This window comes from Sporolactobacillus sp. KGMB 08714 (assembly GCF_036598985.1).
Classification (GTDB): Bacteria; Bacillota; Bacilli; order Bacillales; family Sporolactobacillaceae; genus Sporolactobacillus.
In genome coordinates this window covers 115,343-173,013 of sequence record NZ_JAUUBW010000001.1, presented here as the reverse complement: position 1 = coordinate 173,013, position 57,671 = coordinate 115,343, and the positions used below count along the sequence as shown (strand labels likewise).

Below are 57,671 nucleotides of genomic sequence, written 5' to 3'. Positions count from 1 at the left end.
TTGACCGGCTGGCGGAACTCGGCATTCGCGACATTTTCGGCGTGCCGGGCGATTATAATTTATCTTTTCTCGATGAAATCATCGAACATCCCGCCGTCAAATGGATCGGCAATTGCAATGAGCTGAATGCGGCTTACGCCGCAGACGGCTATGCACGGATACACGGAATCGCGGCACTCGTGACGACATTCGGCGTCGGCGAACTGAGCGCCGTAAACGGGATTGCCGGTTCTTATGCGGAACAGGTGCCCGTCGTTAAGATTACAGGCTCCCCTTCAAGCAAGGTCGCCCGCGAAGGACGAATCGTTCACCATACGCTCGGCGACGGCCAATTCAATCATTTTTCACGGATGTACCAGGAAGTCACCGTCGCACAGACGACGTTAACGGCGGAAGACGCACCGCAGGAAATCGACCGTGTTTTAAAAGCATGCTGGGCCGAAAAACGTCCGGTCTATATTAACGTTCCCGTCGATATTCATTCACAGCCGGCCGCGCCCCCCGCCGAACCGCTGCTGCAGGATGAGAGCAGGACCGATCCGCAGCACCTTCAGCAAATGCTGGAGTCGCTCGTCCCGGTCATCGAACAGGCCAAATCGCCTGTAATCCTGGCAGACTTTCAAGTATACCGCTATCATGTCGAGGAAGAGCTCAGGCATTTCGCTGAAAAGACAGGACTGCCGGTGGCCACTCTGAGCATGGGAAAGGGCGTCTTTAATGAAGAACATCCGCAGTTCATCGGCGTTTACAGCGGAAAAACGAGCACGCCTTATGTAAGAAAGTGCGTCGATGAATCGGATTGCCTCCTTAGCATCGGCGTTCGGCTGACCGATTCGATTACGGGCGGATTCTCGCAAGGTTTCAGCGATGACACCGTGATTCACGTGAATCCGGATGACGTGGCTTACCAGGATCAGCGCTTCCAGAATATTGAGATCAGAGAAACGCTGAACCGTTTGGCGGATTCTCTCGCCGCACGGAATAAAAACACATTGGCGATAACGCCTGCAGCCGAACAGGAGAAAACGGGCCGCTCGCCATTTTATGTCGCAGCCGATCAGCCGCTTGTTCAGAAACGGTTCTGGGAAATGGTGCAGCTTTTTATTCAGAAAAACGACGTCGTCATCGCCGACCAGGGAACGTCTTTTTTCGGTTCGGAAACGGTTCCGCTGAAAGAAAACGTCACCTTTATCGGCCAGCCGCTGTGGGGATCGATCGGCTATACGCTGCCTGCCTTACTGGGCACGCAGCTTGCCGACCGGACAAGACGCAACATTCTGCTGATCGGCGACGGCGCCTTTCAGCTGACATTCCAGGAGATTTCAACCATGATTCGTCAGCAGATTCATCCGATCATTTTTGTCATTAATAATGACGGATATACGGTCGAAAGATCCATTCACGGTCCGGACGCGGCCTATAACGACATCCAGATGTGGAAATACGCAGAGATTCCTGCCGTTATCGGAAGCAGCGAATTTGTGAAAAGCTATAAGGCAGCCACTGAAGGCGAACTCGAAGACGCGCTTAAAGATATAATTGTCCATCCTGAATCCCTAAGATTCGTCGAAGTCGTCATGGGCAAAATGGACATGCCCGAGCTTTTGTCCGAACTGGGCAAAGTGTTTGCTGCGCAGAACAACTAAGCCATACCCGATCTGATAAGATGGTCCCATTATCGATTGATAGTGGGACGCTTTTTTTACTTTGAAGAAAAAAGGCCGTCCCCTCTTTGCGGATCCTCACTTTATCAGCCGCTTTTTTTGACGTGGTCTCTTTTTGTTCGAAAGGCCAGCGCTTTTTCGGCTTAACATCCGCATGAACGCTCCATTTCTCTGCCGGCTGCCGGCAAATCCGCTGTTTTATACGTCTTTTACAGCAGCGGCTGTCGTCTTTCCCATGCGGTTCTTTGCCTCCATGTGCCGGCCGAAATAGGTGGCGGCAACAATCAGAAGCCCGCCCAACCACTCCTGCGGGGAAAGGCGCTCACCGCCCAGCCACACAGAAAAAAGAGCTGAGAACAGCGGCTCCGTCCCCGTCAAAAGACCGACTCGCGTGGAAGAAGTCCGCCGGATCATGATGAGCTGAATATAAAAGGCAAGCAGCGTACAAAAAAAGGCGAGATAAGCGGTTAACAGCCAGAACGGCAACGATAAGACGGCCGAATCGGGCAAGCGCCCCGAAGGCAGAGAGAAAATGCCCATTATCACGGCTACGACTCCCAATTGTATGGTTGTCAGCGCGCCGGAATCCATAACCCTGCCCTCCGTCAATTTTTGTGTCACCGACATTTGAATAGCGCGCAATAACGCGGCAATCAGAATCAGGGCATCGCCGGTATTGAATTGATATCCGCCCTTCATCGTTAGCAGGAACGTCCCGAAAACCGAGAGCAGCACTGTACCGAAGATACCGGCGCGGAGCCTTGTTCTGAACACGGCCGATTCGATCAGCGGGGTAAATACGACGAATAGACTAATTAAAAAACCGGCGTTGGCTGCCGAAGTAAAATGAATACCCCATGTTTCGGATATGAAGATGCCTGAAAGAAACAAGCCGAAAATAATGCCGGACAGCCATGTTTGCTTCGTCGCTTTCACTAATTTTCTCCAGGTCAGGGCGACCATCACGAGTGACGTAAGCAGAAATCGGAGAAACAGAAAAGTGAATACCGCAACATCCGCCAGTACAATTTTTGTTGCAAGATAACTGGAGCCCCATACAACGGCTACAAAAAGTAAAGAAAGATCTGCGAGTCGGTGATTCTCTCTGTTCATCATCTCTTTTCTCCGACAAGAAAGCTGTAAACTTCTTTCATCGGCCTCAGCCAGTTCTGTCTCATTAGCGACGCCGCTTTTTCAGCCTGATGCTCTTCGAATGCCTGAATTAAAGCTCGATGCTCTTTCAGAGACTCTTTCACAATCACGAAATCTCTCTTTAGAAAAACATATTTAAACCGCCGGATGTGCAACTGCAGTATCGAGGAGAAGTCGGTAATGTAGGGATTGCCAGCGAGCTCGACGATGTAATTATGAAACTGTTCATCGCTTTCCATCGCTTTAAACTGTTCCTGACGATCGATAAGCTGTCCATATTCGTCAGCCATTTCTTTCAATGTTTCAATTTGTTCCGCAGTCACGATTTTGGCCGCTTCTTCGGCAGCCAAAGCGTGCAGAGAAGCCAGAGGCGGATAGATTTTCAGGACATCTTCTTTTTTGATCTCCGTCACCCGCGTTTCTTTTCCCGGCTGCATCTCAATAAAACCCTGTACTTCTAAAAGCTGCAGAGCCTCTCGGATCGGTGTTCGGCTGATACCCAGCGCCTTCGAAATTTCCGAATCGTATATTTGTTCACCCGGTTCAAGCGTTCCATCAATGATCCATCTTTGCAATTGATTGAATGCTCTGTCTTTTGCCAGCATCCGGATCGGTGAAGAAAAATTCTGAGGAATAGGCATTTCTCTTACCTCCTTGTATGCAATATATTGCATACATATTATACAGCCGCACTAATAAAATGCAAATAAAGAGATCCAAAAGGAGAAAAAGGCCCCTATTCGATAAACGTACCGACAGTCATGACGCTCCGGCAGATTGTTTTATCAGCAGGCTGAATATAAGGACTTCATCTCTATTTAGCTCGATAACGGCAATGCTGCGGAACCTATCCGCGTCTCCATTATTCTTGCATCATTCGACTAGCCGTTTCCATCATAAAGGTGATGCAGACTTTCACCAGTTTCTCACTCAAATCTTTCTTAACGATTACTGTTCTTCATCGATATCCATCAAGATTCAAAAAATGATCCATAAAAACAGAGGACAGGGCTATTGAAATTGATGCATAAATGATAATCTGGTTAGGGGAGTATGAAATCTAATCAAAGTGGGAGGACGACTACATGATCGTTGTGACAACGGAAAACATTCACGGCTATAGAGTCAAAGAGGTAAAAGGAGAGGTATTTGGGCTGATTGTCAGGAGCCGCAGCCTGGTCGGCAACATCATGGCCGGTTTACGGAGCCTGATCGGCGGTGAAATTCATGAATATACGGCCATGCTCGAAGACGCCCGTCAGCAGGCGATCGACCGCCTTATTGCCAATGCCGAAGCCACGGGAGCAAACGCCGTTGTGATGATGCGGTTCGATTCGAGCGAAATCGGACAAAGCATGAGCGAAGTTCTGGCTTTTGGAACAGCCGTTATTGTTGAAAAAGAAGAAGAATAAACGTCCTCCCGATCTTTCGCTGCAGTATCCATGATATTTTCCGACATCCGAAGGCCAGACTCGCCAAAAAACACCCGCAAATCCGGCAGGTGTTTTTTATCCTTTCGATACCAACGGCGGATCTGTCTTCTGAATGGCCTGTCTGAAGAATAATCAGACCAGAAAGACCGTCCCTGATTAATGGATCAGCCGCGGCCGGAGTTGGACCCGCTGGTGTGTCCGTTTTATCGATCATGCCCGGGAGTTTATCGGCCATGGAGGGGGCCTATCGGTCGGTAAGCGCCGTTGATCGGTCATGGTGCCGGATCTATCGATCATGGCCGGGAGTTTATCGGTCGGTGTGTCCGTTTTATCGGTCGTTTGAAGCCGTTGATCGGTCGGCGCGCCGGATCTATCGATCATGGCCGGGAGTTTATCGGTCGGTGTAGAGTTTTATCGGTCATTAGAAGCCGTTGATCGGTCGGCGCGGGATCTATCGATCATGGCCGGGAGTTTATGAGCTAAGCAGAGCGCCCATCGGTCGGTAAGCGCCGTTGATCGGTCGTTACATCCGTTTTATCGGTCGTTTGAAGCCGTTGATCGGTCAGCGCGGGAGTTTATGGATCGTGGAAACGCTCTCCGTCTTTGGAGAGATTGACGGTTTCAGAAAAAGTCGATCATCATCTGACGGCACAGCGGGAAAATGAGCGAAAGGGATACTCATATTAAATAATTTCTCCGTTGATCCGGTCGGCGACCCATACGCCGTCACGCCTTATAAACCGCCAGCCTTCTGTCGCCGTATCGCGGCGAAACCGGCTGCCGGCAAGCAGCTTTTTGGTAGCCGTATTGATCCGGTAATCAATCATTTTCCCTGTAATCACTACCCGAAGATCATCTTTGCCCGCTGAAACATAGACGGCGCGGATAGCGACAACATCCACAAGAGCGACCACGTTGCGTTCATTTCTTTCAATCATCTCATCAATCAGCCGCCTGTGCTCTTTAAGCATCGCTTCCGACATGTAGCTTTTGGCTGCATCCGGATCCTGTCTGGACCAGGCCTTTTGAATCGCGGCATAACATGCCGTGATCCGATTGCGCAGGCTCTTATCCTTCCAGAATGTGATGTCTCTCCGTGTCGGATTTTTAATGCGGTAGAAGAACAATCCTTTAAACGCTCCTTTCCCGCCAAACAGAGAGACCCCAAAGAAAAGGAGAAAAATCAGAAAATCGATCGGGGGATGCGGGAACACTTCCGGCGTTCATAAAACGTCCGGGTCCGGAAGGCGGCGTTCCTCCACCCGTATTTTCACCTTGATCCGATACCCCTCCCCCGCCTGTTCCGCCGCCGACGCTTCCCGCTCCGCCGCCACCGGCCCGTGCATAAGCGACGTGAACGTCCGCCGCTGCGGTTCCCACACTTAAAAGGATCAGAAAAATTAAAGAAATGATTTTCAGCCGGTTCATGCTTTCACTCCGCCGTACCTTTAAGATTACTTAAACTATACTCCCCGCGATTCAATTTATAAAGAATGATTTAGCTTTCCTACATGACGTGTTTGCATTTTATAAAACCCCGTCATCCTTTGGATTGAAAACTCGCAAAAGGCAATAAAAAAATCGAAACGAAAATCGAGATTGACATTCGCTCCGATTTATTCAAGCCCCTTTTTACGTGCAGACAAAAAGTTAAAGATCTTTTTCAGCCTTCAGAAGAAACGCGGCATAGGGGACGGTGCAGCGGTGCCGGAACCGTACCAGTAAGGCGGACGTCCCGGTGGATACGGCGGGCGCGGCGGATAAGGCCGCGGCGGGTAGGGATGTGCCGGATAAGCAGTTTGATAAGGATGTGCCGGCGGGTAGGAATGTGCCGGGTAGGGCTGCACAGGGTAAGGCATGGGCGGATAGGGCTGCCCGGGATAGGATGCGGGCGGTGCAGTCATTTGCCGTTCCTGAGGGAAGTCCAAGTCGTCGGAATAATAGGTTGGATCGATCTCTCCATAGTCCCGGCCCGGCTCATAATAAGAAGGTATTTCATTCATGTATTTCCAGCCTCCTTGGGGATTTGCCCCGTTGTTTCACTTACACCATATGCCCATGCCCAATACCTGTGACAATTCTGGGCGCGGACCGCTGTAAAAAAACATCCGCACCCCTTTCCGATCCGGCAGGTGCAGACATCTTTTTAATTCTTTTCTTTTTTGTTTTTAGCAGAAAAAACTGTCGAATAAAGTTTATATCCGCCATCCAGATTTTTGACTTTATAACCCTTCTGGGAAAGGATACGGGCCGCAAGATAGCCGCGCAGCCCCACCCGGCAAGCAACAATGATCTCTTTGTGCCTGGGCAGTTCATCTATTCGCTCACGTAAACTGTCCAGCGGAATGTTCGCCGCTCCGGGAATCGTTCCCTGTTCATATTCGCTTTTCGTCCGTACATCGATAAGCAGACTGCCTTCACGGATTCTCTGATCGACTTTGTTCCACTGAATGGCATCGACTTTATGTTCCAGTATATTCTGTGAGACGTAGCCGAGCATATTGACAGGCGATTTGGCCGAATTGAACGGCGGCGCGTAGGCGAGCTCCAGTTCGGTGAGGTCATAGACCGTCATCTTCGCCTTAATTGCGGTTGAGAGCACATCGATCGTCTTATCGACCCCCTGTTCGCCAACGGCCTGGGCGCCGAGCAAGCGGCCGGCCGGGGATTCAAATAATAATTTTAATTGCATCGACTGGCTTCCGGGATAATAGGTTGCGTGATCATAAGGACTGGTATGAACCGTTTCATAAGCGATTCCGGAGCCTTGCAGCTGTTTTTCATTCAGACCGGTCACGGCGGCAGCCTGATCAAACACGCGGACAATCGACGTGCCGAGCGTTCCGGCGTAATGCCTTTCGATTCCGCTAAGTATATCGGCAACCATCCGTCCCTGCCGATTGGCCGGCGAGGCGAGCGGGATGACCGCCGCAGTTCCGCTGACGAAATGCCTGACCGAAATAGCGTCGCCAATCGCGTAGATATTCGGATCGCTGGTCTGCAGCCGATCATTGACCACGATTGCCTGCCGCGTGCCAAGCTCAAGGCCGGCATCGGCGGCAAGGACGGATTCGGGACGGACACCTACGGATAAAATCGTCAGATCCGTCTCCAGCCTGCGGCCGTCATCCATGACAACTGTCGCTCCGCGGTCCTCGAATCCGGTAACGGTCCTGCCTTTGAACAATCGGATATGGCGGGAAACGAGCTCCCGCTCAATAGCAGCAGCCATCTCAATGTCCAGCGGCGGAAGGATTTGGCCGGCCCGCTCGATTACAGTCACTTTTAAACCGCGGCGATAAAGATTTTCCGCCATCTCCAGGCCGATAAAACCGGCACCGACAATGACCGCACGCCCGGTTTTATTTGTCTCGATCATTTGGACAATCCACTCGGCATCCGGAACATCTCTCAATGTGTACAGGTTGTCCGCTTCTCCGGCCCCCTTCATAGGGGGTACCACCGGTTTCGCGCCCGTCGAAAGAATCAGCTTGTCATAACTCTCATCATAAAGGTAATCCTGATGATTAACTGTGACTTTTTGATGCTGACGATCAATCTTCAACACTTCGCTTTCGATACGGACGTCTAAACGGAACCGATCATAAAGTTTTTCCGCTGTCTGAACAAGCAGCGCTGAGCGATTCTGAATCACTCCCCCGATATAATAGGGGAGTCCGCAGTTTGCAAAAGAGACATAAGGCCCTTTTTCCAGGACGATGATTTCGGCATCTTCGTTCAACCGGCGCAAACGCGTGGCCGCGGACATGCCGCCGGCGACTCCGCCCACAATCACAAATTTCATCTGCATCCCCTCCTCATTCCATACTTCCTGTCCAGTTCATCATGCCGCCGCTCATATTTTTCACCTTGAATCCGTTAGCGGCCAGAATAGCCGATGCCACTCCGCTTCTGCTTCCGGACTGGCAAACAATAATGTGCTCTCTCGTTTTGTCAATTTCGTCCATGCGGAATTGAATGATATTGACTGAAATATTCTTTGCTCCGGGAATGTGCCCGCCGGCGTACTCGATCGGTTCCCGGACATCGATAATACTGACATCCTTTTTCCCGTTGATTAACCGTTCAACTTCTTCGGGAGTGATTGTTCCATACATCCTATCTTCCTCGCTTTGTTCTATTTTCAGCGCATACAGGCCATTAGCGTTATTATACCCTATAGGGTATATAAAAGTCTATGAAAAAGTCTGACGCCGACGATTTAGTCGAGATTCTTTCCGGCAGTCCGTCCAGGTACACGATCCACAGCTGTCATTTGACATCACACTATGCCTGCAATCCGCCTCCTGATTCGTCATTCGTAAAATTTCCTGAATTTGTCCGCCGATCCGTTTCAGACGATTCTTCATCGGCAGCAGATCGTCCATCTGCCGGCCTCTTTTATACCCACAAGGGTATATTAATCAAAAGAACATCTTTCGTCAACTTTATTGACCGACATTTTTCTCCAAGCCCGCTCCATATATTAACCTCGGCAGGGACAGGCGCTTCAAGGTACTCCCCCTGCACAGATTCGCTGCCCGGATTGTCCATTCTCTGTTCTCGTCATGTCCTTGTTCGGGTCGGCGGCACTCTGATCGGAAGGACTGCCGTTTACATTTGTGCTCCCATTTCTCAGGGAACATTTCATCTGCCCGGAACCGCTGAGACTTTGCGGAACCGTCTGGTTTTTTTCTTTTCTTTTTCATTTTTGATGTTCTTGTCTTTCTCAGCTGCATAGCCCTTTTTATTCCCGATGCTCTTCTCAGCTTCGCCAAGAAAGATGACAGCTGCCCCTGCAGCCTGTGCCCATCCGCCCTTAGTTTCGAGCGGATCGATGTAAGACAGCGGCGCAACACTTTTTAGCCGGCTGTTTCTGCCTAAAGCCATGATAAAATTACCCAGAATAATGATCATATTTCCAATAACAAGGGAGTTCTTTTTCCACACATTTTTATCCGACAGAATAATGATCCCTGCCAGTATCTGATTTATATTATTGACCTGAAATAGTTTTAATCTTTTATATGGATCCTGCAAAACGATGAAAGCGTAAATGACTAACACATAGCCAAATGCCTGAAGCTGCGTCCCCATTTTGTCGGGGGTTCCTCCGCGCAGGAACTCCGCATCCAGCGCATCTCCGTTAATTTGCACAAGGCTCCCATAAAAAAACAGCGACTGCTGAGCCTTAGGCGTTAAACCAAGCGAAGGAGTCAGGCCCGATGCCACCATAACCTTTCCAAGAACGACTGAAAACAGCGCGGTAAGTTTCAGCGTTTCATTTTTCGCTTCCATGCCTTCCCCCCTTCCCGGTATTAAAAGCATATTCCTCTTCTCAAACGAAAGACAGGGCGAAAGCCCCGGCGTTTATCATTCAATTAATGCGGGTCACTGTCCCGTAAAATAATGATTGGCAGATATTCCCGTTATATCTATCGGCAATCAGGATAAAGCAAGTTTTCAGGCCGGGACCGGATGAACAGTTTCAATATTGGATCGCTTATTTTCGTCCGTTTCCGCGGCAGGATTCTTTTTTCGGAGCAAGCGCCGAAAGGGGGCCGACACCCTGTTTCGGCAATATCTGCCGTTCCGGCCTTCATTTCGCCAAAATTGGATTTTTTAAAAAAAGAGCCCTGTTCTGACTGAGGGCTCCAATCGATGAATTTCGCAAATAAGAGTTTCTCGGGATCGGATAGACTGAGGTTCACTATTCATCGGCAGCGCGGCCCGGTCCGATAATCGCAGACCTCTCACCAGGATCCGCCTCAAAAGGCGGATGATCCGATATTTTCTCCGTTCAGGCCGTGCCGATGATCCTTCCGAAATTTCCGCCCGCCATGGGAAACCTTCTAATACAGATTTCAATCCGTTCAATCATGTTTAGCCTGTATGCCCGGCCGGCTCCTGAGGAAAATATCATTGATTGCTCTGTATCCTTTCAATCTGCTTTAATTCGCCGAGCATCCAGGACGTGTAGCTTTGCCCTGTAGGCAGCGTCTCCGTCACTTTAACGACCGGCACGTTGTTTTTATTTGCAAGCGCTACGATCCTGTTGACAGTCGGGTCGCTTGCCTGAATGTTGTCAACAAAGAATTTGATCCGATGATGGGTGATATCGTTCTGCAAAGCGGCAATATCCCTCGGCGCAGGATCATTTCCATTCTCAACCGCCAGTTCAAAGCCTCTATTGCCGACTTTATACTTTAGCGCCTGCAGCATATAGTCGAATACCGGTTCAGAGACATCTGCCGTCTGGTTGGCCGCCTGTTTAGAAAGCTTGTCAACCAGCTTTTTCACCGGCTTGATTTTCGCAATATAGGCAGCGGCATTCTTTTGGTAGTCTTTGGCATGAGACGGATCAAGCTTCGCCAGTTCGGCGGCAATTTGCCGGGCAAGTGCCGGCATCGTCTCCGGATTATACCACAAATGTTCATTGTCTCCGGCTTTCCTGTTCATCAGATCTTCTCCGACACGAAGCACCTTTTTATTCGTCTGACCGGCCGAAACGAGTTTATCCATCCAGCTGTCATAGCCGATGCCGTTATAGATGATCAGCTTAGCCTGGTCGACGGACTGAGCCGTTCCCGTCGTCGGTTCAAATTCGTGCGGATCAACGCTTGGTTTGTTAATGATCGAAGTGACATTGACGCGGCTGCCGCCGACAGCCCGGGCAACCTCCCCGTAGAAGTCTTCCGCAGCGACAACATTGATTTTTGACGAAGCGCTGTTATTGGATGACGCTTTTCCGCATCCTGACAGCACTCCTGCCGATATGATGAGGACTCCGAATAAAATAAAAAATTGATGGATAAAATGATGACGCTTCATGTTTCCGTTGCTCCTCCTGATCGCTTGATCCGTTTTTAATCGTCATGATTACGTTTTATAAAGCAAAGATTGAGCGCTTCTGTTTTTTTTTAAATACCCTTCACATTCACAACCCGGCGTTTAAGGCGCTTAAAAAGATCTCCCGATCACTTTAAATCTCTTAAATAAATGCCTATGATAGTCAATTAATATGTAAATATGATGTTCCGGCAGAGTCATGGAAATCCTGACGGGTTTCTTCCCCCCTTCTCTCTGTCGGGAACACCCGGCCCGTCCGCTCGACAATCTCTCCGCGCTTTTTACAGGCCGTCTCTCTTCATTTACCAGCTTGCTTTCTTGATCCCGGGTATCTGTCCTTTATGCGCGTATTCTCTGAAAGCAATCCGGGACATCCCGAATTTTCTCATATAGCCGTGCGGCCTTCCGGTCAGCCGGCAGCGATGATGAAGCCGCGTCGGCGATGAATCGCGGGGGAGTCCTGCCAGCGCGGCATAATTTCCCTCCGCTTTCAGTTCACGGCGCCGATCGGCATATTCGGCGACCAAAGCTTCACGTTTCAATTCCTTAACTATTTTTGACTTCTTAGCCACTGTATTTTCACTCCTCTATAAATCGTAATAATTACGATTTACGTTTTCTATTAAACCATACCGCCGCCTCTTTGGCAAGACATGTTAAAAATAATTTCCCCTTCCGGGCCGAATCTGATCCTTTTTCATTGTTTAAATACAAATTGCAGACCGCCGATGGGAATTAAGGGGAACAGGCCGATCGTCAGGATTCTCCGTTTACTCTTTGCCGCAGGGTGAATACAGGTGTTTGAAAGATAGCAGTTTCTTCCTTTTCTGACATTTTTTATCCGTGTCTCCTGCCGATCCGGAATGATCCGGGCTTTACTGGGGAAACGCACAATTCTTCCCGCATTTTCATACAGTACGAGTGAGAACACTTTAGGGGAGATTTTCATTGATGATTCATGTGGTCCAAAGCGGAGAGTTTCTATGGCAGCTTGCACAGCGCTATCATGTATCGGTAAATACGCTGGCGGATATCAATGATTTGTCTGATCCGAATCGTTTGGTGGTCGGCCAGGCACTGATTATTCCCGTTCCGGAAACAGGTCATGAGGGGCGCAAACCCGACGTTGAAGTCAATGCCTATACGTATCAGACGAGCGGTGAGGCCGTTCGATCGATTCAAGAGGTCGGCCGTCTGCTCACTTATTTGGCCCCATTTGCCTACCGTATCACCGAAAACGGAACACTCGATCCGATAGACGATCAGGCGATCATTTCCGCTGCATTCGCTGAAAAAGCCGTTCCTATGATGTCGATTACCAATTTTACCGCAACAGCAACGGGCACCAATTTGGCGCATGTTGTCCTGAGTACGCCGGCCTATCGCGAAAATCTGTTGTCGGACGTAATTCGGATCATGCGTGAAAAAGGATATCGCGGATTAAATATTGATTTTGAAAATGTCCTCCCTGCCGACCGTGAGCAGTACAATCAGTTTCTTCAGCAGGCTGTAAATCGCCTCCATCCATTAGGCTATTTTGTATCCACCGCTTTAGCGCCAAAAACAAGCGCTGCGCAGGCCGGATTGTTGTACGAAGCGCACGATTACGAGGCACACGGCAGGATCGCCGATTTTGTCGTACTGATGACCTATGAATGGGGCTACCGGCTTGGGCCGCCGCAGGCAATCTCACCCCTTTATCAGATGAGAAGAGTTGTGGAATACGCCTTATCGGTAATGCCGGCAAATAAAATTTTTTTAGGATTCCAGATTTACGCCCGGGACTGGGTTCTTCCGCATGTACAGGGCCAGGTGGCAAGAACCTTCAGTCCGAAGGAAGCCGTGGAACTGGCGGTAAGATACGGCGCTGCGATTCAGTACGATTCCGCCGCTCAGGCCCCGTTTTTCCGCTATGTCGACGGACAGAACCGCCTTCACGAAGTCTGGTTTGAAGATCCGCGGAGCACGCAGGCTAAGTTCGACCTGGTCAAACGCTATCACCTCCGCGGGATCAGTTATTGGGCTTTGGGTTACTCTTTCCGGCAAAACTGGGTCATGCTTGAGGACAATTTCAGCATCCGCAAATGGATCAGATAATGAGAAGGGCCCGATCACATCCTGCGGGTCCGAACGTCTCATTACTTTGACTGTCCGGCCCTTTAATACGTCCCGAAACAGAATCAACCTGCTGCCGTCAGTTGTCTAAGATCGCGAAGGTTCTGTGAACGGCACACAATGCCCGGGACAACGGACAATGGCATTTGCGTGCCCCGTCCATTATTGTCAAGATGCTGCATTTTAGAATAGGTATATCGCCACAGCTCATAATGGGGGACTGTACAGGATGCGGCAGAACCCGGCCATCGGCAACCGATATATGTCTTTATCGGCGGCCTTTTTTGTGACAATTATGTTAATCCGAGCATTTCTTTTGAATCCGAAAAGACGACTGTGTTAAACCAAAAGCAGAAGGTTGCGGGCAAGAATAAAGACGACTTTCTAAAAAAACATGTTCAGGGAGGAAAGCGAATGTCTGAATCAACCGTTACAGCAGCCTTATCAGGTACTTTTACAATCGGCGGCGATTTGCCGGTCAATCGTCTAGGGTACGGGACGATGCAGCTGCCGGGCCCCGGCGTTTGGGGGGAATCGAGTAATCCGGAGGAAGCCGTCCGTGTCCTGCGGACCGCCGCGGAACTCGGCGTCAATTTTATTGATACGGCGGATGCTTACGGTCCGTTTGTCTCCAATGAATTGATCAAAAAGGCTCTCTATCCCTATCCGAACGGCCTTGTGATCGCCACAAAAGTCGGACATACACGTCAGGGACCGGGCAGATGGATCCCCGTCGGCCGGCCGGAGTATCTTCGTCAGCAGGTTGAATTGAATCTGCGCACGCTCGGACTGGATCACATTGATCTGCTTCAGCTGCACCGGATCGATCCGAAGGTGCCGCTTGCCGACCAGATCGGTGAACTGGCGCTGATGAAACTGGAAGGAAAAATCCGCCATATCGGACTGAGCCAGGTCAGCGTCGGAGAACTGCAGGCCGCCAACGAGATTACGCCGATCGTTTCCGTCCAAAATTTGTACAATCTGGCCAAACGCGATTCGGAATTCGTACTGAACTACTGCGAAAAGCACCAGATCGGATTCATCCCCTGGTTCCCTCTGGCAACGGGAGCGCTCGCCAAGGAAGGCGGAGCGCTCGATCAGATCGCCAGAAAATACGACGCGAAACCGGCACAGATCGCCCTGGCCTGGCTGCTGAAACGTTCGCCGGTCATTCTGCCGATTCCGGGAACGTCTTCAGTTGCCCACGTAAAAGAAAACATTGCCGCCGCCGGAATTAAACTCAGTGACGAAGACTTTCAGACTCTGTCAAAGGCTGTCTGAACGGAACCCGGTCAGCGCTGGAAAATCCGCCGATTCATCTGAAAATATAAACTGAAAAAAAACAGACAGCAGGAACGCTTTGCCGATTCAATTGGGAGCGTTCCTGTTTTTATATTTTATAAGGGAGAACGGCATGTTATTGAAAGATAATTGGTATCCTCTTAACTCATGTATCCAGCCAGGCCGCTGCGTGAAAGTGTCATTGATGCTTCCGAAAAACGAGTTGGCAAGAGCGGTCGTCTATGGCTTCCGAATGTTCATGCGAACAGCGATTTATTCCGCTAAAAAAGAGGGCTACCCGGTGCGAATAGGCGTTACCTGTCGGAAACACACGATCTCTTTCTTCGGCCCGCCGCGTATTTTTATGAATTGGAAACGAAAATAGCCGAAGACGACGGATATCAGCAGTAAAGCGCCGCCTATCATATCTGTAAAGCGCAGAATATCGACAGTAAAGTGCTTAAAATCAACAGTAGCGGCCGAAAAATCGACAGTAGACGTGGAATAAATAAGCGCGAATAATCGGAACAAACAGTTGTCCCCGATTCATTTAACTAATTGCTGTTTACCCTTGACGGGGCGATACTCTGCCAGAATAGGGCGAATCGAGACCATTTTGGGGTGATCGTTCACTGTTTTAGGGCGATTCATTCTTTTTTCGGGGTGATAAACTCCTGATGGGGCGATACTCTGCCAGAATAGGGCGAATCGAGACCATTTTGGGGCGATCGTTCACTGTTTTAGGACGATTCATTCTTTTTTCGGAGTGATAAACTCCTGACGGGGCGATAACTCGCTGTTTCAGGCCGATTAGCGAATTTTTCGGGACAAGGATTCTCGGACCGATACTAGCCGACGGCCTGGCTGTATGGATCGGATTTCAGTCCAGTTATTATCCATTAGCCGTTTTTCGGTCGTCACACGGAACCTATCAGCCGGCGCCCGATTTTCGACGATTGCAGAAGTTTATGGATCGTGGAAACGTTCTCCGTCTTTCAAGAGATGGTTTTAGGAAGAGTCGATCATCAATTGACGGCAGGCCACAGCAGGACAATGAGTTAAGGGGATACTCGTATAAAAGATTTTCCGAGCGAAGGGCAAAAATCGATTATAAGACATTGCGTATCCATCGGGAAACATGTTCTGAACTTTTTAACGAATAATCAGGATCATGCCGCTGCGCCGAAACCGTCTGTACCGATTAAAGACCCGATTTGTGCTTTGATTAATTACTTAAATAGCTATCCTTCGTTCCGATTATTCGCGCTTATTAATTCTACAGCAACTACTGTTGATTCTTTGCACTTTATTGGCGATTGTTCAGCTGCATGTTCCGGTGAACACATAGAAACCGGCTTGTTCAGGCCGCTTCTCGGTTTTTCTCGCTCACTGCAGTCTATCGGTCGTTGCCAGGGGTTTATCGGCCGTAACTTGCCGTTTTTTGGTTGGCGCAGGCAGTTTTTCGGTCATCGCAGGCAGTTTTTCGGTCGGCGCAGGCAGTTTTTCGGTCATCGCTCACGATTTATCGGTCGTGCGCGATTTTTTCGTCGTTACTGGGCCGGCTGTCGACCGGCGCTTCTCACAATTCAGTAAATCACAGCTTCTGTCTGATGAAATAATAGTTAAACGAAGCTTGATTGTCAGCCAAATCCGCCTGTTTCCACTGGTTTGTTAGCCCTATTGAGATCTGACAGAAGGCATGATCCGATCAGTCGTATTAATTAAGAGATACGTGCAAGCAATCTGTTCGGTTAAGCAGCAACACTTTCTCGTAAACAGCTTTTTTTCGGTTGATGCCCTATTTCACGCAGACGGCGATGGTTAAGCCCGGTTTTGTACCGATTCTGCGACTCGTTCATCATCTATTATTCTTTTCTGATCCGGATCCGTGTACTTTATCGGTTGAGAATCCGTTTTTTATAAAAATTCCGTTATGTTCCAAACAGAAAATTGAGAAATGGCAATGAGATAACGGCTAGATACCGCCCATTATCAGGTACAATTTTTTATTACAAATGATGACTGATTGAATCGGGCTTCGTAAACGTTTTCAGCTGAAGCAGCCAGGACAGTCCGCAGAGAAAAGAAACCAGGCCGATTATCAGACCCATGATGGGAATGCCGGCCGTTTCGTAAAGATAACCCAAGCCGGCATAAGAAAGCTGCATGACACCTGAATAAGTGGAAGTGTGCAATGAAAAGATCCTCCCTCGGACTTCTGCTTTTGTATGAACCTGCATCAGATAACTGTCCAGTGGGATGATAATCCCCGAGCTGATGCGCATCAGAAGCAGCATAAAGGCTCCGGCAATAAAAACGGCCGACTGCGCGAGCAGCGCAAAGAACAGAGCCTGTGTCAAATAGGCAGCCCCGTACAACCAGTTTGCCCGTTTATCGTTGCTTCCGACAAACCTTTGGACAAACAAAGCTCCCAGCAGAACCCCAAGGCCGTCTATGGCATACAGCATACCAATACCGAATCCGCCCATTTTATAAACCATTTCTCCGAGGATCGGTATCAGGATGGCATATCCTCCGCCGGCAAAACCCCAGCTGATGCCGATCAATAGGATCGCTTTGACTGCTTTATTCCCGGAGGCCTCCCTGAAGCCCTCTTTTAAAGCGTTAAAATAAGGTTCCGCTCTCTTATTTCCGCCTGTATTTTTCGGCATATGAATCTGAAAAATATAGAAAGCAGACCAAATATAGGACAGAGAATTAATCAGAAAACCGACAACAGGGCTCACCAAAGAAGAAACGATGCCGCCGCCCGCTGCTCCAAGAATACTCATGAAGCCATACGTCCCCGAGCTCAAAGCATTGGCGGATGCTAAATCTTTATTTGAAACAATAAGAGGAAAGGCTGCCTGCTGCGCCGGTACGAACATAATTCCGGACAATCCCAAAAGAATAGCTCCGGCATACAAAAAAGAAGTCTCGTGGTCAAAAACAGCCAGGGGGAAAAGCAGCACGACTGCGGCCCGGATCAGATCACTGATCAGCATGAGCGGCTTTTTCGGATAACGATCAATAAACGGACTCACAAAGGGACCCAGCGCAACGGAAGGCAGCGACCGGCATAAAAGAACCATGCCCATGGCCGACGGAGAATGTGTCAGAGATAACGTCACCTGACTGAGCGCAACCTGGTTAAACCAATCTCCCAGTATACTGCCGCTGCCCGCCAGCCATAGTTTTCGATAATTCGCATTTCGACGCAATAAGCTATTATTTGGGGCCAAAACTACCTGTGCCTCTTTTCACATCATTAGAAATTTTTTTGCGCTAGGTGTGGAATTTATTGCTGGCCCATTTTCTCCAAATCCGGTATTTAAAAAGGCCCTCTTTATTTTAGCTTACGATCTTTCTCTGCCAATTCATGCAGACCGGGCAATCGAGCTATTATTTTTAGTAAAGGCCAACTATTTTGCCAATTTTTTTGTTTCATCCTTTCGTTATAAATCATCATCCTTTTTTTCTTTTCCCGAGTAAAAGGTGTCGGTCGAACAGTCATACTCAATAAATCACTGACTCCGTGAGGAACTGTCAAAATGACTTGATTATGCGCATCCAGTCGTGCGCCAATTGCTGTAGCCGTTTCGGGAAATTTAGAAATGGCATCGGTTGAAGATGCATAAGGAGCAGTATCAGGGTTATGTACATGCATACGTGCTTCGTTTTTCACCTCCCAGTGATATCCAGGCTCCTTAGCTTTCAATTGAGACTGCGCTTTTTGTTCATATGAGTCATCAATAAACCGGTCGTTAAAATAGATGACGTCAATGTCATGAACAGGCGTACGATGAAGTAATTGAGCCTGGTAATCCCAGATTCTTGAACGTAGAAAACCTGCACATAACCAACTATCCGGAAGATCTAAATCACGTACTAAAGTCAATATTTTTATTATTTCCCGATCATTTTCTATAAAAGATAGAATATCAGCCTTATTTTCCAGCATTATTCTTCCCCCCGCCCCCGGCATCCTGAAATAGCTGTCAGCAGCGTGTGTGCCGCCAACTTGTGAACGCATACAGATTATCCCGGCTCAGTTTCGATTGAATAAACCTTGACTTTTTTCCCCGTAAGTGTGATTTTTTTTTCACATTTCATGCCGATTTTTTCAGCAACTTTTTGAGAAATCGTATTTCCGCTCTGAATTAGTGCAATGAATCTTTTGATGCCGCAATTCGTTTGTCCATAATGAAACAGCGCACGAGCCGCTTCGGTCGCGTAGCCATTATTCCAATAACTTCTGGCGACCCAATAGCCGATTTCGATTTCTCTTGTTCCATCAACTGTCTGAGGCACGAGACCGGCGTGCCCGATTTTTACGTGATCCTTTTTTCTGGTCAGCACCATGAGCCCCAAACGCGGATCTACTTTGTACGCAGCGTAAATCCAGTCCAGAAATCGTTGGGCCCCCTCTTCGTCACGAGTTCTTCCATTACCGATAAAGCGGACTTCTTCAGGATCGGAGAGCAATGAATGCAAGAACATCAAGTCGTGATTATCATACGGGCGAAAGAGCAGTCTTTCAGAAGTTGGATACATGCGCGTGCCCCTCCTTCACGATAAATCTAATAGCAAAAATGCGATTATTGAGGTGAGCCTGACCTGAAATGGGCGAATCCTAAGTTTCATCGTCGGGCATTTTCTCGTACAAATGCCAAAAACGATGCAAGGCGGTATTCCCTTTCCCTGCTTTTCAGATAGGTCAAGTAAACCGTCATATCCGGAGGCGCTGTTTTGGAAGAATATTCTATAGATTTCAGTATACCTTTTTTCACCCCTTCCCGGGCGACACTTTCCGGCAAAAATCCAAGATAATCAAGATTCGAGATTAATCTTAAAGCCAGGCCGGAATAGTCAACCCGGACACCCGCTGCGGCATCTGCTCCGAATTCGCTTTTAAACCACTCGTCATAGGCAATGCCCCAATTCTGGTACAGCAGCCTGCCGTTCCGAAACACTTCTTCCCGTGAGAGAGACTGAACTGCCTGATAACTTTTACTGCTGCCGATCAGGAGAATCCGCTCCCGTCGGAAAAGGTTTTTTTCAAATAAGGAAGAACGCGGCGGAATGAAGACAAACGCGGCATCAATGGACCCTTCCTGAAGACGGTTGATTAGATGCGACGAGTGGTCGGTGACCGTCCGGACCGATATTGTACCCTTTGCGCACAGCTTTTCTATTAAATAATAGATTGAACTGTCCCAGATCGTATTCAGTCCGCCGATCACGATCCGATAGTCAACCTTCCCCCTGATCCGCAGATCCGCCTCAGCCTGCCTCATTCGACTGACTATTTTCCCGGCATGAGAGAGAAATAGACGGCCGTCGGGCGTCAATCGAACATAGCGCGTACCTCGATCAAATAATTTCCTGTTCAATTGATTTTCCAAGGTCTTGATTCGTGCGGTGATGGTTGACTGGACAACATTCAGTATTTCCGAGGTCTTGGTGAAGCTGGACGTTTCCGCGAGCGTCAGGAACGTTTCCAGTTGTTCCTGATCCATGGCCGGCCTTCTTTCTATTTATTTTTTTCATTAATACTATTAAAACTATTCGTTTATCAAATAGAAGTCAATTGATTAAGATGAAGTTGCTTTCTGAAAAGGGGCAAAATCCATGATTAAGAAAGGAACTTGATGATATGAAACTGTTTAAGAGTATACATCCGCGACTTGCCCTTATCTTATTCGGCTTGCTGCTTACCAACACTGGTTCATTCATGATCCTGCCTTTTTTGAGCCTGTATCTGAGCAGCCTGAAGCTATCAGCGGGCACGATCGGACTTGTCCTGACGGTCAATGTACTTTGCCAGCGCGGACTGACTTTTTTTGGGGGCATACTGAGCGATCGGTTCGGGGAAAGAAGATTACTGATCATCGGTCTGTCAGTGCGGCTGATCGGTTACATTCTTTATAGCTCCGCCGGTCATATTTCATCGATTTTTCTGGCCTCGGCATGCGTTGGCCTAGGCGGTGCCTTATTCGCTCCAGGTTTAATGGCGACTATTGTCAAGTTGGCCGGGGACTCAAAACAGGCAGTCTTTGCTCTGCGCAATACAGTGATCAATATCGGCTCGTCAATCGGCCCGATACTGGGCGGATTGCTTTACCGCTACTCTGTTTTTTGGATATTTATGCTGACGGCTCTGGCTCATTTGATTTTTCTGCTTTTCATTTTGTTTGCCGGTCCCGATGACATCCATGCCGAACAGAAAATTCCTGCCGCAGACCTGTTCCATTATGTTTTTCATCATTACGTCATGATGATTCTGGCACTCGTGAACGCGATTTTCTGGTTCGTGTACAGCCAGTTCAATCTGGCCATTCCCCTATACATGAACGATTTTTTTCAAAGGCCTTCTCTGACCGGATTTTTATTCACGATAAACGGATTATTTGTGATTTCTCTTCAATACGCCATTGCAAAATTATTTTTCCAGAAATTTTCCGGCCGGTTCATTCTATGCTTCGGGTTTCTTTCGATGAGCGCCGCTTACTTCATCCTTGGCCTGATTCCTCATTTAGTGTCCATATTTCTTTTTGTTTTGCTCTTCAGTACGAGCGAGGTATTGACCCTTCCGACAATCGACAGTCTGGTTTCCGAACGGGCCCCCGAAAACCGGCTCAGCACCTGCTACGGATTTGTCGATCTCGGCTGGGCAATCGGAGCAGCAGCGGGCAATCTCATCGGCGGCCCTTTCTTCGATTTTGTTCAGAGCCGCCATCTGTTTCCGCTTGCCTGGTTCAGTTGCGGAATCCTGTCCCTCCTGACGCTGTTCTTTATCTTTCTTCTCGGTCCCGGGCGGCAGACTCTCCATCCGGCTCAAACCGGAGCAGTAAGCGGCAAGTAAAGCCGTTTTAAAAACATGATAAAACGGGTCCCCTGGAACTCATTAAAAATGTGAATGCAGAATAAAGATTATTTCATTGCGGAAAGAATGGCTCTCCTGTAGATTTCAATTTTCTTATCCAAGTGGCTGAGATTATTTTCTAACGCTTTTTTCTTTTCGAGTATCGACAGCCGGTGCAGGCGGAGCATTTCCAGTCTTTCTTCCATCGTTTGGTCGCCTTCATATCTCAGCTTCGCATACTTTTGTATGTCTTTTAAAGGCATGGCCGTTTCTTTCAGCCTGAGTATAAATTCAATCCAGGCTTTGTCCTTCTCCGTATAGCGTCTTTGATTATGTTCATCTCTGCCGGGGAAAATTAATTTTTCCTTTTCATAATAGCGAAGCGTATAAATGCTTAGTCCGGTTAATTTTGCAAAGTCGCCGATTGAAAAATCCATCCGAATGCCTCCCCGTAAATTTTGATTTGACATAGAGTATACTCCAGCCCTTACGCTTAGATTGTAGCAAAAAAAAGGAGGATAAAAAACATGGAGAAAAATCGTTATGAAGCCGGATTGGAAAAATTGTCCGAAGTGGACGGCGGTGCAGGAACCGAGGTCGTTCAATCTTTGAAAGACGTCGCTCCTGATTTGGGAAGGTTCATCATTGAATTTGCCTTTGGAGACATCTATACTCGCCCTGTTTTGGACTTGAAACAGCGCGAGCGAATCACATTAAGCAGCCTCGCATCAATCGGCGGTGCAGAAAATCAGCTGCGCGTCCACATCAACGGTGCACTAAATGTCGGCGTGACGCCCAAGGAAATTGCTGAAATTTTTATTCACTGTGTCCCCTATGCCGGTTTCCCCAGAGCGTTAAATGCGGCAGCCGCAGCCAAGAAAATTTTTCAAGAAAGAGGACTCATATAAAATAAGTTTTTATCAGTATCTCTTTAGCCCATTTTCCTGCTATGTCATCAGACGATGATTTACTTTTTCTGCGATCGTCAATCTCGAAAGATGAAAAGCGTTTCCTTCCGCAATCAATAAACTGCCGCAACGATCGATAGAACGGACGTGACGACCGATAAACGGCGCCTAACGACTGATCAGCTTACTGCGACGGCTGATGAACCGGGGGCACCGACTGATGAATTCCCGCGGCAATCGATAAACCGGGGGCACCGACTGATGAATTCCCGCGGCAATCGATAAACCGGGGGCACCGACTGATGAACTCCCGGCGGCGATCGATAAATCGCCTGCGATGACCGATAAACTGCCTTTGTCGACCGATAAATCACGTACAATGACCGATAAACTGCCTTTGTCGACCGATAAATCACGTACAATGACCGATAAACTGCCCATGTCGACCGATAAATCATCTGCGATGACCGATAAGCCGAGGGGACTGGTCAATAAGCGGAGTGCCATGGCCGATAAACCGAATGCACCGATCGATAAGGGATACCTATTTAATTTTTTTTTAACCATTTGCTGTCGATTCAAAAGTAAATGGCTTTTTTTAATTGTATGCGCATTAATCACAGCCATTTTGAAAAGAATCAAGTCTATTTTTCCAGCTGCTCCGAATCGGCCCGCCGGTTCGATCCCGTCTCAGTATTTCGTTCCCCTCATCATTGAAACAAGGCAGCCCCCTTCCACTGGTTTTGAAATCATAGAGATTAATAGGGTGACCCCACTCACATAAGGCGGCTTTGTTATCTGGTAATAAATGCCGGATAAAATCCAATTCTGAAGTTTCGTCTGTCTCTATTTCATCATTCATTCTCCGATTTCTGCCTGAGATTTTTACCTTAGAATCCATTTTCCTCTAAATTAATGATAATCATGGTATAGCGACGATCATATTATATTGACAGTCATAGTAATATGACCTATATTATATTTGACGAGGGGGCATACGATGAATAAAAAACTCTCCTCCGATTTACTCAGAGGGCATACAGATACAATGATTTTGAAACTGTTGATAGACGAAGACCAATATGGCTATCAAATCACAAAATTGATCCGGCAAAATTCTAATGGCGAATACGAGCTGAAGGAGGCGACCATGTATTCCAGCCTGAAACGGCTGGAAAGCGACGGATGTATCGTTTCTTACTGGGGCGACCAGACACAAGGAGGCAGAAGAAAGTACTATAAGATCACCGAAAAAGGGAAAGCCGTTTATTCGGAGAACAAAAGGAACTGGGAATACGCCAAGCGCGTACTTGACAACTTATTGTGAGGAGATCGGATGTTATGAATGAAAAGTTAACGGATTATTTGAATGACGTTTTCGCGCCTTATGATGGAGTAAAAAGTGTTGCCGAATTGAAGGCTGACCTGCTCACCGATCTGCAGGAGCGGTTCCGCGAGCTCAGGGACGAGGGCAAGGACGATGAAACGGCTTTCCAGATGACGGTCGACAGCATCGGCGATATTGAGCAAACGGTACAGGAAGTTGCCAACTCTTCTCGCTCGCTGGAGCGGCAGGCGCTGATAAACTTCAACGCGAGCGATCTGCAGAAAAGCGATTTTGCCGGCGTTACCGCACATAAAGGAAAATTTAAAGGGAGCGCTTTGCGCGGCTCCGACTTTTCGGGTGCAGATTTAACCGGCAGCTCGTTCGCCGCCAGCGCTTTGCGCGAAGCCAATTTCGATGGTGCGAACCTGACTGACTGCACGCTATACGCCAGCGATCTCAGAGATACCAGTTTCCGGCAATCGATTCTTGTCCGCACCAATATCAGCACGTCGGATCTGAACGGGGCCAAATTTGCAGACGTAAAACTGACCGACGTCAAACTGACAATGACCGATCTCAGAAAAGCCCTATTTGAAAACTGTACCTTTGACGGCGTAGACTTCAAATATTCCGACCTGCGGGGCCTGTGCCTCGACGGGCAGACATTTATCGGCGTCAAGTTCGACAAAGCGGCGCTGAACGAAGCGATGTTTAGAGGGGCGACGTTCAAAAATGTATCCTTCCTTGCACCGATTACTTTTTCCAAAAAGTATTACCGCGCCATTAAAACTATCTGCTTTGACGGTGCGATGATGGATAAGCTGACCTATGCTGCGCTCAAAGGTGCAAAAGCCGATCTATCAAAAGTTACTGTCATTTAGGCCCGGAAGATTTTGGTCCCTTCCGGCTGGATTTGCGGTCCTATCGGCCGTTTTCGGCGTCTCGGATCGACCACCTGTCATTTCAGAAAATAACCAGCCCCCGGCCGGACAGAAATTTCCTATTGAGGTCAAACCTTTATCTTACGATAAGCGAAGGTTATGCGAAACTGAGCCATCCAGAACGTGCACTCATTTTTATTGGCGGAAACAATCGGATTATTTTGCACTCGAATAAAGATAGGCAGCTGTAGCCCTGCTTGCCGGTATGCCTTTTGCGTTTTAGAGGAGATTCATTATTAGAACAACCGCCATTGACAAGCCATCTATTGCGTATTACTATATAGCTGTAGTAAGTGATACAGAATATAAGTCATACGGAATAGTGGGGCGATTGTGCTGAAAAACCTAACGGAAATGCTTAAAGGCGTGCTTGAAGGCTGCGTCCTGGAAATTATAAGCCGCAAAGAAACCTACGGCTACGAAATCACGCGGCGGCTGAACGCCCTCGGCTTCACGGATGTTGTGGAGGGAACGGTGTACACCATCCTGGTTCGGCTGGAAAGAAGCAAGCTGGTAGAGGTCACCAAAAAGCCCTCCGACAAAGGGCCGCCGCGAAAGTTTTTCGTGCTTAACGACGCGGGGCACGAGGAACTGCGGAAGTTCTGGAAAAAATGGGAGTTCGTATCATCAAAAATTAATGAGTTAAAGGAGGAAAAGCAATGAATTTTTGGGAAAAAGTCACAGGCAGCGACATGACTAAAGAATTGAAAACTTTTGAATCGCGAGCCAAAAAACTGCCGGCAGATTATCAAGCGGCATGGGAAAAAATCAAGGCCAATCTTTGGCCGCACTCAGATTTCACCGGCCGCAACCTCATGCCGATTCTTGACGGTGTGCTTGGCCTGCTCGAAGAGGCGGCAGCGGACGGTCAAAGTGCCCGGGAAGTATTGGGCGACGATATCAAAGGCTTCTGTTCAGCGCTGGCCGGCGAAGAAGGAGCCAAGTCTTTTCGCGATAAGTGGCGCGAGCAACTCAATAATAATATCGCTAAAAAATTAGGCAAATAGGAGGACAAAATGAGCATACAGGATATCATCGAAGGCAAAAAAGAATGGCGGGCGCACATGGCGCGCGTCAAAGCGCTCCCGCAAGATTATCAGATTGTTTATAAAGAGATTCAAAAATATCTTTTTAAGGTCGGCCCTGTTGAACTAACCGACGGGATAGGTTTGCTGTCGGGGATTGTCGATCTTTTTGAAGAAGGCGCGGCCCTGGGGAAAGGCGTGCTCGAGGTGACAGGCAGGGACGTAGCAGCTTTCTGCGACGATCTAATCAAAGATTCAAAAACTTACGCTGACATCTATCAGGAATCTGTTAACCATGAAGTGAACAAGGCCATGAAAAAGGTTACGGATAAGGAAGGAGGATCTCGCGATGGAAAAAGCCATTGAAGTGAAAGGCCTGAAGAAATCTTTCAAGGACACGGAAGTCCTGAAGGGCGTCGAATTTGACGTGAAGCGAGGTGAGGTTTTCGCCCTGCTCGGCTCCAACGGCGCCGGCAAGACGACGATTGTTAAGATCCTTACCACGCTGCTTAAACAGGACGGCGGAACCGCCGCCGTAAACGGCTTCGACGTTGCAGCAAAGCCCGACGATGTGCGCCAATCGATCAGCCTGACCGGGCAATTCGCCGCCGTAGACGAAATATTGACCGGGCGGGAAAATCTGATCATGATCGCCAGGCTGCGCCACCTCCAAAATCCGCGGCAGATCGCCGATGATTTACTGAAACGCTTCGGCCTGGCCGAGGCCGCCGACCGCAGGGTTTCCACCTATTCGGGCGGTATGCGCCGCAAGCTCGATATCGCCATGAGCCTGATCGGAAAACCGAGGCTTATTTTTCTTGACGAACCGACCACCGGGCTTGACCCTGAGGCGCGCATCGAGGTCTGGAAGACGGTAAAAGAGCTTGCCGACAGCGGCACGACCGTGTTCCTGACCACGCAGTATCTGGAGGAAGCCGAGCAGCTTGCGGATCGAATTGCGATTCTGCATGAGGGACGAATTATCGTGAGCGGCACGCTTGAAGAGCTGAAAAAGCTGTTTCCGCCCGCAAAGGTGGAATATGTGGAAAAACAGCCGACGCTCGAAGAAATCTTCCTCGCAATCGTCGGCAAGAAGGAGGAAAAATAACGATGAACAGACATTTTTTCAGCGATACGAGCGTGATGCTTGGCCGTTCCATGCGCCATATTTTCCGCAGTATGGACACCATCATCACGGTTGCCATTATGCCGATCGCAATGATGCTGCTGTTTGTCTATGTGTTCGGCGGAGCGATAAAAACCGGCACGGATAATTACGTGAATTACCTGCTGCCCGGCATCCTGCTGATTGCGATTGCCACCGGCATATCCTACACGGCTGTCCGCCTGGTCATGGATAAACAGCGGGGCATTTTCGAACGCTTCTACTCGATGCCGATCGCGCGTTCCTCCGTGCTGTGGGGGCATGTGCTGACTTCGCTGGTCTCAAACGCCCTTTCGGTTATCATCATCATTCTTGTAGCTTTGATTATGGGCTTTCGTTCGTCGGCGGGGATATTACCATGGCTGGCCGTGGCAGGTATCCTCGCACTGGTTACGCTGGCCCTGACCTGGATCGCCGTGATTCCCGGACTGACCGCAAAATCGGTGGACGGTGCGAGCGCCTTTTCCTATCCGCTTATCTTCCTGCCGTTCATCAGTTCGGCGTTTGTGCCCACCTCGTCCATGCCCGGACCGATCTGCGCCTTCGCCGAAAACCAGCCGGTCACCGCAATCGTCAATGCAATACGTTCCCTGCTTGCCCGGCAGCCTGTCGGCAACGACATCTGGACTGCGCTCGCCTGGTGTTTGGGCATTCTTGTTGTTGCCTACGTTTTCGCCATGCTGGTCTATAAACGTAAAGCAGTATGAAGATGGTTATACGAACCTGATAGCTCCGATTAGGTATTTCCCTACTGACGGGTACGTCTGCCGGAAGATACGTCGCCGCCCTCCCTTCGAAACGGCGGCGTATTTCGCTTTCCATCCCTCTCTCCCTCATCCGGCTTGCTAAGAAAAAGTGCAAAAGAGATGTGCGCGGCCACAGGCTCCCGCGCCGCAGAATCCTATACCCTATAACTATCTCTTCTATAAAAAAGATCACGTATCGTTAATCTCTTCTTTTTCATGTTCATCAAATGTCACTAGGCAAATGATGAAGATACATATTCAGAGCATCATCATTTTTCAATAACGCATTGACCGTGTTGGGATGAGGATGGCTGTAAATGACCGGATAGTCTTTCTCTCCTAAACGGTCGTGAACTGAAAAAGCAAGAATCTCACGGTCCGTCGAAAATTGTGCGTCAATTCCTTTTTTATTTTCCCGAGCGTCCAGACGAATCCATTTGTGCAATTGCCTGATGAAAATGGCATTTAGAGCGTGAAGACAATATCCCTTTTCAGGAGTATCAAAAAGCATCAGTCTCTGATAGCAAAAACCCGCCGGTATGCCTTGAGATCTTAGTCATGCAGCCAACAAACGAGACTTTGCATAACAGATTCCCTCTTTCCATTTAAGAACATCCGATGCCATGCAGGTGACACGCGTATGCTGTATATCCCAGGAATGGTGGATGCAGTCGCGGACAAATTCAAAAGCTGTCTTTGATTTCTCCAGATCAGATTGTCCCTGTCCGAATAATTTTCTTCCTGCATTAATAATTGAAGGATGGGAACAGTCAATAATGTCCGTTTCCTGTAAATAGTCCTTCAAAAAGGGGGATTCCGGAATTAGCTTCACAAGAGGCGCCTCCCTCCGTCACTGCCATCTTTTCCCGGTTTGTTTTTTTGATCATACCCGGAAGTATAAAACAGATCAAATATATGGCCAAATCAATACGAGCAAGCAAACATGGCCACTGCTCGATAAGATTCACTTAGCATCCATCGCTTTGATTAAGTTTATTAGATCGAGAGGCTGGTTCACCGTCATTTGATTGTGAAATTTCGTCCGGTCGTAGCCGTATCCATAATCCACTAAGATGACATTTTGGATATGTGTGTCCTGCGCAGAAAGCAGATCAGCCGTTCGATCGCCTATGACAATCGCCTCATCCGGAGCCACATCAAATGTTTTTAAAACATGACTGAATTTTTCAGACTTATCAATGGCGCTGTTTCCCTCAACCAGCGCAAAATATTTCCTTATACCTTCGTTTTCCAGATTCTTTGTCACTTCATGGGTGTAATTCGAAGAAACAAGAACTAAGCGGTAGTCATGACTCGCCCAGGATAAGACTTCCCTAATCCCCTGAAAAAGTTGCGGTGTTTTTTTCTCCAATTCTTCTTTGAAAATTTTGACAGCCCTGTTTTGATTCTCATCGACGATACCAAGATGTCTGTAGCATTCCCGAAAATCATCCGTATATATTTTTTTAAACGCATCGATTGTAGCTGGCATCACTACATTGAGTTTCTTTCCGATTGTCAGATAAATATCATAGACGGCAGACAAAGAATCGACGATCACACCGTCGTAGTCAAAAATAATCAGTTTAATCATGAAAATGACCTTCTTATGATGTCCTGTACTCTCAATGAACTGCCTCGAATCGCCATTTGAAAATTAAAACGACACATTGATTTGCAATACCAATGAATGTCACAGGCGACAGCAAAAAAGCAGTCTCTTTCCGATGACTCTGTTAAATTCCTTTGTATTTATTATACCAATAAGCGTCATACGCGAATATGCCGAAATTGTCCTTCGGTTCTTATATTTTTCAGATTTTATCGCAAGATCTCCCGCAAAAATTAAGAGACTCATTCATTTTTTTCATAAAAGAAATCACCTCATAATTATGTGGCAGTTTTCTGTTTTGGAACCTATCATTTTTTTAAAGAATACGCACGCATAGCCTTGTTATCTATAATAAATTGTATGTGCTGGATAAAGTCAAATCTCAAAATCCCGTCAATGTTCATTCCATAATCTATACTCCCAACTTCTGCCTGAAATTTTTTCAGGCAGACCCCTTCAAAACAAACCGCAGCAAAAATCTTAGTATAAACATACTCAACCCCTCTTACTGTGTCCACGACAGCATCCGCTTCAGGGGTACTCCTAACCTTTCAACTCTATGCGCATTAAAAATTGTTCCGGCAGGCCCTGTATCTAACAATACTTCTTCGAGTTTCCGGATCTTGCATCGAAATTGGACGTTCCTGATTTTCTCAAAGTTATTTCTCTTTCATCAATTTTTCAATTATTTTCAACGCAAATCTCGCATTTGGGTAAGTAATCGAACCTCCGCCAATAACACCAATTTTTATTGCTTCCATGATCTCATCAAAAGTGGCTTCGGCGTTCATCGAAGTTTCCAGATGATAAAGAATACACTCATTACAGCGGGTAGCCACCGAAATCGCTAGGCCCATTAACTCTTTGTTCTTTTTACTTATTGCTCCTTCAGCGTAAGCTTTTTCATCCAAAGTACTAAATTCTTTAAAAAAAGAATCTGCTTCGATTAATTTTTTATTGTAGGTCTGACGTTGTTTTTTCAACTGTTCCGCGGTCATCGATATCTCTCCTCGCGACGATTTTTTGAGTGGTGCCTGGATCAGACACTAACTTCACCTTTCGCCAATTATCCATTAAATTCAGCCAAATCCTTGCACTTTTTTTATTTTGTGAAAAATTTATCTTAACGAGCACTTACATATGGCTGGGATTACAAACTATTTGGGTGCCGTTTACTGCCTGAGAATTCACTCTGTTCGGTTCAGGCTGTACAAACAATAACTGCTCCGTTCTCATCATATAGGGCAATAACCTTACCAATCCCTCTGCCGGCTCCCGATATTGCTTCTTTTCCTTTAGACCGCATAGTCCCTGTACGTATTCGTGTGCATTATCTTCTTCAGCGTAGTTTCTACTTCCGACCAAGCCTTTTGGATAATACCAGTTGTTCTCCGTGAATGCCCGTGACCCTTCGGCCGGTGTCAGCAAACCCGTGATGCAGATAAAGCTTCTGAGCCGCAACATTCGCATGATTCACGCCCAGTACAACCTCATCTGTATTAGGGAAATGCTCTTTTACAAATACATCAAGCAGAGCGATCGTCCGTCTTCCATATCCTTTTCCCTGAAAACGGCTGTCAATCGAAAAGGTGCGGAGAAGAAGCGCTTTGCGATTATTTGTGTATTTTTTCGCACCTGCCCGGCCATGCAGAACAAAAAAACCGACAACCGTTTCCCCGTCTAAAACCAGAATCGCATACCGATCGGATTCCCTTTTACATGTTTCAACGGCCTCTTGAGGAGAACCGGTAAAATGCAGCTCTTTTATGACATACCGTCGGACAGCCTCGCTGTATTCATCTGAGTAAAAAGCCAAACTAATTTTTGATGGATCCATTTTATTAAAATGCTTCCTTCCCGACCTCCGGGATCTCTTTGAAAGGTGTTCCGCTGTGTCCTTAAACAGCAGAAGTACAAAAAGCCTCTGTCGTTCGCTGCCCTTCCCTTTTTTCGGCAGCAAAAAAGGAAGACCGGCGCACAGCAACCCCCGTTTTCTCCGTCATAACCGCGTGACCGTCATTCAAACAAAACCTTTTGAGATAACATCCCGGCTTAAACTGACTTTGATTTATCAATAGATTCCCAATACCCGCCCGGCAATGATACTAAATTCCATTTCTATTTCTCTCTGCTGCCGTTCTCCGACCCTTACTCCGGATCGATTCAGTCATATCAAAAAGGAAGGCCCGAATTGCCTTCCTTTTTGAACAGCTCTTATTAATTAGGCCTCAGAGACTGGTCGACAGTCCGGCTTTCTTTATTTCTCTGGAAATAAGATAGCCTTCGCTCTTCAGCAGTTCCGCCGTGAGCAGCCCGCCGCCAGCCGCTCCTCTCAGCGTATTGTGAGACAGACAGACGAATTTATAGTCAAAGATTGTGTCTTCGCGCAGTCTGCCGATCGTGATTCCCATGCCGTTTTCAAAATCTCTGTCCAGATTTGTCTGGGGCCGATCGTCTTCGGTCATGTATTTCAGGAACTGCCGGGGGGCAGTCGGCAGCTTCAATTCCTGCGGTTTTCCGCTGTATGACGCCCACCGCTCAAGAATCTGTTCTTTTGTCGGTTTATGTTTAAAAGTGACAAAAACCGTCGCCAGATGGCCGTCTGAGACCGGAACGCGGATACATTGAGTGCTGATTCTTGGAGAAGAGGCATTCACAATGCCGTCGCCCTCAATTCTTCCCCATATCTTCATCGGTTCCTTTTCACTCTTCTCTTCTTCCCCGCTTATAAAAGGAATGACATTGTCATTCATTTCCGGCCAGTCTTTGAACGTTTTTCCGGCACCGGAAATGGCCTGATAAGTGCTGACAATCACATCGGTCGGTTCAAACTCTTTCAATGCGTGCAGCGGCGGGACATAGCTCTGAATCGAGCAGTTCGGTTTCACGGCGATAAAACCGTATTTTGTGCCCAGACGTTTTTTCTGACTTTCAATGATTCTCAAATGATCGCTGTTGATTTCCGGAATCACCATCGGGACATCCGGAGTCAGCCGATGGGCAGAATTATTCGAGATTACGGGAACTTCCGCTTTCGCATACTGTTCCTCCAGTTCCCTTATTTCAGCCTTAGGCATATCAACCGCACAAAAGACAAAATCCACTTCTTTGCTGATTTCATCGACTTCATGAACATCTTTCACCCGAATAGTCTTCACGGAATCCGGTATGGGGATATTCAGCTTCCATCGATTCTTAACCGCTTCTTCATATGTCCTGCCGGCGGACCGGGGACTTGCCGCTATGGCCGCCACTTCAAAAAAAGGATGGTTTTCGAGCAGGGTGATGAATCTCTGTCCGACAAAGCCCGTTCCCCCAAGAATTCCAACCTTCAGTTTGTCATCCATACTTCCCACCCTCTTTATAAAATTAAAGTTATTATACTACAGATTCAACCGAAAAGCAGGAAATTATCGAACGTCCGTCCGATCCGGATTCCTGCACGCCCGTTTCCCCGGCCGGGTCACTTCTGGAAAATCTCGAAAAAAGATATCTCTTGCCGCGCCGCGGTCATTAAGGTTTCTTTTCCTTCATTATAAAATAGATACACGGATTATAGAAGGCAATGCTTTGAATCCGCGGAGTCAAAAGATCCGGCAGCAATGACAGCGATCGATCCATTGAAAAACCGGCAAAAGATGCCGGGCCGTAAATTGGCAGCGCTACAGCCCGCAGATGCGGGATCCTGCTTTGACTAAATCGCGGAAACGGCCCTCTGCAAGACAGCGACGTCCGACTGACTGAAAATAACAGGGGCCAAAAGTGCCTCAATGCAATTTTATTGCTGTAAAAGATATTTGTGCACGGACGGACAACCTATTTTGGAGGGCGGCAATATTTTTTGCGAACGGTGATAGGTTGTGCCGGGCAGATTTTTTGCGGACAACAACATGTTCTGCAGGAAAGCAGGCAGTTTTTTTACTGATATTGCCGGTTTTTATGTATCTCACAAATATCAGCCAGCATAGAGAGCTCGGCCGTGGCTTTTATCGACCGCAGCAGGCCGTTTATCGGTCGTTAGATCCGGTTTATCGGTCGTTGCCGGGAATTTATCGGTCGTCGCGCCAGGTTTATCGGTCGTTAGATGCTGTTTTTCGGTCGTCACTGGTTTTATTGGCCGTCGCACCCAGTTTATCGGTCGTCGCGAAAGTTTAGCGATCGCAGACACGCTCTCCGTCTTTCGAGAGACTGACAGTCCCAGGAAAAGTCGATCATCATCTGACGGCCCTGCAGGAAGGCGTAAAAGTATATCCCACATCCATTTACTATGCTGCCGGACTCAAACCGGAACATCCGCAGATCCTGCTTGGCTTTGCCGGTTTAAACGGCGATGAAATCGGAGAAGGAATCAGGCGCCTCTCCCTGGCATGGAAAAAGTGACCGCAACTTTTTTTAACGGAAAATAATCTCACGTTTCTTGTATAAAAATAGAATCGATTGGTCCGATGCATCTGTCATGTGATTTTTTTAAATTTGAAGTTTCCATTTTATAGTGATGATTTAATCAGCTGCTTCTAAGGATCGATTACTTTTTTTCTTAACAGCAAAAAAGTAGAAAATCCCGCCGATCATCCAAAGCGGTTCCCAAAAAGCCAACCTCCAGAAAGTAGCATATTCTCCTAGTGCAAAGTTTAAGAAGCCGGCAGCACTTAAAGATATTGTTGTAAAATTGAGCAGACCGTATAAAAACAGCAGCAGCCCGGAAAACCTGGTTATTAAATAAAGAACTTTCCGAATGGCAGGATTCCGCCATTTAATCAGCAGCAGCATAAGCAGGAGAGCCCCGAACAATTTTATGACTCCCGTTGTCCAAATCATTGCTGTAAAACCCGGGGTCGGATGCAATGCCAGTCTATAAATGGAGCCGCCAAGCGACCTGGCGCCGATCATTCCCCCCGATGCCCAATAAAAGCTTATCCCGGCAAAAATAACGGTCCAGATCACACCGGCGTATAAAAATCGGCCATCCGTTTGTATTTTCATCCCGACTCCCTCTGCCCGGCGGTACATTTTTTTCCTAAATGGGACAACCATTCGCGTTATTCCCGCCGCTTGCCGTTGATTCTGCTATCTGAGTTCAGATTATTCACGCTTATTGATTTCCGGACCTTACTGATGATTTTCTGCCATTTACTGCTGACAGCTGCTGGCGGTTTTTTGCGCTTTACTGGCGACTGTCCGCCTGCCCGCGCTTATAAACAACCTGAAAGGTCTCGCAGACGACCGGAATTTTGTCGTTGAATGTCTGCCCGACCCCTTCCAATTCCTTTTTGAAGAAGGCTCGGTGAACCTGGCGCCAATACGTTAACGTGCGGTTTCCTTCGCCTTCGAGATAAGCGTGTTCTTCAGTCACTTCATCGAATGGAACGACGCTCACATCTGTTGTCCTGACAATAGCCACAGCCTTTTCTTCTCCGTCCAAAATGATGTTGTACAGGCCGGCAAGCGGCAATGGAGCATTTTCCAGACGATATAATTTGTAATTGGATGCCGTCGCTGTCTTTGTACCGTTTAAGACCAAGCCGGCAAGATGATCGGCCGTCTGCCTTGAATCGCCGAAAGCCCAGGCTTCACAGCTCTCAGGTATATCCGGATTTATTTTCCGATAGTCCGCCCATAATTGGGCAGCCGAATCATTTTCCATTTTGTTTCCCAGCTTCCCGATTTCGATCGGCGGAATTCAGACACTCCTATTATCTAAGGCATTTACCGGAACGGGATTCAGGCTTTTACAAGATCCGCCACCGCCTGAATGAATGCCTCCATTTCTTCATCGGAACCGATGCTGACACGCAAATAATTCGAGATCCGCGGCTGGTGGAAATAGCGGACAAGAATGCCTTTTTCCCGCAGTTGATGGAATAAAGCCTCGGCGTCATACTGCGGATGCGTTATAAAAATAAAATTGGCCTCGGAAGGAATCACTTTGAAGCCCATTTCGGACAGCTTCTCTATCGTATGCTCCCGTGTCCGGATGATATGTTCCGCCGTGCGCTTGTAATACTCGGCATCTTCTACGGCCGCCTTTGCACCTGCCAACGCCAGACGGTCAATCGTATAAGAATTGATCGAATTTTTCAGCCGATTGAGCCCTTGAATCAGTTCGGGAGCGCCGAAAGCAAAACCGACGCGCAGGCCCGCAAGCGCCCCGAACTTGGAAAGAGTCTGAACGACCAATAAATTGGGATATTCCTTGACGAGCGGAACGACGGACTCTCCGCCGAAATTGACATAAGCCTCGTCAATGATCACGACGCGGTCGGGATCCGCTTCGATAATTTTCCGGATCGATTCAATGGAAATCCCCTGCGCAGTCGGCGCATTCGGATTCGGAATAATCACGCCGCCGCTCGGTTCGCAAAAAGCCGCAACGGGCATTTTAAAGGAATCGTCCAGCGGAATCACGTCTGCCTGCAGCAGGCAAAGATTGGCATACACTTTATAAAAGCTGTAAGTAATATCGGCAAACATGACCGGGCGGTCGGGCGAGAAGAAAGTCATAAAACTGAAAGCGAGCACTTCGTCCGATCCATTGCCGATAAATATATTTTCACTGGATAAGCCGAAACGTTCCGCCAGCGCCGCTCTCAAATCAGCCGCTTCGGGATCCGGATACAGGCGCAGGCTGTCATCAACCGCCGCTTTTATCGCCGCAAGCACTCCCGGCGAGGGCGGGTATGGATTTTCATTCGTATTCAGTTTTATATAGCGTTTATCCTTGGGCTGTTCGCCCGGAACATAGGGCTCCAGCTTATGTACTCGTTCATTCCAATATTTACTCATCGCGCACCTCACTCACGGCCCATCAACGGCCTGATTTTTCCGGGCAAACAGGTGACGCCGGCAAACAGCGAAACGATCTTCGTTCTGCTCTGCCGCATCGATTCACTCGAAAATTCTACAATCCGATCATATCATTTGAGCGGCCAAAAATCATCAGAATGAATGAATTCTCGTGACAAGTTCCCTGTCTGAGCTTTTCGAATGGTCTTATAGGCACCGCGTCAAAAATTTTCCATTCACATCTGCCGGAAGCGATAATCGTTGAAATGAATGGAGCAATTTTATAAAATAAAACATAAAAGACACATTTTCTTCGGCAATTTGTAAAATGTTTGACAAATTTAGGGTTCATTGACTTATAATCCATTTACAAAGGTATTTTGCACTGGAATAGGATGGTGATCATCATGGCCGAGCTGAAGACAGAAAAACCGGCTCAATGGATGATAAAGATGGCCCTGCTGTACCAAGTATTCAAGGAGCACGCCGATCATCAGAACGCGGATAAATTGCGGGACTGGTATAAAAAATTAACAATTGATTCAAACGTATCGCTGGCCTTTTGCGGCCACTTTTCGGCGGGAAAATCGAGCCTGCTTAACAGGATCATGAACAGCCGGCTTTTGCCGTCCAGTCCGATCCCGACGAGCGGCAATCTGGTCCGGATCACTTCGGGCGCGCCCTCGGTCCGGATCGAAACGCATGCCGGCGAAACAGTCATTCTGCCGGAGCACTATCCGCTGGAGAAACTTCATGACTTATTGAGAGATTCGGACTCGATCAAGAGGATTGACATACAGGTGGATCACGGCCTTCCGCAGGGGGTTGAATGGCTGGACACGCCGGGAGTCGATTCAACCGATGAACGGCACCGCCGGGCAACAAACGAGGCGCTTCATCTTGTCGATGCCGTCTTTTATGTGACCGACTATAATCACGTGCTCTCCAATTTTAACTTTAATTTTATGAGAACATTGGCGCAGCTTGGGAAACCCTATTATCTTATTGTCAATCAGATCGACAAGCATCGTGATCAGGAAGGAACATTCGCCTCTTTTAAGGCTCAAATTGAAAACGCTTTATACGGCTGGCAGCTTCATCCCGAAAAAATATTTTATCTGTCCCTCATCAGAGAAGATCTGCCGGAGAATGACTTAAACAGTTTTCTAAAGTTTCTTAATGAAACGATGAGGAACGGAGTGAAAACCGCTGCCGGGCAGGAAACGATTCTGCAGGGATTACGGACATTGACGGAGCAGCACCGCCATTTTCTCGATCAGCAGTTCAGTCAATTTTTAAAACAAAAATCGATCGATGCGCCTCCTGATGAAGACGCTCCGCAGCAATTAAGCGCCGATATAACAGGCCTGCAATCCGAAACCGCGCGTCTGGCCGAACAGGAACGCTCCTGGCTGCCTTCTGCAGAAGAAAAGCTTTCAAGAGCCATTCAATCGGCCATTTTAATGCCTTTTGATGTACGCGAGGCCGCCCAGTTTTATCTTGCTTCTCTCGACCGCCAATTTAAAACAGGGCTCTTTACAAATCGGAAGAAAATTGAAAAAGAACGTGAACGGCGGCATAATTTTTTCCTTGAACGCTTTCAGAAACAGGAACAGACATTGGAGTGGGCGGTCAAGGATACGCTGGTCCGAATCGGCAGAGACATGGATATGATCAGCGCGACGGATATCGGTCCTTTTTCCGGGCTGTCGAAAGACGATCTGCAGCGAAGCATGACTGATCCGCTCTCTGCGGGCGTGGAAACAAACAGCGCCTATCTCCTTCATTTTGCGGATAAAGTAGCTGACCTGACCAAACAAAAAATGAGGAAAAAAGCGATGGCTGTCATCCGCGATCTGGAACCTCTGATACGTGAGCGCAGCCGGGAGAAAACGGCTCCCCTTAAACGGCTGATTGCGGAAAAAGAGGAAAAGCTGCAAATGATGCAGGCGGTCCTGTCAAAAAAGCGTGAACTGCAATCCGCCTGCCGGCAGCTGGCTGCTGTCTTTTCCGATGAACGTCCGTCTTCCGATCCGGCTGAAGCGATTCAGTATCTTGCACAGGAGATTGCAAAGAATGAGAGCCGTCATCAGGAGCTGACCCTTGGCGACTACCGGCAAAAATATCGGATTCCGGCAGCAGGCGCGCAGGCGGAAAAACCTGAAAACAAAACCGGCAATGAACGCGAAAACAATAAACATACCGATCAGGCTGTCAAGGACGGAATCAGCAATGAACAGGACAATCAGGAAACCGGATTTTCGGGAACCGAATGGTATCGGCGGCTGACACAGGCGGCTGCTATGCTGCAGCCGCTCGACGGGTTCCGTGAAGCCGCGGACGATTTAGTCCGGTCTGCCGGGCGATTAAAACAGCAGACATTCACCATCGCTCTGTTCGGGGCTTTCAGTGCCGGAAAATCGTCCTTTGCCAACGCACTGTTTGGCGAAGCGATCTTGCCCGTTTCGCCGAATCCGACAACGGCCGTAATCAATGAAATCAGAAAACCGACAGCCGGCCATCCGAACGGTTCGGCCGTCGTGCAGATAAAAAGCGAACAGACCTTATTGGACGAAATCAATCAGTCGCTGACTGTTTTCGACAGGCAGATCACTGTGCCCTCCGATTTGAAAACCCTTCTCCCCATTATAGAAAGCGGTCATCCGAGCACCGCAGAATATCCGCATGCCGCGCTGCTTCATACGCTTTCCGATGCTATCGAACATTTTGGAAAAAAATGGGGCGGAGTTTATGAAACGACGCTTTCCGAATCCCGGCGGATGGTCGCCGACGAAACAATCGCCTGTCTGATCGAACGTGTGACCATGTATTATGATTGTCCGTTCACAAGGCGGGGCAATATTCTGGTCGACACGCCCGGGGCAAGCTCCATTCATGCCCGGCACACAGAAGTTGCTTTTCATTACATTAAAAATGCCGACGCCATCCTTTTCCTGACCTATTTTAATCATGCTTTTTCACGTTCGGACCAGGAATTTCTGATTCAGCTTGGCCGAGTGAAAGGTACATTTTCACTGGATAAAATGTTTTTTATCATCAACGCGATCGACCTTGCCCGGACCGACCGGGAAGAGAAAGATGTGACCGCCTATGTGAAAGGACGCCTGCAGATGTTTGGCATCCGCTATCCAAGGCTGTACGGTGTATCAAGCGAGCTGGCCCTGCAGGAACAAAAGAGCGAAGGCTCAAAACGGAGCCATGCAGCATCCGGCATGACGGTATTTCTCGATGACTGGAAGGCTTTTGCCGATCAGAAGCTGATGATGCAAGTCGCTCAATCAGGATTGAAGGTCATTCAGCAGTCGGCTGAGAGAATCGCCCGCCTGCTGGGCGACATGCGGCTGGAAGGGGCGGCAAAAAATGAACGGATCCGTGAACTCATGCAGATGAAGCGGACTGTCGGCCAATCATTAAGAGAGATACCGATCAGGGACAGAACGCCGGAAATCAATCAGCATATTGACGAATGGTTTTTTTACGTGAAAAAGCGTCTGATTCAGAGATACATCGATGAATTTTCGCAGTTTTTTGAACCGGCCGGTGCGAATAAAACTTTTCTCAATGAAGGATTGAAAAATTGCATCGAATTTCTGTCGTTTGATCTCGATCAGGAATGCCGGGCCTCCTTTTTACGCATCGAAGCGCTGCTGAAAAAGGAATGGTCGGGGATTTATGAGCAGTGTGAGCGGGTGAGCGCCGGCCTGATCGGAAATGCAGGCATTGCCGCGAGCGAACCGGCCTTCAGCAGCCCGGTTTTTTCCGAACACCTGAAAGACATGGGCACTGCTCCGCTCACCGCTGTTTTTAAATTTTATAAAAACCCAAAACAGTTCTTTGAAAAAGGCGGCAAAAGCCTGATGAGAGATAAACTGCAGGAACTGCTCGATCCGCATCTGGCAGACATCATCGGAATTTACAGCGAACACTGCAAAGCACATTACCTGCCGCAGTTTTACGAAAAAGCGGCCGGGCTGACCGAAATGTTTCATCAACAAACGGATCAGGCTGCCGACAGCCATATCAAAATGCTTCAGGATAATTATCCGTCAATGTTTGATTCTCTCTATCGGATTCATAAAGATTTAACCGATTTAATCACAGGATAGGAAAAACGCCGGGCAGAGACAACGGACGATCCCGGCTTTAGATTCCTTCAGTTAATCAACAACCTGGGTCAATCTCCGATAGAGGTGAACTGACCTAAGAGAAGAGGCAGCGTTTTCAAACGCCGCCTCTTCTCCGTTCATGAGATGAATATTATTTTTTTATTTCCCAGTAGCAACGTTTCGGTGAAACGATCTTTTCCTCTTTTTTCAGTTTCGTCATCACTTTATTGACTTCTTTTTTATCAATCCCTGTGGCTTCCGCAACCTTTCCTGCATTCGCCGGTGTATCGGCGCTCTCGAAAAATTTAAGCACGGCTTCATAATTTTCCATTGCACGTCGTCTCCTTTTTATTGTCATGATAGGCTCAAATGACGCAGTCGAAACATTCCCCTATTGATTAAATTTATTATAGACGATTCGCTGACTCTGAAATTTGGAGAAATCGGCACTTTTTAAAAAAGCAACGCATCGCTATTCCCATAGTAAAAAAGTTCTTTGCCTGACATTAAAAAAATGCTGGAAAAGTACGAACGGTGACATTTATGAGGCGATCGTCTTTTGAACAGCAGCTGTAACGTTTTCCGCGACGAACGGACAACTTGCCAAAGCCCTCTCCGGCAGACCCTTCATTCTCTACTTCATTATAAAACAATATGGAATATATTTGAAAAGGTTTTTGAATCTGTGGATAAATGACGGAACGGTCTTTTCAGGAAACAAACCATTATTTTTTTAATATGTCCGCATTTTTCCTTTTAAAGAATGCGTCTTCTCGCTATTGTGAGCAACCGATTCCGTGATGGGACAGCCATTCTCTCGGCCAAAGCAAAAAGTTTCACAGAATAGACACATAGTGTTAACATAATAGACGTAATGTTAAGCGCTTGCAAAAAACAGATCGGAGGGAACAAACATGATGCAAAACATTGCAATAATTGGTTCAGGTGTGATGGGACGAGGAATAGCCCAATCTTTCGCCGTCGGCGGTTATTCTGTGACGATAAATGATATAAAAACTGCTTTTCTGGAAAAAGCCAGACAGAATATTGAGGACAATCTGTCCTTGATGGTAGAGGCCGGCCAGCTGACGAACGATCAGAAAAAGGAAGCCGCATCGCGGATCTCTTACTCCATTGATCAGAAGGATTCAGTCAGCGATGCGGATTTGATCATTGAAGCCATCCCGGAAGATATCAATATGAAATGGAATCTTTATCAGAACCTGGAACAGATTAAGAAACCTGAAGCCGTCGTTTCGTCTAATACATCTACCTTCCCGATTTCCAAATTGACGGAGAAAACATCTTTCGACGGGCGATTTATCATTACCCACTTTTTTAATCCCGCTCATTTAGTTCCGCTCGTTGAGATCGTTAAAAAAGACGAAACGGATCCGGAAGTGGCCGACGAGGTGATCAATCTGTTAAAGCAGATCGGCAAATCTCCGATTCTGCTAAAGAAAGAGATCAACGGCTTTATTGCGAACAGACTCCAGACAGCTCTCGTTCGGGAGGCATTTTCGCTTGTCGACAAAGGAATAGCGAGTGCGGAAGATGTAGACAAAGCCATTACTGACGGCCCGGGATTCCGCTGGGCATTTGTCGGACCGATCCGGACTGCCGAGTTCGGCGGCCTGGACACTTGGAAACATGTTATTGACAATATTGCTCCGGAACTGGATAAAAGTGAAGGTGCTCCGGAAATCATTAACAGACTGGTCGCCGAAGGCAAACTCGGAACCAAGACAGGAGAAGGCTTATTTACTTACAGCGGCAACGAAGTGCAGGAAGCTCTGAACCAGCGGGATCGTCAATTCGTGCAGCTGGGTCAAATCAAGCAGTCTGCGCGACTCGAACCTGCTTCCGAAAATTAATCATTTTCAGAGAAAAATCGATTCGCACAGGCGGAAAACCGCCTAAACTGTTAAATTGCGTGCAGCAATAGTCCTGCGGACAGCCACGTGTTGGAGCAAACAGCTATGTCAGAGGCCGGGCGGCAGTATTTCCCGCAATGCTCCTCATTCTATGAATCGGATCGAGCAGAAGGCGCATCGTTCATGGTTCAGCCGGTCTCCCTGCCAGACCGGTCCGCGCAACGTTCAATGCCCGCTGCCGCCGTGCCGGATACACGCAAAAAACGTTCATCTGAATAAACTCAGATGAACGTTTTTTTTCGCTGAATCCGGTGTTAATAAACAACAACCGGCTCGTTCTGCGTTAGATTGTCGTATACGGATTTCATTATGCCCGGAGGCGTGTTGACGCAGCCGCCCGACCCATCCGTAAGATAGGCGCTGTTTGCCCAGTTTTTCCGCCATGAAGCGTCATGGAAGCCCACCCCGCCGTCCGTGAACTGGGCCCAGTAGGAAACCTTGACCGAGTAATGGGCAGAACCGGCCTCGCTGCCCTTAAGCGTCGACGGCGATTGCTTATACATGACGTACCAGACGCCGGTCGGCGTATCCTGGTGGACATCGTGCCTGCCGGTCACAACCGGAGTCGTGACCACCAATTGACCGTTTTTATAAATCCAGATACGCTGTTCCCGGATCGACACCTCCGCATAGGTCGTGCCGATGCCGTTATTCGTCGTCGTATGATAGCCGACGCCGAAAGTATTATAACCGATCCCGTAAACATTGTCAGCTTTCAGCGATTTTTCTCCGTTTTCAAAGGCATTCTCTATAAGCGCCGTTTCCCGGCCGGCATCCAGTGCCCAGCCGTAAGTCTGTCCTTTGACCGAAATGACTGAACCCGAATGCGTCTTAAATATGTAACTCTTATCCAGTGTCGATTGGGTGCGATTAATCGCTGCGATCTGATTCTGAATGCCGGTCGGGTTTATTGTGATCTTCATATCTTTTGACACCGTTGCGTACTGGATTAATTTGTTCGCTGCTAAAGAATAAGTCTTGTTCTGTACCTGGTAATTTACCGTTTGCTGAAGGAGCTTCTGCAGTCTTTGCTTCTCATTCTTCACGATCCGGCTGTTTTCCTTAATAGGCTGCAAAAGTACGGGCTGCAAATGAATCTCGCTTCTGTATTCCTGACTGTCATAATTCTTTAATAGTTTAGCAATGTCATATTGTTTGCCCGCTTCGCTCCCCGAAACGGCGATCCGGCCATGATCCAAATAGGCCTGGGCGTCTTTGGGCGCCTTTAAACGCTGATTCAATGATTTCAGTTTCACTTCGACTTCTTTCTTCAGCGTCCGGGTCCGATATTGATCCGTGCGTCCGGGCACCGCCGAATAATTTTCCGTCTGAGACGAAGGCCACCACGTCCGCTGCTTTCCTAATAAACTCTTGATCTTAGAAAGATCCTGATTCGAAAATTCCGATTTTGTACTCTTTCCATTGAATATCAAGGTCTGGCCGACGTACACTTGGTTTTTTAAATCCATGGTTCTTAATTTCTTTAACGCCTGATCGGCGGTCAGTCCGCCCACTTTCGTTCCGTTGATGGTAATCCGGGCATTGAAATGGGTCGCCTGATAAATGCCGATGCCAGCGAACAGTAGAACAATAACAAGGATAAGACTGCTGATGATTATGATGCCAATCTTTCGGTTCGTTGTCATTTTTCACCTCAAACGACTTGATCATCAACGCATTTTAAAAAAATGTTTGATGTCAATTTAGTCATCCATACCATATGAATCGGTATTTTCGACATTTTATTACATTTATTGCATTTTGGTAAATAAGAATTTTCATTAACCAATATACACTTTATTCTAAAGGATTGCGAAAAATACGTTATTTTTACATAGGGCCCCGGCGGACATGTTACATTTTGATCATTCGATGATTCCGGCGCAAAACATGAAAGAACAGCTAATGGTACCGATGAAAATAGACCGTCAAACTAAAAATCTTTACGGATGCAGATCTTCAGGCATCCTGTTGCCATCTTCCGGGGAATCCGTAGTAAGGCAAGACTTTACGTTTCTTCAAAAATTGTTACCCATGCGGAACGGAACCGTCTTTACATCCACGTACAGAATGTTTAAACGGGAGCCGCATGACACACTGCTCTCGCCCGAAATTCCTGTTTCGTAAGCATTTAGCAAATTCTGTACAGGCATACTTAAAAGGATCTTCCCCGAACATCCGGGAAGATCCTTTTAAGTATGGCAGCGGAAACTGAACCGGATTCAGAGATCCGGCGAAAAGCGGCTTCCATAAATCAGCTGAAATGGAATATGACCGGAAAGGCAAATGCGACAACAGCCATCCAAATAACGTAAACATACAGATAGGCGGTTTGCCATTTTTCGAGCCGGCTAAAATCAATCTTTTTGGCAAAATAGCGAAGATACAGCCAGGCAAGGCCTCCGAGATTCACGAGCAAGGTCAGATTTTCACCGAGCGCCGCGATTTTATTCGGTGTGATGCCGAACGCCGACAATCGGAAAAGGATGGCCGACAACGCGACGCCGTCGATCATCAGAGCCACGAGAATCAGAGCCAGATTCAAATAGTCAAACAGCCTGTTATTATCGTGTACGTTCCGGGCCGAAATGACATAGAGAACCAGTCCGAGCACTAACACAAGCATGAGATCAAATCCGATGAGAAAATTTCTGTCAACAAAGGGACTCTGTCCTGAGAGGACCATAACGATCAGAAAAGCGATCATGATGATCAGAAACAGAGGGCTGAAAATTTTTGCCAGAATCGGAGCAAAATTTTCGACAATGCTTTTTTTATATTCGACGAGATACACCGTGATCATCGCCGTTGCACATCCCCCGTACACAGCAAGATACTGCTGAATGAAACCAGTAAGATCAATTTGAATCGCCTGGAAAATCATCTCGGTGAAGACGGCCAGAACAACAACCCCGCAGAAAATTAAGGTTCCGTAAACGACCGCTTCGCCGGTGAAACGGATGAAATCCATTCTTCTTCCGCTTTGTCTCCATGCTGCCCCCATATAAGCGGCACCCGTGATCAGCCATAAAAATATGGGAAGGTGAATGCCGGTCAGCAGTTCCGTATTTTGGGGATAATAGGACGGATAGAGGTTGACTGTCAGAGCGGACAGACAGAATATCCCGAGAACGGCTGCAGCCACTTTCCAGCCTGACCAATGTCTGATAAGGAAAAAAATCGCAATGAACGGCAGAAGAAACAATCCAAGATTTTTAAAATAAAACAGCTGATAGACCGGATCAAACAGTCTCAGGCCGAACCAGCCGGGCATTTCGATCAGTGTACCGGCCAGTAACGAAAAAATAATGACTAACACAATATCTTTTCGATTCCCGCCCGCGCCGTATGCGTGATCCGGATCGGCAAATAAATGTTTCCATAGGTTTTCTGAATTTACTTTTGAATATTCCTGAGAAATCGTATTGACGTTTCCCAGACGCTTAACACCGATCAAAAAAGATTCATCCTGTGAGAGACCGGTCTTCATCAGATCATCGATCTCATCGCGCAGATGATTTTCCAATTCGAGTATATCCGTTTCTTTAAAATTCCCGCGCGCCCGCAGATAATCGCTCCAGGAACGGATATTCCATTCCAGATCAAACATACCGAGTCCTCCCTTATTCCTGATTGGGCTTCCGCCAAGTTTTCGAGAGTGCGGAGTGAACCATATTCCACTGCTTTTTTTGCAGCTCCAGCTCTTTCAGCCCGCCGTCTTTTATTGTGTAATATTTGCGCCGGCGCCCCGTTTCCGAACTCTTCCAGTACGATTGAATGAAATTTTGATCTTCGAGCCGGTGCAGGACGGGATACAGCATCCCCTCCGACCAGACCAGTTCATTTTCTGACAGCTCTTTAACCCTTTTGATAATGGAATAGCCGTAACTGTCGCCTTGCCGCAATATGGCCAAAATTAAGGGGACAGCGGAAGCAGCGATTAAATCCTTGGATACATTCATAAACCCCTCCGATATACCTAGAAGTCTTATGCATCTAAACTATACATAACACTTCTAGGCATGTCAAGCAAAAAAAATATGCTATTTCCGCAATCCGGCCCGGCTGCACAATGAAAAAAAGCCCCTTTTTAGAACGGGGGCACTGAAAAAGCCGGGAGGAAACGATGCCGGCTATCGCCGGAACGCCATTCCTCATTTCTCCCTATCATGATGAAACTCTCGACAATCTTAGAAATTTATTCAGCGGCTCCCCTGTTTTTCTTACCCTCCTCTCCCCTCATCGAGCGCCGGGTCACTTGTTTCAGGCCGCTGTTGATCAGGACCAGAATGAAAAGCCAGCCGATCACAATTAAGCCGATCACCTTAAGTATGGAGTCGCCGATACCGGGCAGCGGCATATCCCAAAAGGCATGGAGCAAAATGGGGACGATCATCAGCTTGAGAAATCGTGCTTTGAACAGCAGGCCGATTGTGAAAGGCCTGTTCAGCTTCACAAGAACGAGCGCCGCGCCGGCAATACCCGTCCAGACGGCATGTGTGCCAATACCCGTCCAGGCCCTCGTGACGATAACACTTAAAAAGGTTTCATTGTGCATCGTCTGAAAGGCCCTGAAGGCGTAGCCCGCGGATTCGAACGAGGCAAATCCGGCGCCGATGACCGCGCCGATCAGCAGACCGTTTAATATATATTTGACATTCAGCTGACTGACAAATCCGGCGACAATCAGCAGTTTTCCCAACTCTTCAACCATACCGACGACAAATGCGCTTGTTATGCTGATCCGGTAGACCGGAAAAACCGTATAAAGAACCAGCGTCACGATAATTGAGGCCACACCCCCAAGGAAGAACATCCGGACAACATCAAAGATACTGATGTTTTGGAGTGCGTTTGTTTCAAAAAAGAAAAAGACCAGGGAAAAAGGAACGGCGAAAGAACCGATCAGCATGAGCCCGGGGAGCGCATAGGGATTGCCGAAATCAATCAGGCAGACCCAAAGCATCGCATAAGTCACTAAAAAAATCAGGAAAACCCTTGAAAAAAGCCACGGCCTCGGCCATGCCGAAGAAATGTCCGCTTCCTTTGGCGTTGTAAAAGCGGTGCCGGCGATAAAAATCCGCTCGCTTTCTGCTTTCGTATGGCGCCGGAACACCTGCGAAAACAGATCGCGAAGCTTCAGATCAACCGGACCGCATTCGCCAATCAGCTCATTCACCGGTTCCGTCGCGCGGCTGATCAGACTCCTTGACCGGCGGGAAGTCCTGCGCACGTTCCGCTCCGATGATTGAAGCGGCGTCTCGCACATTCTCAGCCATCGGCTCATGCCCTGAGCGATGACCAGCGTTTTGCCGCCGATCTGCCCTTTTCTTTCCAGAAATTTCATCTCATCTTCCGAAAAAGGCCCCTGCGTCTCCCGACCATCAAAATAATACCAGAGGGAATCCATATTCTTTCACCTCTTCTTTCGCTTTTAAAATCGAGCGGTTCATGTTTTAGTTTGCAACGATATTGTCTGTTTAAACCGCTTAATGTGCGAAAGAAAAGATATAACGAATCATTTACCTGTAAAAAGTTGATCTGAACGATTTTATGCACATAAAATCGGACGTGCAATCGCGGGCTAAACTTTTTTCACAGGACTGTCTTGGCCTTTTAATTTAAGAAACATGACCGAAGCGAAAGTCCCGGCGCTGATCAGCGCAAGACTGGCCAGGTTAAAAAAGAAATGAATCGGAAGAACCTGAGCCAGTGCACCTGATACAAATGAGGCCAGGATCGCCGACATGGACATAAGTGACGTGACCGATGCAAATATTCTCCCGCGCGTTTCGGGCGGCGTCTCTACCTGCAAAAGCGTTCTGTAACCTACCATCTGCATCGTCGTAAAAAGTCCGGTGATCAGCAAAGCGGGAAGCAGAATAAACAGCCGATCAGCATTGAAACCGATCATAAATGAAAGTCCCACCCCTAAAAGCCCCCACGCAAACATGTTTTCATAAGAGATGTAACGTTTCACCCAACCCATCATCAAGCCGGTAATAACCATGCCTGCCCCTTGTGAAGCTTCAGCATAACCAAGAACGGACTGATTCCCATGTAGAACAACAGAGATAGAAACGACAATTAATGCGTCAATAATGCCTTGGGAAATCATAAACATCATGACTGTTATACAAAGCACACGTATTTTTTGAAACTTTACCATGACGGCCAGACCGTCCTTAAATTCCATCCAAACAGTGTGATGCTGACGGTTGCCAACTTTACTTTGATTATTAACAGAGCCGGTAATAAAAAAAATGCAAAGCGCAGAAATGAGATAAGAACCTATATCAATGAGAAGAATGGACTGAAATCCGATCCATACAGCCAGGCCGCCGGCCAGTATCGGTCCGAGAATCTGGGCAATCGATTCAATCATGGAACTGAAACCATTCGCTTCAACCAACTCTTCTTTTCTTACTAATTGCGGAATAAACGACTGCTTGGCCGGATTAAAGAAGCGGTTGCAGGAAGATTCCAGCAGGCTGCCTAACCAAAGCAGCCAAATCCAGCGAACCGATGTCACGTAAAAACCCGGCAGAAGGACAAGAGCGCTGCTGAGATTCGCTATCCACATCGTTCTTTTCAAATTCCACCGATCAACAAATACCCCTGCTATCGGACCCACAAAGAACATGGGCAGCGCTCGCGTAACATAAGTGAGCGCTGTCGCCAGCGGAGATCCGGAAAGCTGGTAAACATAAAAAGGAAGGGCAATAGTCAAACCAAAGTCTCCCAGTTGAGAAATCAGCTGCCCAATAAACAGCAGTGAGAAATTTCGATTTTGAAGGAGTTTTATCATTTAAACAATACCCTTCCCTCCTTTAATTTTGTTCAGAAATTTCTAATTCCGTAAATTATACACCATTACAAGCCAATCCCAAATAGCAGCCAATGAATCAGTTTGATTTTCAAAATAAATCTTAGTGTAAAGTAAACGCCGATAAAAGTGCTGTTTGCTCTAAGACATCGAATCAGCGTCCTGAAATGAACTCAGACCGCCCTGCTTTTGTTTTTCTTCCAATCTCATGTACTGGAGAGTGAACACATTCTCTATGAGAAATTCAACAAAAGGATACCCCTGACGTGGGAATTTTATGGTATCCCCTATTTCAACCCAAAGAAGAGCAGATGAAAATCACCGGGGTTATCGTATTTCCAGTTTATCCCGTTCTGCTGTAAATTGGCCAGAGCTCTATCATAATTTTCTAACTCTGTTTTGATGCCGTTTCGGTTCCATAGATTCGCTTTTTTTGATGAATGTATGCGGAAATTCATCTGACCCGTTAGCAAAGGCGTATCGCTGTTCAATGGACAGGAAATGCCGACAGATCATTTAAAAAGCAAGGGGTCAAAAGGCCTGCCATTTCCTGCCGGAACCTGTCGAATAAAGGTTGAATAGCGTGAAAAAAGATGAAAATTCAGGAACTTTTCCCTGTTCAATATTTTGTCACACTTTTTTATAATACAAATGAATGCGTGAGGAGAAATCGGAAATCGAAGCCCTCGGCAGAGTTTCGATTTTTTTCAGGCGAAGTGAAATCGTCTCTGCGAAACAATAGAGCCATTTTTTCGGAACGAATGAAGTACCCAAAATAAAGGGGCGGTAAATACGGACAATCACCGGCTGATGCTGGCCGCCGCAATCAATGAAGGGCAGTGACGGAAGCATGGGAGAGGATGTTTCTTACCAAAGCGGTTCATGGGACGACATGGGCCGGGCGATCGCTCAAATTTCAGGCTGGTGCGGCGCGCTGGAGCGCATGCGGCAGATGGACCGGACTCTTCAGCAGATCCAGAATGCGATCGATGATCTGGATGAAGACCGGTGCCTCTGGTTTTCGTACAAAAGCCAGGCTGGGGCGCTCGACAAACTGGGCGATGACTACCAGAAACTGGACACGTTCACCGGCGAGGCCGGCAACGCGGTCAGCCGCCAGATCGACGATCCTTTTTACAAACAGATGGACGCCTTTGTCGCGGAGATGTCGCAGATTTCGATCAGCCAGTACCACACACGGAACACGCTGAACGTCAAGGAATACCAGGCAACCAGCCCGCTTGCCTCCGTCGCCGCCTATGAGCCGGTGACGAAACAGTCGATCACATTCGACGATCTTTTTAACAGCAGCAGCTTGATGACCGCCTCGCTGAAACAGGAATACGAAGCCTACCGGGCCGCGGTTGGGAAACAGGCCGGCGGCGTGACTTTCGACCAGTACAGAGAAGGAATCCAGTACAGCCGCGGGTTCGACTACCAGTCGATCAAAGACAAGCAATTGGACAAAGAATTCTGGGTGAACCTCGGCATCGGGGCGGCGGTTATTATCCTGACGATTGCCTGCCCGCCGGCCGGGATTGCGGCGGGTGCCGCCTACGGGGCGATGCAGCTGGCCGACGCGGCCACCGGGACGAGCCTGATCTCCGGACGGAAGCTGAGCACGGAGGAACGGGTCACGGAGGGCGTCTTCGGCGTGCTGGACGCAGTCCCCGCTTTCAAGGCCGCCGGCGCTTTCAGCGCGATCGGCCGGATGGGTGCAAAAGGCGTGACAACCTTGGGCGGTCTGACGAAAACGATGGGCCGGGCGTCCGGAAGGCGGCTGATCCAGCTGAAACAGGTAAGCCGTGCAGGGCTAGACAGCGTGAAACAGGCCGCGGCTAACACGGGCGTCCGGATTTCCCTAAGTGGCCTGCAGCCGGAATTTGCTGGCGCTTCGGGAGTCGGCAGCGGAGAGAGCCTGATTCAGGATGTCAAAAGCACATTCCGACAGATGGCATCCAAGGAGATCGATAGTAGTGTGTCGAATACAGATAAGATTGAAACTTCACCTCGATATGGTGATAGGAGAATTTCTGACGAGCAATATAAAAAATTAAGAGGAAAGACCCCATCACAGGAATTACAAGATAAGGTAAATGAAGACGTAGAATTACCAATGGATGATCCTGTTCTCCCAGGAAAGATAATTACAAAGAAGTTGGAACCAGACCATATTGTATCTATGGATAAAATATCGAGAATGGAAGGATTTGATAGACTAACGGAGAAACAACAACTTGAAGTTTTAAACAATCCTAAAAACTTTATAGGATTAAGTAGAGCAGCAAATGGCTCTAAGCAGGATAAAAGTTATGAGGAGTGGACTCACTACAAGAAAGGAAAACCAGGTGAGATTGAAATAGAGCCCACATTTAGAGATAAAATGATTAAAAAGGAGAACGAGTTGGAGAAAGTATTGCAAAAGCAAATTGATGATTTAGTGGGTATAAAAGACCGGAAGCCAGGTAAGGAGATTAGATAATGGATCAACGGAAAATAGACTATTTGAAAAAGTACACGATGAAAAAAGACGGATATGTACGCTTGATTTCAACTGACGAGATCGGACAAATAGATACACTTCCCAAAGCTTGGTATGAAATATTCAGAGAAAGAACAATTAAGCATAGAATTCAAATTCTATTAGGGATCTGGAAGAGATATTTAGGTACTGAATTAAGAAACACCATATCCTATTTAAATAACTGTCTAGAAAATATTGAACTAATGGAAATAAACAAAAGGTATTCCATTTTATACACAATCAGAAATCGTCAGGGAAAAATACTTTACTATGAAGGAAGGAGTCCTTGCGAAGATTTTAAAAATGAACCGCTAAGGGGAGCATGGGACAGGATACCTGCAAAAATACGATTATTCTATGATAACATCCACAATGGGTTTTATTATTATGCGAGTGGGGCTATGGGCCTAGTGTCTTTGGAAAATGTTGCCTTTTTAGGGGACGATGATTTCGATTGGAGCATTATTGATGATTTAAAAGACCCAATGGAGATTGACCTGAACACATCTTTTGGCTTTTTTAGCAATGGGATGGGAACATATGTGGCCATTGATTATCAGAATTGCGAACAAGGCAACGCAACCTTATGGTCATCAGAAGATCAGCCTGAATACAACATTAACTTTTGGGATTTTATAGATGAATGGATGGTTATTGGCTTTGAAGCATAATTTAATAATACAGTTATGAGAAACAAAGATTGTTTATCCACCCAAACGTTTTGGAAGTTGTCGGATAAAGAACAGTTTAACTGGTTAGACAAACAAATAGGTGGAACTAGAAAAGGTATGACTTGGCATCATACGAATACCCGGCATCCTTCACTCTTTTCATGTACCCTTTAATAATGAAGGATTTCTCTTATTATAAGAATAGCTTAATTAGATATTATTAAGCGGAGACATCATTTATGGTGGCCAAAATATTCCTGCGTCATTTTTAGCTGATGTTTTAAGACGCTTTCCACATTTTTTTACCATACTCTTCATAACTTAGAGATATTTTCGTAAATCATACGTTCCGGCTTCGCTTAAATTTCTGTAAAACCAGTGATCCCCACCCTTGTACTGTTCCCATCTGTATAGTTCCCATCCAACATAAATCAATGAAAGCGCGAACGTGATGATGCTTTGGAAGAAGTCTGAGAACCTCACCTTTTTCCGCCTTGCATGAAAAAGCCGGGTATCCATCGATTTTTCTCCGATGGCTGCCCGGCCTCTTTTTTCATCTTACGCTTCATTCATTCAACGGCGGTCTGTTTATCGTTGTCCATCGCCCTGATCGATTCGGCCGCTTTAATCATCACAGCGCATTCGATTCTTTTACGAAAAACGTCGCAGCTGAATTTATAGTTCCCGTTGAGCGAGCCGGTCGCATGCAGCGAATTGGCGGGACAGCCGCCGCTGCAGTAGAGTTTCGCCCAGCAGTCCCGGCATTCCGGCTTTGAGTAGCAGTTGCACTCTTTAAATCGGTTCTGCAGCTCCGGTTTTGTGATGCCGTCCCAGATGTTGCCCATACTGTATGCCTGATCGCCGACAAACTGGTGGCAGGGGAAAAGCTCGCCCCATGGCGTGACCGCCAAATATTCGGTGCCCGATCCGCATCCGGAGATTCTTTTATGGATACAGGGCCCTTCCGTCAGATCAAGCATGTAATGGTAAAAAACAAAGCCATGGCCCTCTTCTGAACGGCGGAGCATTTCCTTGGCGAGAATCTCATACTGTCTGTAGATCTCAGGGAGATCCTCCTCGGTCAGTGCATACGGTTCCTTTGGATCGCAGATGACCGGTTCCATCGAGAGCCGGTCGAAACCGAGATCGGCCATATGAAAAATGTCATTGCTGAAATCGACATTGTTGTGGGTAAGGGTCCCGCGGACATAGTATTCTTTATCCCCCCGCTTCCTGACGAAATTCTGGAACTTCGGAACGATATAATCATAGCTTCCCTTGCCGTTTACCGTTTTACGCAGCCGATCATGAACCTCTTTTCGCCCGTCCAGGCTCAGGACGACATTGTGCATCTCCTTGTTCAGAAAATCGACGACTTCATCTTTAAGCAGCATGCCGTTGGTTGTCAGAGTGAAGCGAAAAGTTTTCTTATACTCCTTTTCTTTGCTTCTCGCATAGGCGACGAGTTGTTTGACAACTTTCCAGTCCATCAGAGGTTCTCCGCCGAAAAAATCAACGTCGAGGTTGCGGTGAAATCCGCAGTTTTCCAGCAGAAAATCGATCGCCCTCTTGCCGACTTCATAGCTCATGACCGCCCGGGCACCGTGGTATTTGCCCTGGCTCGCAAAGCAGTATTCACAGGAAAGATTGCACGTATGTGCGACATTCAGGCATAAAGCTTTAATATACGTCCTCCGTTTTTTCAAATCGAATGAGAGATCCTGATACGTATCTTCCGAAAAGAGCCGTCCGTCCTTTTTCAGTTTATCGATGTCCGCGATCGTTTCGTATATGTCCTCTGCGCCGATGTCTGTATGATCGGCGTACTTCTTCACCATCAAATCCGCGATTTCTTCAGACGAATGTTCTTCATAAAGTGCAATGATATCATAAGCAAGATCGTCGACAACGTGCACAGCCCCGCTGTAAGTATCAAGCACGATATTATATCCGTTTAACTTATATTGATGTATCATAGCTGGCGATCGGACTCCCTTGTTCAAAAAATTGCCGCCCGTCTGCAAAACAGCCGGGCGGTACACTTCCTCTGCTATTTATCGATGCGCCGGATCGGCACACTTCTGATTGGCAACGCCGCAGGATGTCTTGCACGCCGACTGGCAGGATGTCTGACACTCGCCGCGTCCGCCGTGTCTGGCACTTTCTCTCAGGTCCATCGTATTCAGTGATATAATCCTTTTCATTATACAAACCCTCTTTTTTAAAACATTTTTTTGAAAAAACACGTATTCGGGATCAAGCATCAGATCCGTCATAAAGTTCATTTTCTAATCAGGGCCCTTTCAACAGGTACTGATAATAACTATTATAATAAATAAAAGCGATTATTCCTGTGATGTTTATCGTACATCCCCATGCTTTTATATAAAAAAGTGTTAAAAAATCAGTTTACCCGACTCATTGATGTCGATGATGCTTTTCTAAAAAGGCGGTGACCGTTTTAATGACAGCGCCGCTTTCACTGTCATGACAAATATGGTGTTTTGAATGTGGAAGATAATGAAGCTCTTTTTCCGTTGATAACACCGTATGAAAAATCCATTCGGAACTTTTCGGATCGACGATTTCGTCCATCCGCCCGTGAATGATGCAAACCGGAACAGAAATACGGCGGAAAATTCTCTTTGCACGGCGGACGATCTTCTGAAACTGAAGCAGATTGTGAACGGGAACTGAGCCGGCAAATGAGCGATTACTGAGAATTACCCGGACGGGCGGCAATCCATGATTTTTTCTCATGTATTGCCAAAAATTTTTCAGCCGTATCTTCAGAACGCCGGGAGAAAGCACATATAGCGACGGAGAGAGCAGTACCAGGGTAGCTGTCCGATAACGGCAGGCCGTAATCGAAGCGATCATCGCTCCCATGGAAAAACCGATCAGATGAATCTCTTTCTTCTCCTCAATAGCGTGTTCAACAATATCCTCAATCACGTGCAGCCAGTCCGGTGCCGTGATTTTCTCCATCCGTCTCCTGTCCATACGATGCCCGGGCAGCAAAGGCGTGATCACTTCATAGCCTTTCTGCTTCAGGGCCTGAGCGAGCGGCGCTAATTCCTGCGGGTTCCCCGCGAATCCGTGAATAAGGATACATAGTTCCTGCTGCATAAAAAACCTCTCCTAAGGCGGCCCTGAATAACCCGTTCAGCACGCAGTGACTCAGCCGGTTTATTTCGTTCCGGTCGGCCGCAGGTTTACCGTCATCGATTTTTCGCTCAGTTTCAGCGAATGTATTACTCAAAAAGGACGGTAATCTTAGTCTGCCGGAGCGTCTGCCATCTATGCAGCGAATCGCTGTTTCGGTCTCTGCTAATGATGTTAGAAATCGTAAATTTACTTTTTGTGAATAATATCTTGACTTAAACACACAGCATATAAAATCTCAACAAAACCTAATAAATTCAAATGTGTTTCGCAAGTAAATATTTTTAAATTAAATGTAATATCATTGATTTGTGTCAGAAAAAATATTAATATCTATATAGATTGGTCTATATAAAGGAGTTACGAATGGATAAAAAACAGGATACGCGGGACAAAATTATCAATGCGGCTAAAAATCTCTTTCAGATTAAGGGTTATCATGCAACGGGCATTAATCAAATTATCGAGAAAAGCGGCGCTCCGAAGGGATCTTTATATTATTACTTTCCTAAGGGAAAGGAAGAGATAGCAATCGCCGCTATTGAAAATGTTGGAAACTCAGTGCGACAGGACATTTTGCAAATCATGTCTTTCTATGATAATCCGATTGATGCCATCCGGGCACAGCTGAAACATGTTGCCGCGAAAGTATTGGACACAGAAAAAGCAGAATTCCGAATCGGCTTAATTGCATTCGAATGTGCCGGAAGCAATGAAAAAATCAGAGCGGCATGCGAAAAAACCCACAGAGACTTGATGTCGATAAATGCAGATTTTTTAGTGAAAAAAGGTTACACAGAGGAGCGGGCCAAACAGACGGCCAGCTTAATTAACATTTTGATTGAAGGAGCTGTGACTCTGTCGATCACCTTTCAGGATATTTCCTATTTTACTTTGCTGACAGAAAAAGTTGAAGTTATTTTTAAGAACATTTGAGTGTTTTTATTATTTGTCTCCTTATATATAGACTGGTCTACTATGATGGGGAGGATAAATTTTACAAAATGAAAACAAATGAAAGCAAACGAATGCCGATTTTACTAGGCCTGTTAATTAGCGCTTTTATCGGTATGTTTGGCGAAACTGCGATCAATATTGCCTTAACGCCCTTAATGAAAGCCTTGCACGTCAGTGCACCCACCGTTCAATGGTTAAGCACTGGATATTTACTGATTGTAGGTATTTTGGTACCCGTTTCAGGATTGCTGATTCGATGGTTCACCACCCGTCAGCTTCTTTTCTCCGCTTTAGCAGCGTTTATCGCAGGAACCTTTATAGCTGCAATGGCTCAAGGCTTTCCTATGTTGTTAACAGGCCGATTAATCCAGGGAATCGCGACCGGCATTTTAATTCCGCTGCTTTTTAATACCGTAATGGCCATTTATCCGCCGCAAAAACGAGGCACGGCTTTTGGTATGGTCGGACTGATTTTAATGTTTTCTCCAGCTATCGGACCGACCGTTGCCGGCTTGATTTTAAATGCTTTAGGCTGGCAGTGGATATTTTGGCTGATGCTCCCGTTTCTTATCCTTGCCCTCGTTGTTTCCATTATATTTTGCAAAGATGTCAATACGGTAACCCGGCCGGAAATTGATCCGTTATCCATTTTTTTATCGACACTAGGCTCTGGAGGTATCGTAGCGGGCTGCAGTTTTGCAGGAGACTTGGGATGGACAAGCACCGCTGTTCTCTTCCTGCTGGCCATCGGTGTGATCAGTATCATATTATTTTCAATAAAACAATTAAAGATGGAAAACCCCATGCTGAATATCAGGGGGTTTAAAATTCCGATGTTTACAGTTGGCATCGTTGAAGTGGTCACATCTTTTAGCATAATCATGTCGGCGATGTTACTGCTGCCAATGTACTGGCAAGGTGGGAAGCTATTAAGTGCAGCCATTGCGGGCCTTTTATTATTGCCCGGGGGGATTGTCAACGGGCTTGTCTCGGTTATTTCGGGGAGGCTGTATGATTTATACGGGCCTAAATGGCTCGTCAAAATCGGCGCTGCACTCAATATCATCGCAGCGATTATGTTCGTGAATATTAGGGTCTCCTCTTCCTACGTATATGTTATCGGTGCCAATATACTGCTCATGATCGGCATGCCGCTTGTTATTACCTGTTCGCAAACAAACGGACTCAATGCACTGCCTAAAGAATTGTCTCCCGACGGCAGTGCGATCATGAATACAGGTCAGCAGATCTGCGGGGCCATTGCGATAGCGCTGACCACGACATTTTTAGCAGCAGGAGAAAATGTTTACCGGGCTACCATTGGGCACAGCACTGCAGAGATGCTGACGAATGGTGTAAAATACGGGTTTACCTTCACGCTTGTTCTCGCCATTATCGGCTTTGTGCTGTCCCTTTTCATGAAACACACAAGCGTATTGGCACTTAAACCAGGCTTAGAACAGGAAAAAAACTGAAGAAAGAATTGGAAGCATAATAAAATCCTGAACCCCACTGATTTTCAAGAAACTATTAAGCTACCATCTGCTTAGCAGGCGGTAGCTTAAATGCTATCAAAAAGTTTTATTTGAATATTATCTCAA

General features: G+C 47.3%; 53 protein-coding genes and 1 pseudogene (1 of these 54 cut by a window edge). 19 read left to right on the top strand and 35 right to left on the bottom strand.

Going from position 1 to position 57,671, the window contains the following annotated elements:
* A protein-coding gene (locus Q6A92_RS00815) for an alpha-keto acid decarboxylase family protein (RefSeq protein WP_332236723.1) crosses the window boundary here: on the top strand, positions 1 to 1,646 show its 3' portion. The gene continues 34 nt to the left of window position 1, outside the view; 1,646 of the gene's 1,680 nt are visible here — the last part of the coding sequence; the start codon falls outside the window, past its left edge; it ends in the stop codon at positions 1,644 to 1,646.
* Positions 1,647 to 1,862: 216 nt separating this feature from the next.
* On the opposite strand, the gene Q6A92_RS00810 is transcribed toward Q6A92_RS00815, so the two are convergent.
* Entirely contained in the window at positions 1,863 to 2,780 is a 918-nt protein-coding gene (locus Q6A92_RS00810; RefSeq protein ID WP_332236722.1) for a DMT family transporter, read from the bottom strand.
* On the bottom strand, positions 2,777 to 3,457 hold the full coding sequence (locus Q6A92_RS00805) for a GntR family transcriptional regulator (protein WP_332236721.1): 681 nt from the start codon (positions 3,455 to 3,457) through the stop codon (positions 2,777 to 2,779). Before Q6A92_RS00805 ends, Q6A92_RS00810 begins: the two co-directional genes overlap by 4 nt.
* 444 nt (positions 3,458 to 3,901) lie before the next feature.
* On the opposite strand from Q6A92_RS00805, the gene Q6A92_RS00800 reads away from it, so the two are divergent.
* On the top strand, positions 3,902 to 4,228 hold the full coding sequence (locus tag Q6A92_RS00800; RefSeq protein WP_274400104.1) for a YbjQ family protein: 327 nt from the start codon (positions 3,902 to 3,904) through the stop codon (positions 4,226 to 4,228).
* Between the two features lie 704 nt (positions 4,229 to 4,932).
* Here Q6A92_RS00800 and Q6A92_RS00795 read toward each other — a convergent pair.
* The 8 genes from Q6A92_RS00795 to rpsN all read right to left on the bottom strand — a co-directional run bounded on the left by Q6A92_RS00795 (position 4,933) and on the right by rpsN (position 11,670).
* Entirely contained in the window at positions 4,933 to 5,376 is a 444-nt protein-coding gene (locus Q6A92_RS00795) for a TIM44-like domain-containing protein (protein WP_332236720.1), read from the bottom strand.
* A gap of 4 nt (positions 5,377 to 5,380) precedes the next feature.
* The gene (locus tag Q6A92_RS00790) at positions 5,381 to 5,677 is read right to left on the bottom strand and encodes a hypothetical protein (RefSeq protein ID WP_332236719.1); all 297 of its coding nucleotides are present in this window, start codon (positions 5,675 to 5,677) and stop codon (positions 5,381 to 5,383) included.
* 718 nt (positions 5,678 to 6,395) lie between these two features.
* Entirely contained in the window at positions 6,396 to 8,054 is a 1,659-nt protein-coding gene (locus Q6A92_RS00785; protein WP_332236718.1) for an FAD-dependent oxidoreductase, read from the bottom strand.
* Positions 8,055 to 8,067: 13 nt separating this feature from the next.
* Positions 8,068 to 8,367, bottom strand: coding sequence for a rhodanese-like domain-containing protein (locus tag Q6A92_RS00780; protein ID WP_274400097.1), 300 nt, complete (start codon positions 8,365 to 8,367; stop codon positions 8,068 to 8,070).
* A 78-nt stretch (positions 8,368 to 8,445) separates the two neighbouring features.
* Complete coding sequence (locus tag Q6A92_RS00775) at positions 8,446 to 8,619, bottom strand: metal-sensing transcriptional repressor (RefSeq protein WP_332236809.1); 174 nt, start codon at positions 8,617 to 8,619, stop codon at positions 8,446 to 8,448.
* Between the two features lie 277 nt (positions 8,620 to 8,896).
* Positions 8,897 to 9,547, bottom strand: a complete 651-nt coding sequence (locus tag Q6A92_RS00770) for a DUF6944 family repetitive protein (RefSeq protein WP_332236717.1) — start codon at positions 9,545 to 9,547, stop codon at positions 8,897 to 8,899.
* Between the two features lie 621 nt (positions 9,548 to 10,168).
* Positions 10,169 to 11,080: a metal ABC transporter solute-binding protein gene (locus Q6A92_RS00765; RefSeq protein WP_332236716.1), complete on the bottom strand. Its 912-nt coding sequence runs from the start codon at positions 11,078 to 11,080 to the stop codon at positions 10,169 to 10,171.
* Positions 11,081 to 11,400: 320 nt separating this feature from the next.
* Positions 11,401 to 11,670 carry a 30S ribosomal protein S14 gene (gene rpsN / locus Q6A92_RS00760; protein WP_332236715.1) on the bottom strand — a complete coding sequence of 90 codons (270 nt, stop codon included), beginning with the start codon at positions 11,668 to 11,670 and terminating at the stop codon, positions 11,401 to 11,403.
* A gap of 379 nt (positions 11,671 to 12,049) precedes the next feature.
* On the opposite strand from rpsN, the gene Q6A92_RS00755 reads away from it, so the two are divergent.
* Together Q6A92_RS00755 and Q6A92_RS00750 are read left to right on the top strand one after the other, a co-directional pair.
* Positions 12,050 to 13,195 carry a glycosyl hydrolase family 18 protein gene (locus Q6A92_RS00755; RefSeq protein WP_332236714.1) on the top strand — a complete coding sequence of 382 codons (1,146 nt, stop codon included), beginning with the start codon at positions 12,050 to 12,052 and terminating at the stop codon, positions 13,193 to 13,195.
* Between the two features lie 432 nt (positions 13,196 to 13,627).
* Positions 13,628 to 14,494: an aldo/keto reductase gene (locus Q6A92_RS00750; protein WP_332236713.1), complete on the top strand. Its 867-nt coding sequence runs from the start codon at positions 13,628 to 13,630 to the stop codon at positions 14,492 to 14,494.
* Between the two features lie 2,009 nt (positions 14,495 to 16,503).
* Here Q6A92_RS00750 and Q6A92_RS00745 read toward each other — a convergent pair.
* The 4 genes from Q6A92_RS00745 to Q6A92_RS00730 all read right to left on the bottom strand — a co-directional run bounded on the left by Q6A92_RS00745 (position 16,504) and on the right by Q6A92_RS00730 (position 20,013).
* Positions 16,504 to 17,736: an MFS transporter gene (locus Q6A92_RS00745; protein ID WP_274400086.1), complete on the bottom strand. Its 1,233-nt coding sequence runs from the start codon at positions 17,734 to 17,736 to the stop codon at positions 16,504 to 16,506.
* 104 nt (positions 17,737 to 17,840) lie between these two features.
* Entirely contained in the window at positions 17,841 to 18,455 is a 615-nt protein-coding gene (locus Q6A92_RS00740; protein WP_332236712.1) for a nucleotidyltransferase family protein, read from the bottom strand.
* 77 nt (positions 18,456 to 18,532) lie between these two features.
* Positions 18,533 to 19,048 carry a GNAT family N-acetyltransferase gene (locus Q6A92_RS00735; protein WP_332236711.1) on the bottom strand — a complete coding sequence of 172 codons (516 nt, stop codon included), beginning with the start codon at positions 19,046 to 19,048 and terminating at the stop codon, positions 18,533 to 18,535.
* 86 nt (positions 19,049 to 19,134) lie between these two features.
* Positions 19,135 to 20,013 carry a LysR family transcriptional regulator gene (locus tag Q6A92_RS00730; protein WP_332236710.1) on the bottom strand — a complete coding sequence of 293 codons (879 nt, stop codon included), beginning with the start codon at positions 20,011 to 20,013 and terminating at the stop codon, positions 19,135 to 19,137.
* A 137-nt stretch (positions 20,014 to 20,150) separates the two neighbouring features.
* On the opposite strand from Q6A92_RS00730, the gene Q6A92_RS00725 reads away from it, so the two are divergent.
* A complete protein-coding gene (locus tag Q6A92_RS00725; protein ID WP_332236709.1) occupies positions 20,151 to 21,359 on the top strand; it encodes an MFS transporter in 1,209 nt (402 codons plus the stop codon).
* A gap of 68 nt (positions 21,360 to 21,427) precedes the next feature.
* On the opposite strand, the gene Q6A92_RS00720 is transcribed toward Q6A92_RS00725, so the two are convergent.
* Complete coding sequence (locus Q6A92_RS00720; protein WP_274400080.1) at positions 21,428 to 21,796, bottom strand: MerR family transcriptional regulator; 369 nt, start codon at positions 21,794 to 21,796, stop codon at positions 21,428 to 21,430.
* A 90-nt stretch (positions 21,797 to 21,886) separates the two neighbouring features.
* Here Q6A92_RS00720 and Q6A92_RS00715 point away from each other — a divergent pair, with 90 nt between their 5' ends.
* Positions 21,887 to 22,267: a carboxymuconolactone decarboxylase family protein gene (locus tag Q6A92_RS00715; protein WP_274400078.1), complete on the top strand. Its 381-nt coding sequence runs from the start codon at positions 21,887 to 21,889 to the stop codon at positions 22,265 to 22,267.
* A 168-nt stretch (positions 22,268 to 22,435) separates the two neighbouring features.
* On the opposite strand, the gene Q6A92_RS00710 is transcribed toward Q6A92_RS00715, so the two are convergent.
* Together Q6A92_RS00710 and Q6A92_RS00705 are read right to left on the bottom strand one after the other, a co-directional pair.
* On the bottom strand, positions 22,436 to 22,849 hold the full coding sequence (locus Q6A92_RS00710) for a hypothetical protein (protein WP_332236707.1): 414 nt from the start codon (positions 22,847 to 22,849) through the stop codon (positions 22,436 to 22,438).
* A 31-nt stretch (positions 22,850 to 22,880) separates the two neighbouring features.
* Complete coding sequence (locus Q6A92_RS00705) at positions 22,881 to 23,129, bottom strand: hypothetical protein (RefSeq protein ID WP_274400074.1); 249 nt, start codon at positions 23,127 to 23,129, stop codon at positions 22,881 to 22,883.
* Positions 23,130 to 23,267: 138 nt separating this feature from the next.
* On the opposite strand from Q6A92_RS00705, the gene Q6A92_RS00700 reads away from it, so the two are divergent.
* The 7 genes from Q6A92_RS00700 to Q6A92_RS00670 all read left to right on the top strand — a co-directional run bounded on the left by Q6A92_RS00700 (position 23,268) and on the right by Q6A92_RS00670 (position 27,432).
* Positions 23,268 to 23,594 carry a PadR family transcriptional regulator gene (locus Q6A92_RS00700; RefSeq protein ID WP_274400072.1) on the top strand — a complete coding sequence of 109 codons (327 nt, stop codon included), beginning with the start codon at positions 23,268 to 23,270 and terminating at the stop codon, positions 23,592 to 23,594.
* A 14-nt stretch (positions 23,595 to 23,608) separates the two neighbouring features.
* The gene (locus Q6A92_RS00695) at positions 23,609 to 24,475 is read left to right on the top strand and encodes a pentapeptide repeat-containing protein (protein ID WP_332236706.1); all 867 of its coding nucleotides are present in this window, start codon (positions 23,609 to 23,611) and stop codon (positions 24,473 to 24,475) included.
* Between the two features lie 414 nt (positions 24,476 to 24,889).
* Positions 24,890 to 25,198: a PadR family transcriptional regulator gene (locus Q6A92_RS00690; protein ID WP_274400359.1), complete on the top strand. Its 309-nt coding sequence runs from the start codon at positions 24,890 to 24,892 to the stop codon at positions 25,196 to 25,198.
* The gene (locus Q6A92_RS00685; protein ID WP_274400068.1) at positions 25,195 to 25,542 is read left to right on the top strand and encodes a DUF1048 domain-containing protein; all 348 of its coding nucleotides are present in this window, start codon (positions 25,195 to 25,197) and stop codon (positions 25,540 to 25,542) included. The genes Q6A92_RS00690 and Q6A92_RS00685 overlap by 4 nt, the downstream gene beginning before the upstream one ends.
* 9 nt (positions 25,543 to 25,551) lie before the next feature.
* Positions 25,552 to 25,926, top strand: a complete 375-nt coding sequence (locus tag Q6A92_RS00680) for a DUF1048 domain-containing protein (RefSeq protein WP_274400066.1) — start codon at positions 25,552 to 25,554, stop codon at positions 25,924 to 25,926.
* Positions 25,910 to 26,668, top strand: coding sequence for an ABC transporter ATP-binding protein (locus tag Q6A92_RS00675; RefSeq protein WP_332236705.1), 759 nt, complete (start codon positions 25,910 to 25,912; stop codon positions 26,666 to 26,668). Before Q6A92_RS00680 ends, Q6A92_RS00675 begins: the two co-directional genes overlap by 17 nt.
* Before the next feature lie 2 nt (positions 26,669 to 26,670).
* Positions 26,671 to 27,432 (top strand): ABC transporter permease, encoded by a 762-nt coding sequence (locus tag Q6A92_RS00670; RefSeq protein ID WP_332236704.1) that lies wholly within the window; start codon positions 26,671 to 26,673, stop codon positions 27,430 to 27,432.
* A gap of 262 nt (positions 27,433 to 27,694) precedes the next feature.
* Here the strand turns inward: Q6A92_RS00670 and Q6A92_RS00665 are convergent.
* The 9 genes and pseudogenes from Q6A92_RS00665 to hisC all read right to left on the bottom strand — a co-directional run bounded on the left by Q6A92_RS00665 (position 27,695) and on the right by hisC (position 35,866).
* A pseudogene (locus tag Q6A92_RS00665) lies at positions 27,695 to 28,303 on the bottom strand (transglutaminase-like domain-containing protein).
* A gap of 132 nt (positions 28,304 to 28,435) precedes the next feature.
* A complete protein-coding gene (locus Q6A92_RS00660; RefSeq protein WP_332236703.1) occupies positions 28,436 to 29,065 on the bottom strand; it encodes an HAD family hydrolase in 630 nt (209 codons plus the stop codon).
* 326 nt (positions 29,066 to 29,391) lie between these two features.
* Positions 29,392 to 29,601 carry a hypothetical protein gene (locus Q6A92_RS00655; RefSeq protein ID WP_274400061.1) on the bottom strand — a complete coding sequence of 70 codons (210 nt, stop codon included), beginning with the start codon at positions 29,599 to 29,601 and terminating at the stop codon, positions 29,392 to 29,394.
* A gap of 141 nt (positions 29,602 to 29,742) precedes the next feature.
* The gene (locus Q6A92_RS00650) at positions 29,743 to 30,081 is read right to left on the bottom strand and encodes a carboxymuconolactone decarboxylase family protein (protein ID WP_332236702.1); all 339 of its coding nucleotides are present in this window, start codon (positions 30,079 to 30,081) and stop codon (positions 29,743 to 29,745) included.
* A gap of 353 nt (positions 30,082 to 30,434) precedes the next feature.
* Complete coding sequence (locus tag Q6A92_RS00645) at positions 30,435 to 30,920, bottom strand: GNAT family N-acetyltransferase (RefSeq protein WP_332236701.1); 486 nt, start codon at positions 30,918 to 30,920, stop codon at positions 30,435 to 30,437.
* Between the two features lie 391 nt (positions 30,921 to 31,311).
* A complete protein-coding gene (gene asd / locus Q6A92_RS00640) occupies positions 31,312 to 32,430 on the bottom strand; it encodes an aspartate-semialdehyde dehydrogenase (protein WP_332236700.1) in 1,119 nt (372 codons plus the stop codon).
* 1,153 nt (positions 32,431 to 33,583) lie between these two features.
* Positions 33,584 to 34,066, bottom strand: a complete 483-nt coding sequence (locus Q6A92_RS00635) for a DUF3995 domain-containing protein (RefSeq protein ID WP_332236699.1) — start codon at positions 34,064 to 34,066, stop codon at positions 33,584 to 33,586.
* 181 nt (positions 34,067 to 34,247) lie between these two features.
* Complete coding sequence (locus tag Q6A92_RS00630) at positions 34,248 to 34,727, bottom strand: ASCH domain-containing protein (protein ID WP_332236698.1); 480 nt, start codon at positions 34,725 to 34,727, stop codon at positions 34,248 to 34,250.
* A gap of 77 nt (positions 34,728 to 34,804) precedes the next feature.
* Positions 34,805 to 35,866, bottom strand: coding sequence for a histidinol-phosphate transaminase (gene hisC / locus Q6A92_RS00625; protein WP_332236697.1), 1,062 nt, complete (start codon positions 35,864 to 35,866; stop codon positions 34,805 to 34,807).
* A 407-nt stretch (positions 35,867 to 36,273) separates the two neighbouring features.
* Between hisC and Q6A92_RS00620 the strand changes: the two genes are divergently transcribed.
* The gene (locus Q6A92_RS00620) at positions 36,274 to 39,993 is read left to right on the top strand and encodes a dynamin family protein (protein ID WP_332236696.1); all 3,720 of its coding nucleotides are present in this window, start codon (positions 36,274 to 36,276) and stop codon (positions 39,991 to 39,993) included.
* A 151-nt stretch (positions 39,994 to 40,144) separates the two neighbouring features.
* Here Q6A92_RS00620 and Q6A92_RS00615 read toward each other — a convergent pair whose 3' ends face one another.
* Positions 40,145 to 40,324 carry a MarR family transcriptional regulator gene (locus Q6A92_RS00615; RefSeq protein WP_274400046.1) on the bottom strand — a complete coding sequence of 60 codons (180 nt, stop codon included), beginning with the start codon at positions 40,322 to 40,324 and terminating at the stop codon, positions 40,145 to 40,147.
* Positions 40,325 to 40,907: 583 nt separating this feature from the next.
* Here Q6A92_RS00615 and Q6A92_RS00610 point away from each other — a divergent pair.
* The gene (locus Q6A92_RS00610; protein WP_332236695.1) at positions 40,908 to 41,867 is read left to right on the top strand and encodes a 3-hydroxyacyl-CoA dehydrogenase family protein; all 960 of its coding nucleotides are present in this window, start codon (positions 40,908 to 40,910) and stop codon (positions 41,865 to 41,867) included.
* A 314-nt stretch (positions 41,868 to 42,181) separates the two neighbouring features.
* Here Q6A92_RS00610 and Q6A92_RS00605 read toward each other — a convergent pair whose 3' ends face one another.
* The 5 genes from Q6A92_RS00605 to Q6A92_RS00585 form a co-directional block, all read right to left on the bottom strand.
* Positions 42,182 to 43,573, bottom strand: a complete 1,392-nt coding sequence (locus Q6A92_RS00605; protein WP_332236693.1) for a L,D-transpeptidase — start codon at positions 43,571 to 43,573, stop codon at positions 42,182 to 42,184.
* A gap of 608 nt (positions 43,574 to 44,181) precedes the next feature.
* The gene (locus Q6A92_RS00600; protein WP_332236692.1) at positions 44,182 to 45,537 is read right to left on the bottom strand and encodes a permease prefix domain 1-containing protein; all 1,356 of its coding nucleotides are present in this window, start codon (positions 45,535 to 45,537) and stop codon (positions 44,182 to 44,184) included.
* A gap of 13 nt (positions 45,538 to 45,550) precedes the next feature.
* Entirely contained in the window at positions 45,551 to 45,889 is a 339-nt protein-coding gene (locus Q6A92_RS00595) for a PadR family transcriptional regulator (protein WP_274400042.1), read from the bottom strand.
* Positions 45,890 to 46,125: 236 nt separating this feature from the next.
* On the bottom strand, positions 46,126 to 47,337 hold the full coding sequence (locus tag Q6A92_RS00590) for a PrsW family glutamic-type intramembrane protease (RefSeq protein WP_332236691.1): 1,212 nt from the start codon (positions 47,335 to 47,337) through the stop codon (positions 46,126 to 46,128).
* 174 nt (positions 47,338 to 47,511) lie between these two features.
* Complete coding sequence (locus tag Q6A92_RS00585; protein ID WP_332236690.1) at positions 47,512 to 48,735, bottom strand: MFS transporter; 1,224 nt, start codon at positions 48,733 to 48,735, stop codon at positions 47,512 to 47,514.
* Between the two features lie 868 nt (positions 48,736 to 49,603).
* Between Q6A92_RS00585 and Q6A92_RS00580 the strand changes: the two genes are divergently transcribed.
* Entirely contained in the window at positions 49,604 to 51,235 is a 1,632-nt protein-coding gene (locus tag Q6A92_RS00580; protein ID WP_332236689.1) for a hypothetical protein, read from the top strand.
* On the top strand, positions 51,235 to 51,948 hold the full coding sequence (locus Q6A92_RS00575; protein WP_332236688.1) for an SMI1/KNR4 family protein: 714 nt from the start codon (positions 51,235 to 51,237) through the stop codon (positions 51,946 to 51,948). The genes Q6A92_RS00580 and Q6A92_RS00575 overlap by 1 nt, the downstream gene beginning before the upstream one ends.
* 569 nt (positions 51,949 to 52,517) lie before the next feature.
* Here the strand turns inward: Q6A92_RS00575 and scfB are convergent.
* The 3 genes from scfB to Q6A92_RS00560 all read right to left on the bottom strand — a co-directional run bounded on the left by scfB (position 52,518) and on the right by Q6A92_RS00560 (position 55,077).
* Entirely contained in the window at positions 52,518 to 53,924 is a 1,407-nt protein-coding gene (gene scfB, locus Q6A92_RS00570) for a thioether cross-link-forming SCIFF peptide maturase (RefSeq protein ID WP_332236687.1), read from the bottom strand.
* A gap of 78 nt (positions 53,925 to 54,002) precedes the next feature.
* Positions 54,003 to 54,152 (bottom strand): six-cysteine ranthipeptide SCIFF, encoded by a 150-nt coding sequence (gene scfA, locus Q6A92_RS00565; protein WP_332236686.1) that lies wholly within the window; start codon positions 54,150 to 54,152, stop codon positions 54,003 to 54,005.
* Between the two features lie 214 nt (positions 54,153 to 54,366).
* Entirely contained in the window at positions 54,367 to 55,077 is a 711-nt protein-coding gene (locus Q6A92_RS00560) for an alpha/beta hydrolase (protein WP_332236685.1), read from the bottom strand.
* A gap of 402 nt (positions 55,078 to 55,479) precedes the next feature.
* Between Q6A92_RS00560 and Q6A92_RS00555 the strand changes: the two genes are divergently transcribed.
* Positions 55,480 to 56,049, top strand: coding sequence for a TetR/AcrR family transcriptional regulator (locus tag Q6A92_RS00555; protein WP_274400019.1), 570 nt, complete (start codon positions 55,480 to 55,482; stop codon positions 56,047 to 56,049).
* Positions 56,050 to 56,117: 68 nt separating this feature from the next.
* Positions 56,118 to 57,545, top strand: coding sequence for a DHA2 family efflux MFS transporter permease subunit (locus tag Q6A92_RS00550; protein ID WP_332236684.1), 1,428 nt, complete (start codon positions 56,118 to 56,120; stop codon positions 57,543 to 57,545).
* Positions 57,546 to 57,671: the final 126 nt, after the last annotated feature.

Bases quoted from the DNA above. Each gene is read 5' to 3' on its own strand.
- Q6A92_RS00810 (WP_332236722.1), bottom strand. From the start codon at position 2,780: ATGATGAACAGAGAGAATCACCGACTCGCAGATCTTTCTTTACTTTTT.
- Q6A92_RS00805 (WP_332236721.1), bottom strand. From the start codon at position 3,457: ATGCCTATTCCTCAGAATTTTTCTTCACCGATCCGGATGCTGGCAAAA.
- Q6A92_RS00800 (WP_274400104.1), top strand. From the start codon at position 3,902: ATGATCGTTGTGACAACGGAAAACATTCACGGCTATAGAGTCAAAGAG.
- Q6A92_RS00790 (WP_332236719.1), bottom strand. From the start codon at position 5,677: ATGAACCGGCTGAAAATCATTTCTTTAATTTTTCTGATCCTTTTAAGT.
- Q6A92_RS00785 (WP_332236718.1), bottom strand. From the start codon at position 8,054: ATGAAATTTGTGATTGTGGGCGGAGTCGCCGGCGGCATGTCCGCGGCC.
- Q6A92_RS00780 (WP_274400097.1), bottom strand. From the start codon at position 8,367: ATGTATGGAACAATCACTCCCGAAGAAGTTGAACGGTTAATCAACGGG.
- Q6A92_RS00775 (WP_332236809.1), bottom strand. From the start codon at position 8,619: ATGAAGAATCGTCTGAAACGGATCGGCGGACAAATTCAGGAAATTTTA.
- Q6A92_RS00770 (WP_332236717.1), bottom strand. From the start codon at position 9,547: ATGGAAGCGAAAAATGAAACGCTGAAACTTACCGCGCTGTTTTCAGTC.
- Q6A92_RS00765 (WP_332236716.1), bottom strand. From the start codon at position 11,080: ATGAAGCGTCATCATTTTATCCATCAATTTTTTATTTTATTCGGAGTC.
- Q6A92_RS00755 (WP_332236714.1), top strand. From the start codon at position 12,050: ATGATTCATGTGGTCCAAAGCGGAGAGTTTCTATGGCAGCTTGCACAG.
- Q6A92_RS00750 (WP_332236713.1), top strand. From the start codon at position 13,628: ATGTCTGAATCAACCGTTACAGCAGCCTTATCAGGTACTTTTACAATC.
- Q6A92_RS00740 (WP_332236712.1), bottom strand. From the start codon at position 18,455: ATGCTGGAAAATAAGGCTGATATTCTATCTTTTATAGAAAATGATCGG.
- Q6A92_RS00735 (WP_332236711.1), bottom strand. From the start codon at position 19,048: ATGTATCCAACTTCTGAAAGACTGCTCTTTCGCCCGTATGATAATCAC.
- Q6A92_RS00730 (WP_332236710.1), bottom strand. From the start codon at position 20,013: ATGGATCAGGAACAACTGGAAACGTTCCTGACGCTCGCGGAAACGTCC.
- Q6A92_RS00725 (WP_332236709.1), top strand. From the start codon at position 20,151: ATGAAACTGTTTAAGAGTATACATCCGCGACTTGCCCTTATCTTATTC.
- Q6A92_RS00720 (WP_274400080.1), bottom strand. From the start codon at position 21,796: ATGGATTTTTCAATCGGCGACTTTGCAAAATTAACCGGACTAAGCATT.
- Q6A92_RS00715 (WP_274400078.1), top strand. From the start codon at position 21,887: ATGGAGAAAAATCGTTATGAAGCCGGATTGGAAAAATTGTCCGAAGTG.
- Q6A92_RS00705 (WP_274400074.1), bottom strand. From the start codon at position 23,129: ATGAATGATGAAATAGAGACAGACGAAACTTCAGAATTGGATTTTATC.
- Q6A92_RS00700 (WP_274400072.1), top strand. From the start codon at position 23,268: ATGAATAAAAAACTCTCCTCCGATTTACTCAGAGGGCATACAGATACA.
- Q6A92_RS00695 (WP_332236706.1), top strand. From the start codon at position 23,609: ATGAATGAAAAGTTAACGGATTATTTGAATGACGTTTTCGCGCCTTAT.
- Q6A92_RS00690 (WP_274400359.1), top strand. From the start codon at position 24,890: ATGCTTAAAGGCGTGCTTGAAGGCTGCGTCCTGGAAATTATAAGCCGC.
- Q6A92_RS00685 (WP_274400068.1), top strand. From the start codon at position 25,195: ATGAATTTTTGGGAAAAAGTCACAGGCAGCGACATGACTAAAGAATTG.
- Q6A92_RS00680 (WP_274400066.1), top strand. From the start codon at position 25,552: ATGAGCATACAGGATATCATCGAAGGCAAAAAAGAATGGCGGGCGCAC.
- Q6A92_RS00675 (WP_332236705.1), top strand. From the start codon at position 25,910: ATGGAAAAAGCCATTGAAGTGAAAGGCCTGAAGAAATCTTTCAAGGAC.
- Q6A92_RS00670 (WP_332236704.1), top strand. From the start codon at position 26,671: ATGAACAGACATTTTTTCAGCGATACGAGCGTGATGCTTGGCCGTTCC.
- Q6A92_RS00660 (WP_332236703.1), bottom strand. From the start codon at position 29,065: ATGATTAAACTGATTATTTTTGACTACGACGGTGTGATCGTCGATTCT.
- Q6A92_RS00650 (WP_332236702.1), bottom strand. From the start codon at position 30,081: ATGACCGCGGAACAGTTGAAAAAACAACGTCAGACCTACAATAAAAAA.
- Q6A92_RS00645 (WP_332236701.1), bottom strand. From the start codon at position 30,920: ATGGATCCATCAAAAATTAGTTTGGCTTTTTACTCAGATGAATACAGC.
- asd (WP_332236700.1), bottom strand. From the start codon at position 32,430: ATGGATGACAAACTGAAGGTTGGAATTCTTGGGGGAACGGGCTTTGTC.
- Q6A92_RS00635 (WP_332236699.1), bottom strand. From the start codon at position 34,066: ATGAAAATACAAACGGATGGCCGATTTTTATACGCCGGTGTGATCTGG.
- Q6A92_RS00630 (WP_332236698.1), bottom strand. From the start codon at position 34,727: ATGGAAAATGATTCGGCTGCCCAATTATGGGCGGACTATCGGAAAATA.
- hisC (WP_332236697.1), bottom strand. From the start codon at position 35,866: ATGAGTAAATATTGGAATGAACGAGTACATAAGCTGGAGCCCTATGTT.
- Q6A92_RS00620 (WP_332236696.1), top strand. From the start codon at position 36,274: ATGGCCGAGCTGAAGACAGAAAAACCGGCTCAATGGATGATAAAGATG.
- Q6A92_RS00615 (WP_274400046.1), bottom strand. From the start codon at position 40,324: ATGGAAAATTATGAAGCCGTGCTTAAATTTTTCGAGAGCGCCGATACA.
- Q6A92_RS00610 (WP_332236695.1), top strand. From the start codon at position 40,908: ATGATGCAAAACATTGCAATAATTGGTTCAGGTGTGATGGGACGAGGA.
- Q6A92_RS00605 (WP_332236693.1), bottom strand. From the start codon at position 43,573: ATGACAACGAACCGAAAGATTGGCATCATAATCATCAGCAGTCTTATC.
- Q6A92_RS00600 (WP_332236692.1), bottom strand. From the start codon at position 45,537: ATGTTTGATCTGGAATGGAATATCCGTTCCTGGAGCGATTATCTGCGG.
- Q6A92_RS00595 (WP_274400042.1), bottom strand. From the start codon at position 45,889: ATGAATGTATCCAAGGATTTAATCGCTGCTTCCGCTGTCCCCTTAATT.
- Q6A92_RS00590 (WP_332236691.1), bottom strand. From the start codon at position 47,337: ATGGATTCCCTCTGGTATTATTTTGATGGTCGGGAGACGCAGGGGCCT.
- Q6A92_RS00585 (WP_332236690.1), bottom strand. From the start codon at position 48,735: ATGATAAAACTCCTTCAAAATCGAAATTTCTCACTGCTGTTTATTGGG.
- Q6A92_RS00580 (WP_332236689.1), top strand. From the start codon at position 49,604: ATGGGAGAGGATGTTTCTTACCAAAGCGGTTCATGGGACGACATGGGC.
- Q6A92_RS00575 (WP_332236688.1), top strand. From the start codon at position 51,235: ATGGATCAACGGAAAATAGACTATTTGAAAAAGTACACGATGAAAAAA.
- scfB (WP_332236687.1), bottom strand. From the start codon at position 53,924: ATGATACATCAATATAAGTTAAACGGATATAATATCGTGCTTGATACT.
- scfA (WP_332236686.1), bottom strand. From the start codon at position 54,152: ATGAAAAGGATTATATCACTGAATACGATGGACCTGAGAGAAAGTGCC.
- Q6A92_RS00560 (WP_332236685.1), bottom strand. From the start codon at position 55,077: ATGCAGCAGGAACTATGTATCCTTATTCACGGATTCGCGGGGAACCCG.
- Q6A92_RS00555 (WP_274400019.1), top strand. From the start codon at position 55,480: ATGGATAAAAAACAGGATACGCGGGACAAAATTATCAATGCGGCTAAA.
- Q6A92_RS00550 (WP_332236684.1), top strand. From the start codon at position 56,118: ATGAAAACAAATGAAAGCAAACGAATGCCGATTTTACTAGGCCTGTTA.